The 55,273-nt window shown below is 61.4% G+C and carries 57 protein-coding genes and 1 pseudogene (1 of these 58 cut by a window edge); 31 read left to right on the top strand and 27 right to left on the bottom strand.

The window, feature by feature from the left end; all coding sequences use genetic code 11:
- On the bottom strand, positions 1-888 hold the 5' portion of the coding sequence (locus AC1DE4_RS16880; protein ID WP_113471766.1) for a DHA2 family efflux MFS transporter permease subunit. It extends 564 nt beyond the left edge of the window; the window shows 888 of its 1,452 coding nt (coding positions 1-888); it begins with the start codon at positions 886-888; its stop codon lies beyond the left edge, outside the window.
- 248 nt (positions 889-1,136) lie between these two features.
- Between AC1DE4_RS16880 and AC1DE4_RS16885 the strand changes: the two genes are divergently transcribed.
- The 4 genes from AC1DE4_RS16885 to AC1DE4_RS16900 all read left to right on the top strand — a co-directional run bounded on the left by AC1DE4_RS16885 (position 1,137) and on the right by AC1DE4_RS16900 (position 6,279).
- On the top strand, positions 1,137-2,639 hold the full coding sequence (locus AC1DE4_RS16885; RefSeq protein ID WP_025661049.1) for a protein adenylyltransferase SelO: 1,503 nt from the start codon (positions 1,137-1,139) through the stop codon (positions 2,637-2,639).
- A gap of 132 nt (positions 2,640-2,771) precedes the next feature.
- Positions 2,772-5,111: a glucose/quinate/shikimate family membrane-bound PQQ-dependent dehydrogenase gene (locus tag AC1DE4_RS16890; protein ID WP_477882087.1), complete on the top strand. Its 2,340-nt coding sequence runs from the start codon at positions 2,772-2,774 to the stop codon at positions 5,109-5,111.
- Positions 5,112-5,226: 115 nt separating this feature from the next.
- A complete protein-coding gene (locus AC1DE4_RS16895) occupies positions 5,227-5,685 on the top strand; it encodes a hypothetical protein (protein ID WP_340650670.1) in 459 nt (152 codons plus the stop codon).
- Between the two features lie 183 nt (positions 5,686-5,868).
- The gene (locus AC1DE4_RS16900) at positions 5,869-6,279 is read left to right on the top strand and encodes a type II toxin-antitoxin system VapC family toxin (protein ID WP_477882089.1); all 411 of its coding nucleotides are present in this window, start codon (positions 5,869-5,871) and stop codon (positions 6,277-6,279) included.
- Positions 6,280-6,477: 198 nt separating this feature from the next.
- On the opposite strand, the gene bla is transcribed toward AC1DE4_RS16900, so the two are convergent.
- The 3 genes from bla to dmeR form a co-directional block, all read right to left on the bottom strand.
- On the bottom strand, positions 6,478-7,368 hold the full coding sequence (gene bla / locus AC1DE4_RS16905) for a class A beta-lactamase (protein ID WP_477882091.1): 891 nt from the start codon (positions 7,366-7,368) through the stop codon (positions 6,478-6,480).
- A 67-nt stretch (positions 7,369-7,435) separates the two neighbouring features.
- Positions 7,436-8,413, bottom strand: coding sequence for a CDF family Co(II)/Ni(II) efflux transporter DmeF (dmeF, locus tag AC1DE4_RS16910; protein ID WP_477882093.1), 978 nt, complete (start codon positions 8,411-8,413; stop codon positions 7,436-7,438).
- 24 nt (positions 8,414-8,437) lie between these two features.
- Positions 8,438-8,710 carry a Ni(II)/Co(II)-sensing transcriptional repressor DmeR gene (gene dmeR, locus AC1DE4_RS16915; protein WP_477882095.1) on the bottom strand — a complete coding sequence of 91 codons (273 nt, stop codon included), beginning with the start codon at positions 8,708-8,710 and terminating at the stop codon, positions 8,438-8,440.
- Positions 8,711-8,761: 51 nt separating this feature from the next.
- On the opposite strand from dmeR, the gene AC1DE4_RS16920 reads away from it, so the two are divergent.
- The 3 genes from AC1DE4_RS16920 to AC1DE4_RS16930 are packed head-to-tail and all read left to right on the top strand — an operon-like array spanning position 8,762 to position 10,233.
- Entirely contained in the window at positions 8,762-9,088 is a 327-nt protein-coding gene (locus AC1DE4_RS16920) for a hypothetical protein (RefSeq protein ID WP_113471771.1), read from the top strand.
- 31 nt (positions 9,089-9,119) lie between these two features.
- Positions 9,120-9,614 (top strand): GNAT family N-acetyltransferase, encoded by a 495-nt coding sequence (locus tag AC1DE4_RS16925; RefSeq protein ID WP_018116573.1) that lies wholly within the window; start codon positions 9,120-9,122, stop codon positions 9,612-9,614.
- Positions 9,615-9,654: 40 nt separating this feature from the next.
- Positions 9,655-10,233: a type 1 glutamine amidotransferase family protein gene (locus AC1DE4_RS16930; protein WP_018859477.1), complete on the top strand. Its 579-nt coding sequence runs from the start codon at positions 9,655-9,657 to the stop codon at positions 10,231-10,233.
- A gap of 18 nt (positions 10,234-10,251) precedes the next feature.
- Here the strand turns inward: AC1DE4_RS16930 and AC1DE4_RS16935 are convergent, their stop codons facing one another.
- From AC1DE4_RS16935 to AC1DE4_RS16950, 4 genes are all read right to left on the bottom strand, one after another.
- The gene (locus tag AC1DE4_RS16935; protein WP_477882097.1) at positions 10,252-11,217 is read right to left on the bottom strand and encodes a phytanoyl-CoA dioxygenase family protein; all 966 of its coding nucleotides are present in this window, start codon (positions 11,215-11,217) and stop codon (positions 10,252-10,254) included.
- Positions 11,218-11,345: 128 nt separating this feature from the next.
- A complete protein-coding gene (locus AC1DE4_RS16940; protein WP_112824390.1) occupies positions 11,346-12,263 on the bottom strand; it encodes a cytochrome c in 918 nt (305 codons plus the stop codon).
- A gap of 97 nt (positions 12,264-12,360) precedes the next feature.
- Positions 12,361-12,810: a c-type cytochrome gene (locus AC1DE4_RS16945; protein ID WP_477882099.1), complete on the bottom strand. Its 450-nt coding sequence runs from the start codon at positions 12,808-12,810 to the stop codon at positions 12,361-12,363.
- Positions 12,811-12,954: 144 nt separating this feature from the next.
- Positions 12,955-13,593, bottom strand: coding sequence for a LysE family translocator (locus AC1DE4_RS16950; RefSeq protein WP_018116351.1), 639 nt, complete (start codon positions 13,591-13,593; stop codon positions 12,955-12,957).
- A 129-nt stretch (positions 13,594-13,722) separates the two neighbouring features.
- Between AC1DE4_RS16950 and AC1DE4_RS16955 the strand changes: the two genes are divergently transcribed.
- Positions 13,723-14,424, top strand: a complete 702-nt coding sequence (locus tag AC1DE4_RS16955) for a helix-turn-helix transcriptional regulator (RefSeq protein WP_477882102.1) — start codon at positions 13,723-13,725, stop codon at positions 14,422-14,424.
- A 70-nt stretch (positions 14,425-14,494) separates the two neighbouring features.
- Here AC1DE4_RS16955 and AC1DE4_RS16960 read toward each other — a convergent pair whose 3' ends face one another.
- Together AC1DE4_RS16960 and xth are read right to left on the bottom strand one after the other, a co-directional pair.
- A complete protein-coding gene (locus AC1DE4_RS16960) occupies positions 14,495-14,764 on the bottom strand; it encodes a hypothetical protein (protein WP_112824392.1) in 270 nt (89 codons plus the stop codon).
- A gap of 31 nt (positions 14,765-14,795) precedes the next feature.
- A complete protein-coding gene (gene xth / locus AC1DE4_RS16965; RefSeq protein ID WP_477882104.1) occupies positions 14,796-15,590 on the bottom strand; it encodes an exodeoxyribonuclease III in 795 nt (264 codons plus the stop codon).
- A 193-nt stretch (positions 15,591-15,783) separates the two neighbouring features.
- On the opposite strand from xth, the gene AC1DE4_RS16970 reads away from it, so the two are divergent.
- Positions 15,784-16,338 (top strand): hypothetical protein, encoded by a 555-nt coding sequence (locus AC1DE4_RS16970; protein ID WP_018859484.1) that lies wholly within the window; start codon positions 15,784-15,786, stop codon positions 16,336-16,338.
- Positions 16,339-16,483: 145 nt separating this feature from the next.
- Positions 16,484-16,720: a hypothetical protein gene (locus AC1DE4_RS16975; protein ID WP_477882106.1), complete on the top strand. Its 237-nt coding sequence runs from the start codon at positions 16,484-16,486 to the stop codon at positions 16,718-16,720.
- Positions 16,721-16,767: 47 nt separating this feature from the next.
- Here the strand turns inward: AC1DE4_RS16975 and AC1DE4_RS16980 are convergent, their stop codons facing one another.
- Positions 16,768-17,619, bottom strand: a complete 852-nt coding sequence (locus AC1DE4_RS16980) for a metallophosphoesterase (RefSeq protein WP_112824394.1) — start codon at positions 17,617-17,619, stop codon at positions 16,768-16,770.
- Positions 17,620-17,727: 108 nt separating this feature from the next.
- On the bottom strand, positions 17,728-18,330 hold the full coding sequence (locus AC1DE4_RS16985) for a superoxide dismutase (RefSeq protein WP_018116360.1): 603 nt from the start codon (positions 18,328-18,330) through the stop codon (positions 17,728-17,730).
- Between the two features lie 200 nt (positions 18,331-18,530).
- Here AC1DE4_RS16985 and AC1DE4_RS16990 point away from each other — a divergent pair, with 200 nt between their 5' ends.
- The 4 genes from AC1DE4_RS16990 (at position 18,531) to AC1DE4_RS17005 (ending at position 22,859) form a co-directional block, all read left to right on the top strand.
- A complete protein-coding gene (locus AC1DE4_RS16990; protein ID WP_025661062.1) occupies positions 18,531-18,860 on the top strand; it encodes a hypothetical protein in 330 nt (109 codons plus the stop codon).
- Positions 18,861-19,073: 213 nt separating this feature from the next.
- Positions 19,074-20,564 (top strand): hypothetical protein, encoded by a 1,491-nt coding sequence (locus AC1DE4_RS16995; RefSeq protein ID WP_477882109.1) that lies wholly within the window; start codon positions 19,074-19,076, stop codon positions 20,562-20,564.
- A gap of 193 nt (positions 20,565-20,757) precedes the next feature.
- The gene (locus AC1DE4_RS17000; protein ID WP_018116222.1) at positions 20,758-22,059 is read left to right on the top strand and encodes a hypothetical protein; all 1,302 of its coding nucleotides are present in this window, start codon (positions 20,758-20,760) and stop codon (positions 22,057-22,059) included.
- Positions 22,056-22,859 carry a COG3904 family protein gene (locus tag AC1DE4_RS17005; protein ID WP_477882111.1) on the top strand — a complete coding sequence of 268 codons (804 nt, stop codon included), beginning with the start codon at positions 22,056-22,058 and terminating at the stop codon, positions 22,857-22,859. The genes AC1DE4_RS17000 and AC1DE4_RS17005 overlap by 4 nt, the downstream gene beginning before the upstream one ends.
- 183 nt (positions 22,860-23,042) lie before the next feature.
- Here AC1DE4_RS17005 and AC1DE4_RS17010 read toward each other — a convergent pair whose 3' ends face one another.
- On the bottom strand, positions 23,043-23,870 hold the full coding sequence (locus tag AC1DE4_RS17010) for an oxidoreductase (RefSeq protein ID WP_477882113.1): 828 nt from the start codon (positions 23,868-23,870) through the stop codon (positions 23,043-23,045).
- 78 nt (positions 23,871-23,948) lie between these two features.
- Here AC1DE4_RS17010 and AC1DE4_RS17015 point away from each other — a divergent pair, with 78 nt between their 5' ends.
- A complete protein-coding gene (locus AC1DE4_RS17015; RefSeq protein ID WP_477882115.1) occupies positions 23,949-24,893 on the top strand; it encodes an AraC family transcriptional regulator in 945 nt (314 codons plus the stop codon).
- 51 nt (positions 24,894-24,944) lie between these two features.
- Here AC1DE4_RS17015 and AC1DE4_RS17020 read toward each other — a convergent pair whose 3' ends face one another.
- Positions 24,945-25,625: a peroxiredoxin-like family protein gene (locus tag AC1DE4_RS17020; RefSeq protein WP_112647462.1), complete on the bottom strand. Its 681-nt coding sequence runs from the start codon at positions 25,623-25,625 to the stop codon at positions 24,945-24,947.
- A gap of 289 nt (positions 25,626-25,914) precedes the next feature.
- Here AC1DE4_RS17020 and AC1DE4_RS17025 point away from each other — a divergent pair, with 289 nt between their 5' ends.
- On the top strand, positions 25,915-26,352 hold the full coding sequence (locus tag AC1DE4_RS17025; RefSeq protein WP_477882117.1) for a hypothetical protein: 438 nt from the start codon (positions 25,915-25,917) through the stop codon (positions 26,350-26,352).
- 120 nt (positions 26,353-26,472) lie between these two features.
- Here AC1DE4_RS17025 and AC1DE4_RS17030 read toward each other — a convergent pair whose 3' ends face one another.
- Positions 26,473-27,909 (bottom strand): metal-dependent hydrolase family protein, encoded by a 1,437-nt coding sequence (locus AC1DE4_RS17030; RefSeq protein ID WP_477882119.1) that lies wholly within the window; start codon positions 27,907-27,909, stop codon positions 26,473-26,475.
- A gap of 169 nt (positions 27,910-28,078) precedes the next feature.
- Between AC1DE4_RS17030 and eco the strand changes: the two genes are divergently transcribed.
- Positions 28,079-28,582 carry a serine protease inhibitor ecotin gene (gene eco / locus AC1DE4_RS17035; RefSeq protein ID WP_477882121.1) on the top strand — a complete coding sequence of 168 codons (504 nt, stop codon included), beginning with the start codon at positions 28,079-28,081 and terminating at the stop codon, positions 28,580-28,582.
- Between the two features lie 130 nt (positions 28,583-28,712).
- Here eco and AC1DE4_RS17040 read toward each other — a convergent pair whose 3' ends face one another.
- Positions 28,713-29,057: a nuclear transport factor 2 family protein gene (locus AC1DE4_RS17040; RefSeq protein ID WP_025661070.1), complete on the bottom strand. Its 345-nt coding sequence runs from the start codon at positions 29,055-29,057 to the stop codon at positions 28,713-28,715.
- 168 nt (positions 29,058-29,225) lie between these two features.
- On the opposite strand from AC1DE4_RS17040, the gene AC1DE4_RS17045 reads away from it, so the two are divergent.
- From AC1DE4_RS17045 to AC1DE4_RS17055, 3 genes are all read left to right on the top strand, one after another.
- The gene (locus AC1DE4_RS17045) at positions 29,226-30,056 is read left to right on the top strand and encodes a helix-turn-helix domain-containing protein (protein ID WP_477882123.1); all 831 of its coding nucleotides are present in this window, start codon (positions 29,226-29,228) and stop codon (positions 30,054-30,056) included.
- An 87-nt stretch (positions 30,057-30,143) separates the two neighbouring features.
- Positions 30,144-30,818 carry a YbhB/YbcL family Raf kinase inhibitor-like protein gene (locus tag AC1DE4_RS17050; RefSeq protein ID WP_477882125.1) on the top strand — a complete coding sequence of 225 codons (675 nt, stop codon included), beginning with the start codon at positions 30,144-30,146 and terminating at the stop codon, positions 30,816-30,818.
- Positions 30,819-32,060 carry a multidrug efflux MFS transporter gene (locus tag AC1DE4_RS17055; protein ID WP_477882127.1) on the top strand — a complete coding sequence of 414 codons (1,242 nt, stop codon included), beginning with the start codon at positions 30,819-30,821 and terminating at the stop codon, positions 32,058-32,060. It abuts the gene before it with no gap.
- Here the strand turns inward: AC1DE4_RS17055 and AC1DE4_RS17060 are convergent.
- The gene (locus tag AC1DE4_RS17060) at positions 32,041-32,652 is read right to left on the bottom strand and encodes a TetR/AcrR family transcriptional regulator (RefSeq protein WP_112824404.1); all 612 of its coding nucleotides are present in this window, start codon (positions 32,650-32,652) and stop codon (positions 32,041-32,043) included. The two genes, AC1DE4_RS17055 and AC1DE4_RS17060, sit on opposite strands and share 20 nt — an antisense overlap.
- 116 nt (positions 32,653-32,768) lie before the next feature.
- Here AC1DE4_RS17060 and AC1DE4_RS17065 point away from each other — a divergent pair, with 116 nt between their 5' ends.
- Positions 32,769-33,452, top strand: a complete 684-nt coding sequence (locus AC1DE4_RS17065; protein ID WP_477882130.1) for a glutathione binding-like protein — start codon at positions 32,769-32,771, stop codon at positions 33,450-33,452.
- A 30-nt stretch (positions 33,453-33,482) separates the two neighbouring features.
- Here the strand turns inward: AC1DE4_RS17065 and AC1DE4_RS17070 are convergent, their stop codons facing one another.
- Both AC1DE4_RS17070 and AC1DE4_RS17075 read right to left on the bottom strand, forming a co-directional pair.
- A complete protein-coding gene (locus tag AC1DE4_RS17070) occupies positions 33,483-34,409 on the bottom strand; it encodes a bestrophin family protein (protein ID WP_477882132.1) in 927 nt (308 codons plus the stop codon).
- Between the two features lie 110 nt (positions 34,410-34,519).
- A complete protein-coding gene (locus AC1DE4_RS17075) occupies positions 34,520-35,407 on the bottom strand; it encodes a branched-chain amino acid aminotransferase (RefSeq protein ID WP_477882134.1) in 888 nt (295 codons plus the stop codon).
- A 249-nt stretch (positions 35,408-35,656) separates the two neighbouring features.
- Here AC1DE4_RS17075 and AC1DE4_RS17080 point away from each other — a divergent pair, with 249 nt between their 5' ends.
- Entirely contained in the window at positions 35,657-36,697 is a 1,041-nt protein-coding gene (locus AC1DE4_RS17080; protein WP_477882136.1) for a zinc-dependent alcohol dehydrogenase family protein, read from the top strand.
- Positions 36,698-36,915: 218 nt separating this feature from the next.
- Here AC1DE4_RS17080 and AC1DE4_RS17085 read toward each other — a convergent pair.
- Positions 36,916-37,128 (bottom strand): annotated as a pseudogene (locus AC1DE4_RS17085) (cupin domain-containing protein); the annotation flags it as partial.
- 177 nt (positions 37,129-37,305) lie between these two features.
- On the opposite strand from AC1DE4_RS17085, the gene AC1DE4_RS17090 reads away from it, so the two are divergent.
- The 5 genes from AC1DE4_RS17090 to AC1DE4_RS17110 all read left to right on the top strand — a co-directional run bounded on the left by AC1DE4_RS17090 (position 37,306) and on the right by AC1DE4_RS17110 (position 41,532).
- Complete coding sequence (locus AC1DE4_RS17090; RefSeq protein WP_477882138.1) at positions 37,306-37,773, top strand: cupin domain-containing protein; 468 nt, start codon at positions 37,306-37,308, stop codon at positions 37,771-37,773.
- A 212-nt stretch (positions 37,774-37,985) separates the two neighbouring features.
- Positions 37,986-38,756 (top strand): trans-aconitate 2-methyltransferase, encoded by a 771-nt coding sequence (gene tam, locus AC1DE4_RS17095; protein ID WP_113113322.1) that lies wholly within the window; start codon positions 37,986-37,988, stop codon positions 38,754-38,756.
- A gap of 146 nt (positions 38,757-38,902) precedes the next feature.
- Positions 38,903-40,411 carry a glucose-6-phosphate dehydrogenase gene (gene zwf, locus AC1DE4_RS17100; protein ID WP_477882140.1) on the top strand — a complete coding sequence of 503 codons (1,509 nt, stop codon included), beginning with the start codon at positions 38,903-38,905 and terminating at the stop codon, positions 40,409-40,411.
- A 388-nt stretch (positions 40,412-40,799) separates the two neighbouring features.
- Positions 40,800-40,991: a hypothetical protein gene (locus AC1DE4_RS17105; protein WP_169682815.1), complete on the top strand. Its 192-nt coding sequence runs from the start codon at positions 40,800-40,802 to the stop codon at positions 40,989-40,991.
- A 109-nt stretch (positions 40,992-41,100) separates the two neighbouring features.
- Positions 41,101-41,532, top strand: a complete 432-nt coding sequence (locus AC1DE4_RS17110; protein ID WP_477882142.1) for a hypothetical protein — start codon at positions 41,101-41,103, stop codon at positions 41,530-41,532.
- 56 nt (positions 41,533-41,588) lie between these two features.
- Here the strand turns inward: AC1DE4_RS17110 and AC1DE4_RS17115 are convergent, their stop codons facing one another.
- Positions 41,589-41,984, bottom strand: a complete 396-nt coding sequence (locus AC1DE4_RS17115; RefSeq protein WP_018859602.1) for a hypothetical protein — start codon at positions 41,982-41,984, stop codon at positions 41,589-41,591.
- Between the two features lie 230 nt (positions 41,985-42,214).
- Between AC1DE4_RS17115 and AC1DE4_RS17120 the strand changes: the two genes are divergently transcribed.
- The gene (locus AC1DE4_RS17120) at positions 42,215-43,774 is read left to right on the top strand and encodes a helicase HerA-like C-terminal domain-containing protein (protein ID WP_477882145.1); all 1,560 of its coding nucleotides are present in this window, start codon (positions 42,215-42,217) and stop codon (positions 43,772-43,774) included.
- Between the two features lie 57 nt (positions 43,775-43,831).
- Here the strand turns inward: AC1DE4_RS17120 and AC1DE4_RS17125 are convergent, their stop codons facing one another.
- Positions 43,832-44,134 carry an alkylphosphonate utilization protein gene (locus tag AC1DE4_RS17125; RefSeq protein ID WP_477882147.1) on the bottom strand — a complete coding sequence of 101 codons (303 nt, stop codon included), beginning with the start codon at positions 44,132-44,134 and terminating at the stop codon, positions 43,832-43,834.
- A gap of 403 nt (positions 44,135-44,537) precedes the next feature.
- On the opposite strand from AC1DE4_RS17125, the gene AC1DE4_RS17130 reads away from it, so the two are divergent.
- Both AC1DE4_RS17130 and AC1DE4_RS17135 read left to right on the top strand, forming a co-directional pair.
- On the top strand, positions 44,538-46,058 hold the full coding sequence (locus AC1DE4_RS17130) for an ATP-binding cassette domain-containing protein (protein ID WP_112666381.1): 1,521 nt from the start codon (positions 44,538-44,540) through the stop codon (positions 46,056-46,058).
- Positions 46,059-46,178: 120 nt separating this feature from the next.
- The gene (locus tag AC1DE4_RS17135; protein WP_018859606.1) at positions 46,179-46,619 is read left to right on the top strand and encodes a Clp protease/crotonase-like domain-containing protein; all 441 of its coding nucleotides are present in this window, start codon (positions 46,179-46,181) and stop codon (positions 46,617-46,619) included.
- Positions 46,620-46,812: 193 nt separating this feature from the next.
- Here AC1DE4_RS17135 and AC1DE4_RS17140 read toward each other — a convergent pair whose 3' ends face one another.
- Positions 46,813-48,060, bottom strand: coding sequence for a type 1 periplasmic-binding domain-containing protein (locus tag AC1DE4_RS17140; RefSeq protein ID WP_477882149.1), 1,248 nt, complete (start codon positions 48,058-48,060; stop codon positions 46,813-46,815).
- Between the two features lie 322 nt (positions 48,061-48,382).
- On the opposite strand from AC1DE4_RS17140, the gene AC1DE4_RS17145 reads away from it, so the two are divergent.
- Positions 48,383-49,246 (top strand): transglutaminase-like cysteine peptidase, encoded by an 864-nt coding sequence (locus AC1DE4_RS17145; RefSeq protein ID WP_477882151.1) that lies wholly within the window; start codon positions 48,383-48,385, stop codon positions 49,244-49,246.
- Between the two features lie 83 nt (positions 49,247-49,329).
- On the opposite strand, the gene AC1DE4_RS17150 is transcribed toward AC1DE4_RS17145, so the two are convergent.
- The 4 genes from AC1DE4_RS17150 to AC1DE4_RS17165 are packed head-to-tail and all read right to left on the bottom strand — an operon-like array spanning position 49,330 to position 54,826.
- On the bottom strand, positions 49,330-49,989 hold the full coding sequence (locus tag AC1DE4_RS17150; protein WP_113113319.1) for a ribbon-helix-helix domain-containing protein: 660 nt from the start codon (positions 49,987-49,989) through the stop codon (positions 49,330-49,332).
- Between the two features lies 1 nt (position 49,990).
- A complete protein-coding gene (locus AC1DE4_RS17155; protein ID WP_477882153.1) occupies positions 49,991-51,286 on the bottom strand; it encodes an HlyD family type I secretion periplasmic adaptor subunit in 1,296 nt (431 codons plus the stop codon).
- The gene (locus tag AC1DE4_RS17160) at positions 51,283-53,445 is read right to left on the bottom strand and encodes a type I secretion system permease/ATPase (RefSeq protein ID WP_477882155.1); all 2,163 of its coding nucleotides are present in this window, start codon (positions 53,443-53,445) and stop codon (positions 51,283-51,285) included. The genes AC1DE4_RS17155 and AC1DE4_RS17160 overlap by 4 nt, the downstream gene beginning before the upstream one ends.
- A gap of 19 nt (positions 53,446-53,464) precedes the next feature.
- The gene (locus tag AC1DE4_RS17165) at positions 53,465-54,826 is read right to left on the bottom strand and encodes a TolC family outer membrane protein (protein WP_037218198.1); all 1,362 of its coding nucleotides are present in this window, start codon (positions 54,824-54,826) and stop codon (positions 53,465-53,467) included.
- Positions 54,827-55,273: the final 447 nt, after the last annotated feature.

Consider the following 55,273-nt stretch of genomic DNA (forward strand, 5'->3'; position numbering starts at 1 on the left):
GAGCGGCAGCAGGAAGGGCTGCGCGCCCTGCGTGATACGGGTCAGCGAACCGGCAATGACCGACGTGCCGAAGCTCGACACCTTCATCAGCGAAAAATCCATGATCGGCGCCGGGTGGCGGCGGGCATGCTTGAGATAGGCTACGCCGAAGAGCAGACCGACCGCGATGAGGAACAGCGAGAACGCACCCTCGCCCGGACGGCTCGAGCTTTCAAAACCGAACAACAGCGAGCCGAGCGCAATACCAGAGAGAATGAAACCAACCGTATCGAACGGGCGCTTCGCCTCGCCCTTGAAGTCCTCGATGAAGATCGAGACCAGGGTGAAGCCGATGATGCCGATCGGCACGTTGATGTAGAAGATCCAGCGCCAGTCGAGATAGGTGACGATCAGGCCGCCAACCGGAGGGCCGAGGATCGGGCCGATCAGCGCCGGCACCAGCAGCCACGACATGGCGTTGACCATGTCCTTGCGGGAGACGCTGCGGAGCAGCACGAGGCGCCCGACCGGCAGCATCATCGCGCCGCCAAGGCCCTGCAGCAGTCGCGCCAGCACGAGACAGAGGAGATTGGGCGACAGCGCGCAGAAGATGGAGCCTGTCACGAAGACGGCGATCGCCGAGCGGAAAACGGTGCGCGAGCCGAAGCGATCGGCAATCAGGCCGCTTGCCGGAATGAAAATCGCCAGGCTGAGAAGGTAGGAAGTCAGCGCGATGCTCATCGACGGGGCGCTGACGCCGAAATCGCGTGCCATGGTCGGCAGCGCCGTCGCCAGAACGGTGGCGTCGAGCTGCTCCATAAACATGGCGCTCGCCACGATCATCGCTATCACGCGGAAATTGGGCTTGGCGCGCCCGACGGCAGCCGCCTGATAGATCTGATCCGACATCGTCAGGGATCACTCGCAATGGCGTGGCCGGCGCGGAAGCGATGGCCGCGGTATGGTATGGCGTGATGCCAAAAGGGGATTAGAGATCCTTGTATACGCCCGCAAATGTGGCGTCGTTATGCTTATATGGAAAGGCAGCCGTGCCATCCGGGAATGGCTGGGTTACTGAAGCGCCGCACGACCAGCCGCAAGCTCGGAGCAAGGGCTCCCGGCTTGCGTCATGCGCGCCGGAGCCCTACCTAAAGCATATGACCCTTGCTCAGAATGCATCCCCTTCGCGGCCCTTCGCCTTCGACAACAGCTATGCGCGGTTGCCACAGCAATTCTTTACGCGCCAGGCGCCCTCGCAGGCCGCCGAGCCGTGGCTGATCAAACTGAACGAACCGCTTGCGGAAGAACTCGGCCTCGATGTCGAGGCGCTAAAGCGCGACGGCGCGGCGATCTTTTCGGGCAACCTCGTGCCTGAAGGCGCCGATCCGCTGGCGATGGCCTATGCAGGGCACCAGTTCGGCTCCTTCGTGCCATTGCTCGGCGACGGGCGGGCGATCCTGCTTGGCGAGGTGATCGACCGAAACGGCCAGCGCTGGGACATCCAGCTGAAGGGTGCGGGCCAGACCGCCTATTCCCGCCGCGGCGATGGCCGTGCCGCGCTCGGCCCGGTGCTTCGGGAATATATCGTCAGCGAAGCGATGTATGCGCTCGGCGTCCCGGCAACCCGCGCGCTGGCCGCCGTTTCGACCGGGCAGCCCGTTTATCGCGAGAACATTCTGCCAGGTGCAGTGTTTACCCGTGTTGCCGCAAGCCACATTCGCGTCGGCACGTTCCAGTTCTTCACCGCGCGGGGCGATACCGACGGCGTTCGGGCGCTGGCCGATTATGTGATCGACCGGCACTATCCGGAACTCAAGGACAGGGACAATCCCTACCTCGCGCTCTACGAGACCGTCTGCGAGCGGCAGGCGGCCTTGATCGCCAGGTGGCTGCATATCGGCTTCATCCACGGCGTCATGAATACCGACAACATGACCATTTCGGGCGAGACGATCGATTTCGGCCCCTGCGCCTTCATGGACGAATACCATCCCGGCACGGTCTTTTCCTCGATCGACCAGGGCGGCCGCTATGCCTATGCCAATCAACCCGGCATCGGCCAATGGAACCTGGCACGGCTTGGCGAAACCCTGTTGCCGCTCTTTGATGCGGATGCGGAAAAGGCCGTCGAGCTCGCCAACAGCGTGATCCAGCAATATGGCGAGCGCTTCCAGATCCACTGGCTGCGCGGCATGCGCGAGAAGATCGGCCTATCGACCGTCGAAGACGGCGATCTGGACCTTATTCAATCGCTGCTTGCCGCGATGCAGGCAAGCCAGGCCGATCTTACCCTCGCCTTCCGCCGCCTTTCCGACGCCGTCGGTCCAGGAGATGGCGAGGCACTGTTCCTCTCGGCTTTCCGGGAACCGGATGGGGCGCGCGAATGGCTTGCCCGCTGGCGCGACCGCCTGACCCGTGACGAGGGCCGGACCGAGGCCGAGCGCAGGGCGGCCATGCGCTCTGTCAATCCCGCCTTCATTCCGCGCAACCACCGCATCGAGCAGGCGATCAACGCCGCCGTCGAGGATGCCGACTTTTCGCTGTTCGAGGCGTTGCTTGCCGTTCTCGCCAAGCCGTATGACGACCAACCGGACTTTGCGGCCTACATGGAGCCGCCGAAGCCGGAAGAACGTGTGCTGCAGACCTTCTGCGGCACGTGATCGGATGCAAACCTATCCCCTCTGACACCTATGGTCGCAGTTGACGCCCATTGCGACCGCTCTATCTCGCTGATTAGAAGGCATTTTTCGCGCCTGACCGCACCCGGCTAACCTCAGCGGGAGTTCCCCATAATGGTAGTAATCGTCATTACCTCCGTTCTTTTCATGCTCCTCGGCCTTGCCCTGGTCGGCGGCGGGCTTTGGCTCATCATCCTTGGCGGCAGCTTCTTTTACCTCTTCGCCGGTGCGATGTTTCTCATCACCGCCGTCCTGCTTCTGCTGCGTCGTGCAGCCGCCCTGTGGGTCCACGCGGCTCTGATCATCGTTGCGCTTGTCTGGGCGATCTGGGAGGTCGGTTTCGATTGGTGGCAACTCGGTCCGCGCGGCGGTCTGATCATCCTGCTCGGACTGTGGCTGCTGACGCCCTGGATCCGTCGGCCCCTCGGCTTCCAGAGTCCGACCGGGACGTCCTACGGGGCCAGCCACTGGCCGCTTACCATTCCGGTGCTGATCGCCATCGCCGTTGCGAGCTTCTCGATGACGACGGACCCGCATGACCTGCACGGCAACCTGCCGACCGAGGCTTCCGGCACGACGACATTCGGCGGCACCGTTCAGGACGGCGAATGGCACCAGTATGGCCGCACCCCATTCGGCCAGCGCTACTCGCCGCTCGACCAGATCAATGTTAGCAACGTCAAGGATCTCAAGGAGGTCTGGCGTTATCAGACCGGTGACGTGAAGCGACCCGATGATGTCGGCGAAACGACCTACCAGGTGACACCTCTCAAAGTGGGCGACACGCTCTACCTCTGCACGCCGCATAACTGGGCGATCGCACTCGACGCGACGACCGGCAAGGAAAAATGGAAATACGACGCCAATTCCGGCATGAACCCTGACAGGCAGCACCAGACCTGCCGCGGCGTCACCTATTACCACGATACGGCGACGGCCGCCGGCCAGCCCTGCGTCGATCGGGTCTACCTGCCGACCTCGGATGCGCGGCTGATCGCTCTCGATGCGCTCGACGGAAAGGTCTGCACGAGCTTTGCGGATCAGGGTGTGCTGCATCTTGAGCAGGGCATGAAGTACAATCCGGCCGGCTACTACTATTCGACCTCGCCGCCGGTCGCGGTCGCCGGCAAGCTGATCATCGGCGGGGCCGTCAACGACAACTATTCGACGCACGAGCAGTCCGGCGTCATCCGCGCATTCGACATCAATTCAGGTGCTCTGATTTGGAACTGGGACTCCGGCAATCCCGATGTGACAACCCCCCTGCCCCAAGGCCGGACCTATACGACCAACTCTCCGAACAGCTGGTCGGTCTTCAGCGTCGATGACGGGCTCGGCATGGTCTACATCCCGCTCGGCAACCAGGTGCCGGACCAACTCGGTATGAACAGAAGCGAGAACGTCGAGAAATTCTCCTCCTCGATCGTCGCGCTCGACATCAACACCGGGCAGCTGAAATGGGTTCAACAGTTCGTCCATCACGATCTCTGGGACATGGACGTGCCGGCCCAGCCGGTGCTCTTCGACATGAAGAAGCCCGATGGGACCGTCGTGCCGGCGCTGGTGGGCCCGACCAAGCAGGGCGACATCTACGTGCTTGACCGTCGTACCGGTGAGCCGATCATTCCCTTCAAGGAAATCCCCGCGCCATCAGGTGCCATCCCTGAGGATCATACGTCGCCGATGCAGCCGATCTCCGACCTCACCTTCTCGCCGCCGCCGCTGCAGGAGAACGACATGTGGGGGGTGACTCTGCTCGACCAGCTCGCCTGCCGCATTGATTTCCACCGATACAAATATGAAGGGCGATATACGCCGCCTTCGCTCGTGGGCTCGATCATCTACCCCGGCAATTTCGGCACCTTCAATTGGGGCAGCGTTGCTGTCGACCCGGAGCGGCAGATCATGTTCGGCATGCCGACCTATCTTGCCTTCACCTCGCGGCTGGTTCCCGCCTCCGACATCCCGCCGAAGGGGCAGGATGAGAAAGGGAGCGAACAGGGCCTCAACCGCAACGACGGCGCACCCTACGGGGTATTCATGGGACCGTTCCTCGGACCGCTCAAGGTCCCCTGCCAGGCGCCGCCATGGGGCTACGTCGCCGGCGTCGATCTCCTCACCGGCAAGATCGCCTACAAGCTGAAGAACGGCACCGTGCACGACATGACGCCGCTGCCGCTGCCGTTCAAGGTCGGCGTACCCGGCATCGGTGGCCCGATGCTAACCAAGGGCGGGGTCGCCTTCCTCGGGGCTGCCGTCGACAACTACCTGCGAGCCTACGATGTCACCAACGGCCAACAACTATGGCAGGCCCGTCTGCCGGCCGGCGGCCAGGCGACGCCGATGACCTATACGACCAGCGACAACAAGCAGTTCGTCGTCATCGTCGCCGGCGGACATGGCTCGGTCGGCACCAAGGCCGGTGACTATGTGATCGGCTACGCCCTGCCCTGACGCCTCGAGACCCATTGGATGGCCGCCACTTGTCCCGGCCATCCGAGCCCGCCGACACAAGCTCCGGGCAGGACTGCCGCGCCATTCTCCGCGCATTGCTCAAAGGAGAATTTTCATGAAGATCGGCAGCAGCATTTCCAGCACCTATGGACTGAGCAACCTCTTCAGCCAATCCGGCCAACGCAACAAGCAACAGACGGGTGATATCGAACTCAGCGTTCGCCAGAGCGGCGCGGCACTGCAGCCAAGCAGCACGCCGACGTCGATCTCCAGCACGATGTGGGCGCTGCAGAGCAGCGGCACCGTGACCATGGACGGCACCGAAGATCCCGCGAAAGCACGCCATGACGCTGTTGTCTCCGAGTTTACCGATCTCGCCGACCAGACTCCGGCGGAGCGGATCCGCGACCAGGTCCTTCAGCGGCTCGGCCTGACCGAGGACGATCTCAAGGCGATGCCGCCAGAACAGCGCGAGGCCATCGAAAAGCAGATTGCCGACGAGCTGAAGCGGCAGCTGACCGGCGACGGCGACAGCAAGGACCAGCCGAGCACCGACACGATCATCGGTGCCTAGATGCGGAGCTGGCGTAGTCGCGCTTTGCCAGCCGGTCGATCCGGCGGACCGTTTCTGACGACCGGAAGGCGGCAGAGCGGGCTCGACGACGGATTGGGGCATTTTTTGCTGTCGGCACTGGAGGGAGGATGATCTAACCGCACAAGCTGGATCCGCATCAATGTCCAGGGAGGGAAGATCGTGATGAAGAAGCGGTTTGCGATCGCGGCAGACGCTGCGCTCCTGCTCGCGAAGAACGCCGCAGAGGTCCCTGACAGCCACGCCTTGGTTGCCCCGACGCTCTTGCGATCCCAGGTATTGGCCCGCCTCTACTCGGCGGTTCGTAATGGCGATCTGGACAAGAGGGAAGCTGACGATCAGCTGGACTATCTTCGAGGTCTGAGAATTCGACTGCTCGGCGACCGCGTGTTGCAGCGGTACGCGTGGAACATCGCCAGCAAACTCGAATGGACGAATACCTATTGTGCCGGATACATCGCCGTCGCGCAGCTCCAGGCGGACGCATTGGCTACTCTGGACCCTGATCTTGCCGCGGCGGCGCAGTCCTTCGTCCGCGTTGCCTCGGTGGAGGATCTGCTCGCAACGATCGCGTGAGTATGGCGATAGACGACAACAGGGCGGCTGCTTTCGGCGCAAAGCGGTCATGTTGAGTTGCCAAAGGACCAGTGGCGCCACATTTCACGAAACCTGCCTGGCACAACGCTTCAGTTCGGCGATGAAGCCTTCACAAACTGACTCAGATCGATGCGACGGAGATTCACGTTTCCGTAGCATCTCTTTGAGAGGAAAGCGCTATCCGACCATATCGGCCACGATCTTTCCGACCTCGGCGAAGACAGGGTTGATCTCGGAGACCGGCGCCTTGGCCTGCGTCAGGTAAGCCGCGACCAGGATCGCACCGTGACCGGGCGGCCAGACGACGGCGATATCGGCAGCGCTGCCGTTGTTTCCGGTGCCCGTCTTGTGGCCGATCTTCCACGTGTCCGGCAGGCCGGCGCGCAGCCGCGCGCCGCCTGTCGTGTTCGCCACCATCCACGCCACCAGCTTGTCACGCGACGGTTCCGACAGGGCCGAGCCCAGCGTCAGGTTACCGAGTGTGTCGACCATCGCGTCCGGCGTGGTCGTATCCTGCGGGTCGCCGTCCTTGGCTTCGTTGAGCGCCGTTTCCCAGCGGTCGAGCCGCGTCGATCGATCGCCGAGCGTGCGCAGCCATTTGGTCAACTCGGCCGGTCCGCCGAAGCTCTCCAGCAGCAGGTTGCCTGCCGTGTTATCGCTCAGTGTGATCGCCGCCTCGCAGAGTTCGCCGATGCTCATGCCCTCGCCGCCGACGTGCTTTTCCGTTTCCGGCGAATAGGTGACGAGCTTGTCCTGCTCGTAGACGACGCGCCGCTCGAGATTTTCCTGTCCCTTGTCGACACGCGCCAGCACCAACCCCGCAGCCAGGACCTTGAAGGTGCTGCAGAGGGGGAAGCGCTCGGTCTCGCGGTAACCGAAGGAGATGTTGGTCTCCGTGTCGATCGCCGACACGCCGATGCGACCGCCGATCGCCTTTTCGAGCGCGTCCATCCGCCGGTTGATTTCGTCGTCGCTGTTTTCCGACCACGCAACGCGCGGCAGGAGCAAGGCAGGTGAAAGCAATGCCGAACCGAGAAGGGTCCGGCGACGGATCGAAAAGCCACGCATGAGAATTCCTCTGCCTCAAATCAACGAACACTTGGCTAGAGACTGATTGTGGCCCCGATGAGTCGCGTCAAGCGGCTGCCGACTGCGTGACCTCGACGGTAACATGCGAGAGGCCGGCAACGGGTCCGAGCTTTGCCTTGTAGAAGGCAGGACTTTCCGCCTGTGGGGTCACCAGAGCGACGATCGCGGCGTGGTGGCCGGGACCGACCTGCCAGACATGGAGATCGGTGATCCGCTCGCCGCCCGTTTCCAGCGCCGAACGGATCTCGTCCTGTAGATCTGCCTCCTGCGGCACGACATCGAGCAGCACGCGGCCGGACGACCGCATCAGGCCCCACGACCACTGGGCGATGATAAGGCCCCCGACGATGCCCATCAGCGGATCAAGCCAGAGCCAACCGTAGAGGCTGCCGAACAGCAGTGCGGCGATGGCAAGTACCGAGGTCAGCGCATCCGCGATGACATGGACGTAGGCGGCGCGCATGTTGTTGTCCGAGGCATGTGAGGAATGTGCATGGTCGCCATGGTGGGCATGATCGCCGTGATGGTGATGCTCGTGATGGTGGGAATGGCCATGGCTGTGGCCATGATGGTCGTCCTTCAGGAGCCAGGCGCTCGCCAGATTGACCAACAGACCGACGACAGCGACGCCGATCGCCTGGGCGAAACTGATCTGCACGGGATGGGTGATGCGCAGGAAGCTCTCCCAGGCCATCAGGAGCGCAATCAGCATCAGAATGATGGCGCTGGCAAAGCCCGCGAGATCGCCGAGCTTGCCGGTGCCGAAGGTGAAGCGCGGATTGTGCGCCTGACGGCGGGCATAGAGATAGGCAACCGCCGAGATCAGCAGCGCACTCGCGTGCGTCGACATGTGCCAGCCATCGGCGACCAGCGCCATGGAGCCGTAGTAGATTCCGGCGCCGATCTCGACCACCATCATGACGGCGGTGAGCGCAATGACGAACCAAACGCGCCGGGCGTTGCGGTCGTGGTCGGCACCCAGGAAAACGTGGTCGTGCTCAAGTGTTTGGGTCTGTGCGGCCATCGCACGCTCCTCATGTCGGTTGTCTCAGCGAATGTAGGTTCGCAGAACTTCGGATATTTCCTCGACGGCCTCCATCCGGGCCTTCTCATCGGCGGCATGCAGGACATGCTCGTGAAGGTGGTCGTCCAGCACTTCACCGGTCAGGCCGTTCAGGGCGCCGCGGATCGAGGCAAGCAGCTGCAAGATCTCTCCGCAGGGTCGCTCCGCGTCCAGCGCGCGCTCGACGGCTTCCAGTTGGCCTTTCAGACGGCTGACGCGAGCCAGCAGCTTCTTCTTCTGGTGCGTGGTGTGGGACATAAGCTTATCCATTTAGCATAGGGGGGTACCCTATATACAAGTATCCCTGAGATGAAAAGCGACATCAACGGCCTCGCGATTTCGGCGCCAAGAGCGATCAGCGGCGGCGTACAGATCGGCATGACACTTGCCGATCTGGCTCTCGATGTCGGTGACCGAGCGATCGGACGGCTGCGTCAGGCGACGCTGTTCGCTTCCAAGCGCGAGCTCACAAAACCCATTGACAAACACCGCGTTCTGGATGATCTATCAACACATGATCAAGAACGCGCACATCACCAGCTCGTATTTTTGGCTGTACCTGTAAGGGGCGGCCGGACAGATCATATTGTCAACAAGCCGCCGTCAGGCGGCTTTGTTGTATCGGCAGCGTCCTGACGGCAGAACACCACACAAGGACGCGAAGACCATGCTTGAAATCGAAGACACCGAAATCTCATTGATCCGCCCGCCGGTGATCAATATCCGCGCCGCCAAGCCGCGTGACCTGCCCGAACTCAACGAAATGATCGGCCTGCTCGCCAAGCACCACGGCGATCCGGCCGCCTCGAGCCCGGAGCAGCTCGAGCGTGACCTGTTCGGTCCGGTGCCATGGATCAGCGCCCTGGTTGCCGAAAGCGATGAAGGCCTGATCGGCTACGCCATTCTTGTGCCGCTCTACAGGGCGCAGGACGGTGCTCGCGGCATGGATCTGCATCATCTCTTCGTGCGGGACGGCCATCGCGGCCATGGCGTCGGTCAGCATCTCGTCAACCGCGCCCGCGACACGGCCCGCAGTGCAGGCTGCGGCTACCTCTCAGTCAGCGCCGCCACCGGCAATGTACAGGCCCATCGCTTCTACGAGAATATGGACTTCGTGCCTCGCCCGGTCACCGGCATGCGCTATATGCAAGCTTTGGCATGAGCGGCATTGACCGCCCCGGACAGCCTGCAAGGAGAAACGGATGACCCGACTTGCAATCGTCCTCACCGATGGATTCGCCGACTGGGAGGTCGCCCAACTGACGGCCTCCGCGCGCTCCTATTTCGGCTTCGACGTGGTGATCGCAACGCCCGACGGCGCTGAGGTGCGCTCGATGGGCGGCATGCGCGTTGCGTCCGACACCGTCGCGGAAAACCTGCATGCCAATGCCTTCGACGGGCTGGTGCTGTGTGGGGGCACGATCTGGGAAACGGAAAAGGCACCCGATCTGAAGCCTGTGATCGACGACTTCACTACGCATGGCAAGCTCGTGGCGGGAATCTGCGGCGCGACTCTGGCGCTTGCGCGCGCCGGAGCATTGAATGCGACCGACCATACCAGCAACGCCGCCGACTTCATCGCCAGCGCGCCGGGCTATGCCGGCCAGGCGCACTACAAGGACAGCCCGCAGGCAGTGCGCGCCGGAAAGCTGGTGACGGCGCCGGGATCGGCACCGATGACCTTTGCTGCTGAAATCTACCGCGCCCTCGGGCACGCAGGCGACGACCTCGACCAATATGTCCTGATGTTCGGCGCCGAGCACCAGCCGAAGGCGGCCTAGGCCGACGCGCCGCTTGTCTTATCGAAGGACCGGCTCACCGTGGAAGCGGCGGCGTGAGGGCTTGGAAACACCGAAGCCCACCTCCATCATCAGACGCGGCTTCGTCTTGGCAACCGTGCCCATATGAAAACCGAAGGGATCCTCGGCGAAGCCGAAGCCGGCCGCGCCGGTCAGCGTCATCACGCTCTCCTTGCCGTAGAATTCGAGGATCTCGTGCGCGGGGTGGCCGACCAGAAGGGTCAACTGGTGCTTGAGGCGCCGCTTGTTGTGGCTGCCCCTGACATAGACATGCGGACCGGTGCCCTCGTCGACATCGACGAGATAGAAAAAGAACTTCAGCATCCGCCAGTCATCGAGATCGAAGTGATACTTGTCGAGCGATGCCAGGCTGCGGTCGGCTTCGCTTGCTCTCGTCGGAAAACTCCACCAGGTGCGGGTGGTGATCAGCCGGGYCTGCGCACCGAGATAGCAGCGCGCAATCTCCGACAGAACCGGATCGCGCTGGACAGCACGAACGGCTGGGCAATCAAGCGCTCGCTCGAAATGGTGGCCGCTCAGGATCGGCCGCTCCCATTGCTGCTCCACGGCTCGGTGATCGGACGCCAGGAACTCGATCTTGCGATCGAAATTTCCAAAGCATGGGGTCGCGCCTGCAAAGCTGGCGATTTCACGGGTGATCGCCTCGGGTAGGCTCAGGTTCGGAAATATCCCGTCGCGCCGCAGCGACGCGACGGCATCCGCATGATTCACGCCCTTGAAGAGGGTCGGCAGATTCTCGATCGCACCATTGCTGCGCCGCGCGGTCAGCCAATGCACCTTGCGCGCCGGGACGGTGCGCGCCAGCAGGAACATCGGCAGCCAGGCAGGATTTTCGCGGATGTCGGCCATGTAGGTCGGCAACCGGGCGACCATGCGCCGTAATTTGCCGCCCTTGCGGGCAACAGTTTCGAGATCATCCGCAGAGTTGACCGACGTAACATGCATGCGGCTGTCCTTTCGGAAGACGTTCTTGGGCGTCGTTCGGAAAGCGAACCGGGGTTCGCCACAGGGCATTCCAGTGCGTGGAGCCGAGTGGAGTGCTGCAATGCGGCATTTTTGAGATATCGCTAATATTAATGGCTCGGAACCGCCTTCAGGTAAGCTGCGATCGCCTCGAGCTCCGGCTTCGGCAGACGAGCGAGGTTGCGCTGCACCTCCGCCATCGAGCCGCCTGCCGTATCGAAGTCGGGCGTGAAGCCGGTTTCCAGATAGTTGGCGATATCGTCCTGGCTCCATGAGCCGACGGTCTTCGAGCCTGGCGTAATGTTAGGGATGCGGCCCCGGCCTTCCGGATTCGGTGCTCCCGACAGCCAGGTGTTTGCCACGAAGCCGCCAAGCCGATCGCGCTGCGTGTGGCATTCGCCGCAGTGGCCGGCGCCTTCGACCAGATACTGGCCGCGCTTGACCTTGTCGTCGACATTGGCCGCGAGCACGACGCGCGGCTCGTCGTTGAAATAGAGGAACTTCCAGCCGCCCAATGCCAGCCGGATGTTATAAGGGAAAGGCAAGTCGTGCGGCGGGGCGACGTTCCCGCTCTTCGGCAGCGTCTTCAGATAGCCGAAGAGATCGTTGATGTCCTTGTCGCTGATCCGGGCATAGGAATTGTAGGGAAAGGCCGGATAGAGATGCTGTCCGTTCGGCGAGACGCCACGCTTCATCGCATTGCCGAACTGCGCCAGCGTCCATGTCCCGATACCCGCCTTCTCATCGGGCGAGATGTTGGGCACGTGGAATGTGCCAAAGGGGCTCTTCAACGCCAGGCCGCCCGACAAGGTGAGCTTGGCATCGCCCTCCGATCCCGGCGCGGCGTGGCAACTGACGCAGCCACCCGTCCAGAAGACCATCTCGCCGTTCTTCAGGTCGGGGTCGCCGAGGTTGGCCCAGTGGCTTTCGGGGAGCGCGTTGGGCGCGGTGATGAAATAGAAGACCGCCCCGCCAATGACGAATACACCGACGAGACAGAGCAAATACCGGACGAACCTGCGGATCATTCACCGCTCCTGTTGCCAACCGCTTTGCGGAAAACATAAAACGATCCGCACCGGCAGCAAGGCTGGCACGGATCGTTCGAGCAAAATGCCTGGATCGCTATTCGGTCTTTATTCGGAATTTCTCATGACAGCCGCCGCAGTTGCCGCCAAGCGTCTTCAGGGCGCCGCCGACTCCGGCTGCGTCGGTCGGAAGCTGGGCGAGAACCTTGTCGGCATCCGCTGAAAGCTTCGCCGCACGAGCCTTGAAATCCTCGTGATCTTCCCAGATCTTCGGACTTGCTGCCTTATCCCCGGTTTCGGTGCCTGGCTTGAATTGATCCGGGAAAACCTTTGCCGTTTCCGAGATCGTCATCAGGGCAGCCTTCACCGCTTCCGCATTATAAGGCTTCTCGCCCTTGGCGATCGCTGTCATTGCCCCTGCCGCGCCCCCGACCTTCTTCATCAGCGCAGAACGTGCTTCGTGCGTGCCGTCCTCCGCTGCAATCGCAACGCCTATCACCCCCAGACCGGCGATCAGCACTGCCGCGGTTATAGCTTTCAGTCTCATGTCTGCACTCCTGTTTGATTACCAAAGGTCCTCAAAGCCCCGGCTTCGCTGGACGGGCGGCATCATTGCAAATTTTTCAGACCAAAAAAGTAACAAGTGGGTGAGACATCAGGAAAGATGGACCGTCAGGTGGCGGCGCCCTCCTCATAGGGACACGCGCCAGCCATGCCATGCCGTCAGTATTGAGACGGCGATCAGAAGGGCGCCTGCGACCCGTCCGACGAGGATCGTCGCCTTGGGATTGGACACCAGCAAAGTGCGGCTTCGCGCCGCTGTCAGCGCTAGAGTGCCATAGACAGCCGCTTGGGTCGCCATCGTCATAAAGCCCATGACCAGGCCCTGCGCCCAGATCGGTCCATAGATCGGCTTCAGGAATTGCGGGTAGACGGCGATCATGAAGAGATAGGCCTTGGGATTCATCAGGCAGGTCGCCGCGCCCTGGCGGAATGCCCGCCAGCCCGAGCCCAGACCGCCCGCCCCGACGGTCTCCACGGTGATCGAACTGCGAATCAGCGTGAAGCCGATCCAGGCCATGTAAGCGGCGCCGGCAAAGAGCAGCGGGTTGAACAGCGTCGGCAGGAGGACGGCGAGCACACCGACACCGATAGCGCCATAGAGCGAATGCACCGCCCCGCCCGCCACGATGCCGGCGGTCGCAGCAATGCCCGTGCGCCTGCCGCCGCTCAGGGAGTTGGCCAGCACGAACAGCATGTCCATGCCCGGGACAATGATGATGCCGAAGAGAAGGGTGAAGTAGAGCCAGAGATTTTCGCTGTAAGTCATGTCAGTTGCCCGCTATCCAATTCAAGGTCGATTTCCAAGACCGTGTTGATTTTCAATTCGATAGGGAAAGCTATACGACTGCCCAACTGACAGTGTATTGTCAGGAGCCTGGATCAACGGAGGCGAAAAATGCGCAAGGCCTCACGGCTTTTCGAGATCATCCAGATCCTGCGATTGGCGACCAGACCGATGACGGCGGCGGCCATGGCGGAGACGCTTGAGGTGACCGTGCGCTCGATCTATCGCGACATCGCCGCCTTGCAGGCGATGCGGGTTCCGATCGAGGGCGGCCGGGGCATCGGCTACATCATGCGGCCGGGCTTCGACCTGCCGCCGCTGATGTTCTCGGTCGAGGAAATGGAGGCCATCGTCTTGTCGCTGGCTTTGCTCGATCGAACCGGCGACGAGGAACTCAAGCAGGCGGCCAAGGGCGTCAACCAGAAGATAACAGGCGCCGTACCTGCGCCGCTGCGCCAGGCGATGGAACGAAAAGCGCTCTACGCCTGGGGATCCGTTGCCCAATCTCCTGTCGGGCTCGATCTTGGTCTGGTTCGTCGCGCCATCCGCGACGAACAGAAGCTGCAACTTGACTACCGCGACGAACTCGGCCGCGCGACGGAGCGCAGGATCCAGCCGATCGCCCTCATCTATTACTCGCAGACCGCCAACATTGTCGCCTGGTGTGAGCTGCGTCAGGCAATCCGCAATTTTCGCAGCGATCGTGTGGAGCATTGCGAAGCGGCAGACGCCTATTTCCGAGGCGAAGGCGACCGGTTGCGGCAGCTCTGGACGAACGAATGGATGAACCCGCCAGCCACTGCAACCGCCTGAGTGGATGAAAGGTGCGCGCCAGTGCTCTCCGCTTCCGCCCGAGTTTCACCGTCGGTGAAGTTGGCGCGAATCAGGTTTTGAACTCTTCGTCCAGGACCGGTGCGTCGGGCTTCTGCCGATCCAAACTCTCACGATAGCGGACGCAACCTCGGAGGAACTTCGGCCAGGGAGGCACCGCGATGTCGGGATTGAGCTTTTCCGGCAGCATTTCCCAGAGCTGAGGATGATGCCAACAGAGGTCTTGACCTGTGGCGTCGCGGTGTTTTCTGATCGCGTCGCGGAGGCGCTTCGCCTCCGTGATCAATTCGTTGCGCGACATCGTATCGAGGTCGGCATCCACCTTGCGTTCCTTCCAGTTTCATCGCTCGTGTTCACGCGTCGTCTTCGCGCTTGGGAACCTCAAGCTCGATCATCACTGGCGCATGGTCGCTCGTATGTTGCCAGCTCCTGGGCTTCCTGCGCACGCTCGCCGACTTGAGCCATGGGGCGATCATCGGGCTGAGCAGGAAATGGTCGATCCGGAGACCAGCGTCGCGTTCGAAGGAGCTTCGCCAGTACTTCCAGAAGGTATAGATGCGCTCGTTCGGATGCAGGTGCCTTACAGCGTCGGTCCAGCCTTGTGCGACCAGATCGGCATAGGCCTTGCGAACCTCCGGCCGGAACAAGGCGTCATCCAGCCAGCGCTCCGGCTTGTAGACGTCGATTTCCGTCGGCATGACGTTGAAGTCACCAGCCAAAACGGCCGGAATTTCGAGGTCGTGCAATTCGGCTGCATATTCGTGCAGCCGTCGGAACCAACGGAGCTTGTAATCGAACTTCGGGCCAGGGGCCGGATTTCCATTCGGAAGATAGAGGCACCCGACAAGGATGCCGTCGATGGCTGCCTCAATGTAGCGGCTGTGCGTGTCATCAGGATCGCTCCGAAGACCGCGCCGCGTCAGTATCGGCGTCGAGCCCCTGGATAGGATCGCGACGCCGTTCCAGCTCTTTTGTCCGTGCCAGATTGCGCCGTAGCCGGCCCGCTCGAGCGCACCGCGTGGAAACCGGGCGTCTTCCGTCTTCAGTTCCTGCAGGCATACGACGTCGGGCTTGTCCTCCTTCAGCCAGCGAAGAAGGATCTCGAGGCGTCCGTTCACGCCGTTGACGTTGTAGGTCGCAATCTTCAATGGCCGAGGCACGTTTCGATGGGTTTCGATCGAGGGGAAATGGAAAGCCAGACGCTAAAGTCCAGCCTCCAAAAAGTCCGCTTCGGATTGAATGGGCGACGGGATTGTTATCACGACCACGACCGCGCCTCCGTCGCCCACCGTAACAGCAAAATAGGATAGGGTGATGCGGGTCTATTGCGGAGGTTACGCCATGCCAAGTCCGTTCGAAGCCGTCAGTGCGTACTTCCATGCGAAAGACGGGAACCGGCCGTTCCTGATGCGCCACGCCTTCGCCGAGGATATTGCGCTGGAGATGGTGGTCAAGACCGACGCCATCTCCTTTCCAAGTTCAGCCAAGGGCCTGCCTGAGATCGAACAGATTCTCTGCCGGCGTTTCGCGAACGACTTCGAAAATGTCTATACTTTCTGCCTGGCTCGCCCCACAGACGCCAATCGACGCCATTTTCCATGCCATTGGCTCGTCGGCATGTCGGCGAAGAATAACGGAGACATCCGAATTGGCTGCGGCCGCTACGATTGGTACTTTTCCGACATCCAAGGTCTTGTCCAAAGGCTAGTCATTAGCATCGATCGGATGGAGATCATTTCGGCGGATCATTTGGGAGCGGTCATGGATTGGATCACATCGCTCCCATATCCGTGGTGCCAACCGGAGGACATCGTCCAAAGCATGCCTAGCGTCGTCGAACTGGCGCCAATCGCACATTATCTGCGAGAGATCAGATCAATTCCCCCGGACTTCTGAGGCCAGCGCGTTTGGTGGACGCCCGCTATGTCTTAATTAATAGCCATGCTGCGTCGCAGGCAGTATTATCCATGATCGGTCGGAATCTGTTGGCAACGGCCGCTTGGGAGTTTCGTGCTTCTGCCTGAGCGGAGCATCGAATGAAATGACAGCCCTATCAAACGTGATCTCCTTTACAGATGACATCAATGTCGTGTTCGAGGCTCTTTCGGAGTGGTGCTACCTGCACAAGAAAGACCCGAATAGCCTCGAAGGCTGCCGAGCCGCCTCAACGCTCTTCGATCTTTTCCAAGATGGCTGCGACACAAAGGACGGCCTTTTGAGCGCGATGGATCGAAGCGAGATAGCACAGCAGGTGCAGCAAGCCCTACCGATGGGTTGAAGGCGGCACCCTTTGCCGGCCCTATCCAGGCAACGATTGGCGGCAGCCTAGCGGAGCTTCAGCGTCCGGCTGTCCTCACGGCCGAAACCGTGAACTTCGATGCGATCGGCCCAGATTTCCACGATAGCCAAGGTATTCTCGGTCTCGGTATCGACCATCCCCTTGAAATTGAGGAAATGGCATCCCTCGAGCGTGCCGAAATTGCCGGCGTGGTTGTGGCCGCTGAAGTAGGCCGCGACATGTTTGTGCGCCGTCAGAAGAGTGATGATGCGCTCGCGGTCCCAGCTGTCGTGCGCGTTCGGCGGATAGACGGGGTAATGGTTCATGACGATAACCCGCTCGCCTGCAGCACGGGCTTTGTTAATCTGGTCTGAAAGCCAGGCGAACTGCTCGTCGCTCGGCATGGCGTTCCACTCCTGCGCGTTGATGGCGCCGGCTGCCCTAAGCTCGGCGAGCCGACGGGCGGCTATGTCCCGATAGGGATGCCCTTCCGGCGGCGCAAAGGTGCTGACCTCGTTGCCATCGAGAACGATGAACCGCCAGCCCTGCCTGGTGAAGCTGTAGTAAGGCGTCGCCATCCCGACGCGGGTGGCGACATCGGCCAACCGATCGGCTGCGACGGAAAAATCATGATTGCCGAGCAGGAAGAAATTTTCGTGTCTCAGGCGGTCGTAGACGGGGAGGATGTCGTCGAAGCTCTCGAAGTCCCGATCGATGATGTCGCCGAGCGTGATGACGAAGCTCAGTTCCTCGCCATTGAAAACCTCGACCGCCGCGGAGAGCTTGGCAAGGCTTCTGGCATAGTGGCGGTTCATTCCGACATGCGGCTCCCTCGCCGCATATTGCGGATCTGCGACGACGCCGAAACGGAGAATGGGAAGATCGGAAAAGGATGTCATGTCAGCGCTTTAGGCGCGCGGCATGACAAGCTTGTGACAGTCATCGAAAACAAAAACACCCGGCGTTTCGAGGCGCCGGGTGCTGACATCTTTTTTTGTGCGGGCCGATTACTTCGCTGCGGCTTCGTAGCGCTCCAGGACGTAGTCCCAGTTGATCAGGCTATCGACGAAAGCTTCCAGGTACTTCGGACGCGCGTTGCGGTAGTCGATGTAATAGGAGTGTTCCCATACGTCGACGCCGAGGATCGGGGTCGCGCCGTGAACGAGCGGGTTTTCGCCGTTCGGGGTCTTGGAGATTTCGAGCTTGCCATTCTTGACGGAAACCCATGCCCAGCCCGAGCCGAACTGGGTCGTGCCGGCAGCGATGAAATCGGCCTTGAACTTGTCGTAGCCGCCGAGGTCGGAATTGATGGCAGCTTCAAGCTTGCTCGGCAGCTTGTTGCCGCCGCCGCCCTTCTTCATCCACTTCCAGAAGTGGACGTGGTTATAGTGCTGGGCAGCATTGTTGAAGAGGCCGGCATTGGTGCCGAACGACTTCTTCACGACGTCTTCGAGGGAGAGATCGGAAAGGCCTGCCTCTGCCGCGAGCTTGTTGCCGTTGTCGACGTAAGCCTTGTGGTGCTTGTCGTGATGGAATTCCAGGGTTTCCTTCGACATGAAGGGCTGGAGCGCTTCGTAGTCATAGGGAAGTTCGGGCAATTCGAAAGCCATTGTGGGTCTCCTCTTGGCAATAGTTTGCGTAATCGGCAGGTGAGGCGGAACATAGGAGCGCAAGCATGGAGAGGCAACCTGCGAAATATCAAAAAAGACGGGCAGAGAGGAAAAATTGCCTTCGCCAAGCACTTGGCTTTGCAGCCCTAAATCGCTGATCATGGGCGAGTTTTACAACAGCTGGAAGACGGGCTTTTCAGATGCAGAGGAATAAAATCCGCTTTTGCATACTTGCCATGGCAATCGCTGCGGCGGGAACCGCCCGCGCCTCCTCAGGCGACGCCTGGCAGGAGTTCGCGTCCGAGGTTGAAGCCAAGTGCAAACAGGCGGCGCGCGCCTCGATCGAGTTTCCACATGCGGTCGTCGATCCGTTCGGCAGCGAGCACTACGGCATCGCCCTTGTAACCGGCAAACCGAAGGGCGCGAACGGCTTCGTTAGCTACTTTTGCGTCTACGACAAGCAGACGAAAAGTGTCGAACTCGGTAGCGAGCTTGAGACGGACGGCATGCGGATTCTCCCTGAGGAATAAGGTCGCCAGGCGGCTGTTGCGAGAATGTCACAGGTCAGCCGCTCAAACCTGTTGATTGTCATCTTGCGTATTTTGACAGCGACCGCGCCGCCGTTTCTAGATGCACGCACAGCATGCGTGTACGGAATCAAGGCAATTTTCGATAGGTTCGCTTAATTAGCTGAAATCCATATTTCGCCGGCGTTTTGACAGGGTACTTTTGGGGCATAATTCATGGTCATGAGTTTTTTTCGTCGCGCAGAAGACGGCGGCAAGTCGCTGTCGACAATAGGATACCGACCCGCTTCGATAACGGATCATTGCCCTTCCGCCGAAGAGCCGCTGCGCTATGCCATCCCTGACGTCAACGATTTCGCTGCTTTCGGTTCGGCGCTGGAGGAAAACCAGCGGACGTCGGAAGACCTGATGTCGAGCCTCGCATCGCTGCAGGAGCGCGTTTCCTCGCTGCTCGGCACTCACAGCCAGTCGTTGAACGAGACCGGTACGCTCCGCGCCGAATGCACGCGCATCAGCTCGCTTCTCGACTACGAAAGCCATGCGCGCCAGAAGGCGGACCAGGACAATCTTCGCCTGACAGCCGAGAACAAGGCTTTTTACGCCGACAACGCGCAGCTTCGCTCCGAGATCGACGCCTTCCGCGACGAGCTGACAAAGCTGCAGAGCGTGCATCAGGTCACGCGCGAAGAATTCACGATCATCGAAAACCGGCTGCTCGATGCCGAACGTGAACTGACGGATCGCGCCATCCAGTTCGATGAAGCCTCGACACTCCTGAAGCGCGCCCAGACGGAGCTCGACCAGAGCAGCCGCGAACTCTCTGCCACCCGCGAAAAGCTCGACAACGAGACGACGGCGCACCAGCTGCTGATCGAAACCTCGCGCCGCGAAAACGGCACCCAGGCGCGCGAAATGGCCCGCCTCAACGAGGAGCGCAGCCATCTGAAATCCAGCCTCATCGAACAGGAAGCCCAGGTGCGCAACCTCCAGATGGCCGTTGCGAGCCTGAAGCAGGACCTCGCCCTCTTCGAGGAGCGCCACAAGCGGCTCGAAGTCGAGCACGAGACCCTGCAGGCCTCCTCGGCGCTCGAGATCGCCCACCTGACGACGAAGCACGAGGCGATCGGCTCCAAGGCCGAACTCGTGGAGAAGCTACTCGTCACGGCAAACGGCCGCAACAAGATGACGGATGAGGAACTGCAGGCAGCCCGCGCCGATCTCAAGCGCGTCAAATCGGAACTCGTCACCGCCCTCTCCCGCTCGGAGCGCCTTGCCGAGGAACTGCAGCGCGCACGCACGACCGGCGCCGAGAGCGAGTCCGCCCGCCGCGAACTCGCCACGCAGACCAACGAGCTGACGCTGAAGCTGCGTGAGGCGGAGAGCCTGCGCGTGCGCCGCGACCGGGATGCCAATGCGCTGCGCCGCGACAACGATACGCGCATGGATTCCGATCGCTACGAAATCGGCCAGCTGCGCACCAGCCTGGAGATTGCCAAGTCGGAGATCCGGCAGTTGCGCGCCGAGCGCGCCATCCTGACCGGCCAGCTCGAAGTCGCACGCAGCGAACGGCCGGGCGTCGTGGTCCCCACCGCCGCCCTCGAGGAACGCGACGAAGTCCGCATGCCGGCGGCAGGCTTCACACCGATGATCGACATCTCCGAAAAGTCGTTGCGTGCGCCGTCGGCCGACAGCACGCCTGCCGAATAAGGCTTGACGGCGTCAGGCTTCGGCCTGATGCCAAACCTTGCTTTTGCCTGTATTATATTGGTTTCTTAAGGGGCTAAGGCCGATCGCGTGAACAAAGACTTGCGCGACCTGCCTTAGGTTATTGTTCTTGTGCATGTCCTTGCCTCGAACCGCTGCGCGTTTTCGGAAGGCATGCATTGGCCCGGAGGAGACCATGGCGCTCGGCACGTCGCATCGCTTGCAGGAAGGCATCGAATCCGTCGAGACCATGACCCGGTTCGCGTTCGCGATCCTGGCGCTCGCCTCCGGCGTCTACACCTATCTCGGCGTGCGGAGCATCCTCGACGGATCGGCAACCGCCGTGTTCTTCGCGGCGCTCATCTATTCCAGCGCCGTCTCGGTGGCGATCTACGCCTTCTGGACCTACATGGCCCGTTTTTATCCGCACGTGACCAGTACAGGCGGGCGGACGGCCATGCTTGGTGTCATGGCGCTCGGCTGCGCGATGATCATCGCCATGTCGAGCTGGCTCAACGCGGCCGCGCTGGCGGGTTCCGCGGCGCTCGAACAGCATCTGGCCGAAACGCTGGAAGACTACACGGCCGATCTCGACCAGGCGCATCAGAACGCGCTTGCCGCCCAGAGCCTGCTGCCCGACATCCAGCGCACGCAGGAACGGTTCCAGCGCCTCGCCGACCAGGAACGCGAGACCGGCGCGCTGACCGGTACGACCGGGGCCGGCAGCGTCGTGCAGCTCCTGTCGCAGATGGCCTCGCAGCTGACCGAGCTCGAAAACGGCATAAACGCCTCGCGCGAACGGGTGACGACGCTCTTCGACGCGGGCCGCAAGCATCTCGAGACGATGCGGACGCTGGTGTCGGCGCCGGGCGCGATCAATCCGCGCGCCGATCAGTTCGCTGCCGAAGTCGTCGGGCTTTCCGGCGTCATCACCTCGCTGGAGCAGACCTCGATCGCGCCGTCGGTCAAGCGCGCGGCGGAAGACCTGTCGCTCGGCTTCATCGCTCCGGTGGCGGATGGACGCGAGGCGGATCTTGTCACCCGGCAAGACCAGGTGATGGAAACGATCCGATCCTCCGTCGCGGCGCAATCGAAGGTGCTCTCACAGGCAGCCGACCAGATCCTCGAGCGCAAGCCGGTGTCCGAACGGCGGTTCGTTCCACTCTCCTCGGCCGAAGCGGTGCTGCGCTACGCCGGCGACTTCATCCCCAGCTGGGCCGGCGCCATCTCGATCGATATCTTGCCGGCGGTGCTGATCTTCATGCTGTCGATCGTCCACTCGACGCTGCGCCAGCAGGAGCAGCGCCTGCCCTTCGCCGAACGGATTACCGCGGCCGAACTGTTGCAGGCCCTGGAAGTGAGGCGTGAGATCCAGCAGCAGGGTGCCGACGTCGAGGCCGCCATGGATGCTGCAGAGCGCAGTGAAGCGGCGGACCAGTCGAATGTCGCGAGCTTCGACCTGTCAGGCAAAGGACCACGCAAAGGACCGCCGGCATGAGACTGGAAACGGCGGGGCAAAGGTTGAAGGACTACGTGCTCTCCGCCGATGACGGCACGCTGATGCGGCATGCCTTCCACGCTCTCCTCGCCGCAGCCGCCGTCTTCGTGGTGATAGACTGGCATGAAATCAGCTCCGACAGTCCCAACAGTCCGGCCTCCGATCCACTTACGCCGGGTGCCCTGCCCATGCTTCCGCCGGCTCTCACGCAGGGCAAACCCCAAAACGCACCTGCCGAGATCACCGCGGACCCCGAGGTCCTGATGAGGCCGATCCGCTTCGAACTGCAGGCGGACGGCGTGCTCCTTGCGCAGGGCACGATCGAACCCGGCGCGGCCGCACGCTTTGACGCCGAAATCCGGGCCCGTGGCGAGTACGTCAAAACAGTCGCGCTCGATTCGCCGGGCGGATCGATTGGCGACGCGATCGCCATCTCCACGGTTATCCGCGAACGCAAGATCGCGACCAGCGTCGCCAGCGGCGCGCTTTGTGTTTCCTCCTGCCCGATCGTCATGGCCGGCGGCGTCGTCCGTACGGCCGACAAGGATGCTGTCATCGGCGTACATCAGGTCTTCAACGCCACCAGGGAGAAGCTGTCGCCTGATCTCGCCATGTCCGAAGCCCAACGCACCACCGCCGATATCACCCGACATCTCGACGACATGGGAATCAAGCCGGACCTCTGGATCCACGCCATGGAAACGCCCCCCGACAGGCTCTACTACCTGTCTCCCGACGAGATGAAGGAATTCGCGCTGGTAGCGCCAGCTGTGGGGGTGGTGTCCAGGAAGACGAAATAGGCAGCCTGCCAATGCCCTAAAGCACGTGGCGATCTTCCGATTCTCTTGCCGCGCCTTGTTCTCGGCAACACGCAACGAGTGCCAACAACGACTGCTTACGGCTCGAAACGCTCCTCAGTATGAGGAGAGCGGCAGACCGCGTGATCGGAAATTCGAACCGCGGCCACCTTTGTCATTGCGCTATTACCCGTCGGTCGAGACCGTGACGGATTTCCAAGCCTCAATCTCCTGCTGCAGGCGCTCGATCCTGTCAGACACGAGTTTGAGCGCATCGCTTCCAAGCAGGAGTTGCGGTGGAGGATTGGCAGACTCGATGAGGCTAAGCACGGCTGCCGCGAGTTTGTTGGGATCGCCAAGCTGCTTGCCGCTCTTTGCTTGCCGCGCTTCTCGGATCGGATGGAACAGCGCGTCGTAGTCGTCGATGGACCGCTCAGTCCTTACCATCGAGCGGCCGGCCCAGTCGGTCCGGAACGAGCCGGGGCAGAGTGCGGTGACGTGGACGCCGAACGGCGCCATTTCCGCACGCATCACCTCCGATATTCCCTGAAGCGCGAACTTGCTGCCGCAGTAATAGGCGATGCCGGGCATGGTGATCATGCCGCCCATCGACGTGACATTGACGATGAACCCGCGGCGCCTCTCGCGAAACCGCGGCAGGAAAGCCTTGGCAACCGCAACAGCGCCGAAGACGTTCACGTCGAACTGACGACGCATTTCGTCGAGCGGCGACTCCTCGAGGAGCCCTTCGTGACCGTAACCGGCATTGTTGATCAGGACGTCGACCGGGCCGTGGCCTTTCTCAGCCTGCTCGACGACGTCCGGTATCCTGTCGAATTCGGTCACGTCGCAAAGGACGGAACGGACCGCCGGCAGGCGTTCCGCAAGCCTTGCTTGCGAGGCTTCGGAGCGGACGGTGCCAATGACGGTATGTCCCTGTTCGCTGGCTGCCGTCGCAACTGCCAGGCCGAACCCGGAATTCGCGCCTGTGATGAAGAAAGTCTTCTGTGACATGGTGGACAATCTCTTCTTGATTGGTGATAATCATTTGACTGATAATCTTTCCCTACAGGTTCATCGATTGCGGAAACTATGAATGTCTTGCCAAATCCTATAAATGCGAAGAGTGCGCCATCAAGGCGCCGGGAGCTTGTGGAACTGGCCGGACGCCTCGCCCCGCGTCACGGCTACAATCCGACGGGGCTTCACGGCGTCCGCATCCTCAGGACCGAAGAGGTCCTCCACGACATACCCGTCCTCTACAAGCCTGGTGCGGTTTTCGTGCTGCAGGGTCGCAAGCAGGGAATGCTTGAAGGCGAGGTCTATCTCTACGACGAGGAGCATTATCTGGCGGTCTCGGTCCCGGTTCCGTTCCGGATGGAATCCGTCGCCAGCGCAGAATGCCCCCTGCTTGCGGTCTATCTCGAATTCGACATGCAGCTCGCGGCCGAGATCGCCTCGGACGTCGAGGCACGGCGTTCCGGACCGACAGGCACCGCGGCGAGAAGTCTTATGTCCAGCAGAATGGAGCCCGACATCGAGGATGTCGTGCTACGCCTGTTGCGAGTGCTCAACGATCCCGTGGAGATGGTGGTTCTGGGCGCGGGCATCTTGCGCGAATTGCACTATCGCATCCTCGTCGGCCCGCAGGGCGCACAGATGATTGCGGCGCTACAGCAGAAAGGCACCTCCGGCAAGATCGTCCAAAGCCTCGCCCGATTGCGCGAAACCTACAGCTTGGAGATTTCAGTGACGGCGCTCGCACAGGAAGCGGGCATGAGCGTCCCCTCCTATCACGCACATTTCAAGGCGCTGACAGGCAGCAGCCCGATGCAATACGTCAAAGCGATGCGGCTTCACGAAGCAAGGCTGATCATGGCGCGCCAGGAAAAAACGATCGCAGAGGCCGCGCTGTCGGTTGGTTACCTCAGCCCAGCCCAATTCAGCCGCGACTTCAAAAGGCACTTCCGCCGCACCGCCTCAGAGGAGGTGAAATGGGTCCGCAGTCACCTCGGCGAGCTTGCCTTGCGACCATGAGGTGTCCGGTAGCGGCGCAAATGCGTGACGAATGTCGGAGATGCAACGCCTTCAGCGTCGGAGGCTGCTGGCAGCGGCAAGCATTTCCGCCGCGTTTGGAAAGATGCAGAGGCTGTCAGGCCCGTCGCGCGCTTCAATCTGCACCCAGCGAACGATGCCATCGCCGTCGATGAGGAAGTGCCCAACAAGCTGTGTGGGGTGGCTTGCGAAGATGGCATGATCGATTTCAGTAAGCTCGAAGCCGTCTTGGGCGTTGAGTAAGGCGTTGGCCGCCATCGGGTGTAACGCTTCCGGCAATTCACCCGTCGGGTTAATGCGAGCGGCCTCGAATTGCTCCATGCTTGCCCGATAGGGCCATACTGGTTTCTCGCCGCTGCCCTCGGGCAGGAACTCACCGTGCGGCACGCCGAAGGCCCGGTGCGTCGAGCAATCCTCGTCACATAGGAGCACGGCCGGCGTCGGCCGGTGCTCGAAATATATGCGGGCGCGCTCTACCGGCGTGTTGATCACGGCAACTGTTTCCACCCCCGCGGCGCGCAGGGCAGGCTGTAGACTACCGAGTTGTCCCACCTGACGCCGGCAGAACGGGCAGTGCAGCCCGCGGAAGAAGGCGATCAGAAAAGGGTGACCGTGGAGGCTCGCGAGTGAGACCGTTCCTTTTTGATTTGCCGACGGAAGTGCGAAGGCGGGAGCGTATTCCCCTGGTTGGAGCGGGCGCTTCTGGTCTCCCATGGCATTTGTCCTTTGCTAGGAGTTCAGGTGAATGCTGGGCTTGATCCAAGTCCAACACCTATCACGCCACGGCAACACTCGCTATGTTCACGGTGCAATCGGGTGGAGTGCGAGGCTTCAGAAGTCTTGCGACGGCGACACGTCCCCTTGTAGCGCGAAAGAGATGTCCGTATCGGCGTCGCCTTTCGGCCCTTTGCGGCCATCAAACGCGCCACTTGCATCAGACAAAAGCCACGCCTCAATCGCAATCGAAAGTTAAGGTTCAAGCGACAAACTCGCGCAGCGGGCGTTGACATCTGGTCTCGGCCGCGTCGGGCCGTTCCACTTTTGCGCGTCGAGAGGCGATGTGAAATTTCGGTTGCTTGCAGCATTTCTAATTATCTTGCCAGCCGTCTCGGCCGCGCAAGAACACAAGCGTCGTTTTGCCAAATATCAATTCTTCTATTGCGCGGCCGTCCATATGAAGCTGGCCGAAGCCTACAGGAAAACAGGTTTTTCGGACGCCGAAGCCTTTCATACCTCAGAGGCGAACTTCCTGTACGAGAAAGGAAAGAATGGCCTCATTGAGATTGGAAAGTCTCCGGAGGACGCCGCTGAGCGAGTGAAAAAGCATAGGGATGGCCTTGATAGCGAATTGCAGAGTACACCAAGCAAGATCCAAATTATGCTGCACCTCTGTAACTCATTTTTTCCAGAGCGAGCGAGCCGGCCCCGAAATCGGGCGTAGCAATAGCTACGCGAGTGACCTGCATACATAAATGGTACGATGTCTGCTTCTGGCGGCGCAAAGCGGCCTAGAACGGAGGCGAGTGATACGCGCAAACTCTCCGCCGCCGATGTGGCGTGACTACAGTAGGTTCTTGTGGACGCGGCCATCCTTGACGATGACGGACAAATTCTTTTCCGGCGCTTCGATCAATCGAAGATCGTCAAGCGGATTTCCGTTCCATACCAGCACATCCGCGAGTGCCCCTTCTTCGATAACCCCGAGTTTCCCCGCATAGGGTGTTCGCAAATTTGAAAGAGCGAGCAGCTCGGCATTGACCGAAGTTGCCATCTTCAGCGCGTCGGCATTGCTGAACCAGTTGGACACATGGGTCAGCATGATGTTTTGACGGGGCGTCAGCTGCGGCGAGAAGAGGACATCCGATCCCCAGGCAAGCTTGATGCCGTACTTCTTGGCGTAGTCGTACACCTTCGGCGTGCCGGCAAAGAGTTGTTTGACGCGCTCAACACCCGGACCCGTTTGCGACGCGGCGTCTTCCATGCTCAGAAACGGCTGGGTGCTCAGCCAGACGTTCTTGTCCGCGAACATTCTTGCCGTGTCCTCATCCATCAAATGGGCGTGCTCGACGCAGGCGACGCCCCCCGCGATAGCGCGCTGCACGGTATGGGGAGCGTAAGCGTGGATCGTGACATAGGTGTTCCAATCCCTGGCCACTTCGACGGCGGCCCGGATCTCATCTTCACTGAACGTCGTCATGTCGAGAGGGCTGCGAGGCGAGGAGACACCGCCGCCGCCCACCAGTTTGATATGGGACGCGCCCTGCAGGAGTTGCTCGCGGACGCGCCGCTTCAGGGAGCCGATATCATCGACGATCGCCGAGGCGCCAAGCAAGCCGACACTGAGTTGGCCATCTTTCGCGGGTATTTCCGAAGGCATCCTGAGGTCGCCGTGCCCCCCGGACGTGGTGATCATTGCCCCCGCAGGAAAGATGCGGGGACCCGGAATGATGCCGGTGTCGATTGCCTGTTTGAAGGTGAAGACGGGCCCGCCCAGGTCTCTCACGGTGGTGAACCCGCGCATGAGGGTCCGCTCTGCTTCGGCAGTCGACGCGGCGTAAATTATGCCGGGATCACCCGCAATAAGAACGTTCAATGGCACCGCGGCAAAGATCGAATGCCAATGGGCATCGATCAGGCCCGGCATCACGACCCTGCCAGCGCAGTCAATAACCGTCGCGTCGGCGGGCGGAGGATTGCCGTTCGCGTCAATGGACGACACCACATTGCCTTCGATCAGTATCTGGACCGAATCTCGCAGGGTAGTTGTCTTGCCGTCAAACAGACGAGCCTGTCGCAGCATCAGCTTTTGCGGGGGCGAAGACTGCGCGCTTGCCAGACCTGGTAGGCCTGCCGCGATCGCGGCCGAACCGACAGTCTTCAGAAAACTTCTGCGAGAGTAATCCGCGAGGTGGTTTGAGACCCTGTGGAGCTCCGGGTTTGCACATCCGCAGCTCGCCGTTGACGCTAAGCAATTGTACTTCCGGCCTAAACGAAGCATTGCTTTTTCCATCTCAAGGCGCTGAAATACAACCCGACGCTAACATGGCCGTTCTGGATAATCTACGGGCACTTGGTCCGGGGCATGCAAGGTGGACGGGCATCAAGCGAAAGCGATAGCTCTATCGGCAACCCAACCTCGACCACCATTGCGGGCAAAAGGGTGAAAAATGGCAACTTCATTTTGGGCGGGTAAAGCAGCGAAATACTCAATTCCAGTTCTGGTTTTTCTGTCGCTCGCGGCGAGTGGGGCTTCTGCGGCCGAGCCCCGCCAGGCGCGGGACGAGTTGAAGGCATTTCCCGAGGCACCCGCAGGTCAGCAACGACACGTTATCTTCCTGCCAAAGCGTTCCGACGAAGATGCGCGCCGGGTTGGCGTGATCGTCGGTCGAACCGAGTTGGTGGACTGTAATCGACATACCTTTGGCTCCCAGCTGGAGAAGCGCACGGTCGATGGCTGGGGATATGACTACTACGTCGTTACCGGAGTTGGCGCGGTCGCGAGTACGCGGATGGCGTGCCTGGATAATACCAAGAAGAAAATGTTCGTGCGGAGCTCGGACGAGCCGCTCTTGCGATACAACAGCAGGCTTCCCCTCGTGGTGTTTGCACCCGTCGACGTGGAAATCCGGTACCGGATTTGGAGAGCCGGCCGAGAGAGAATGACAGACTGACGACACGCCGTCGCGGATCGCCAATATCGTGTTCGCTGGCAAGACCAGGACGTTTGGCGCGGGCGTGCTACCGAATTCTGTTTTCCCTTTTGCCGATGCCTCGGCCCTGGTCCCCTTTGGGGGGCATGTTCTAGACGTTGCGACCGAAATAGACGTCCACCGAGGCGATCCTGTCGCCCCTGAAGCGCATGACCTCCATGTTGCGGAAGGCCCCGCCGTCATGCTTTTCGGCCCGGTAGCGTATCACGGCCTCGTCGTCCGCGATCTCAAGGTGCTCGATCTCGATATCGCGGAATGGCGGCGGCTCGGGCCAGCAACGGCTGAAATAGGCAACGCGATCAATGTGATCGTCGCGCGGGCTGGAGAAGGTGAAGTCCTCCGTCATCATCCCGGCCGCGATATCCTTGCGGCCCTGAAGATAGGCATCGTAGAGCCCGCGAACGGTCTGCTCGCGCGATGTTTGCAGGGTGTCCATGGCACAAATCCTTTCGGCGTCAGTGGCCTCGCCCCAAAAACCGATTGCATTTTGCAATCGGATTTATAGCATCTCTAGCCCATTGCGGCAACTGCGGCACCACTGGCGGCTTGGAAAGTCTCCGGCGATGGTTCAAGATCATCGCCATCATGGACGACGGACGATCGCATGTCGGAAGCGCAAACCATATTGGAGCGGCTGCAGAAGCTTGCCGCCAAGGACAACCGCCCGCGGGCCCTGCCTGAGGTGGCGGAGCAGTTCTCCACGCTCTTTACTTTCGTGACACGCGAGCGCGAACGCATCGCCGGCTGCGCGTTTCCGCGCGCGTCGATCGTGGTCATCGTCGAGGGTTCGAAGGAACTCGTGACCATGGGACGGCAGATGCGCTTTGGCGCGGGCACCGTTCTGGTCCTGCCCGGCGGTTGGCGCGGCGATGTCGTCAATGACCCTGATCCTGCCAGCGGCGTCTACCGGGCGATCTTCATCGGCTTCCCCGACGAACTTGTCGCGCGGGCGGCGCGTTCGTTCCCGCCGCAGCGGGCGGTTCGGCCGATCGATTTGCCGCTCGACACGGTCCTTGCTGCCGCGATCCACCATGCCGGCGAGGGCCTGACGAGCGGGACGCTGCCTGCCCTGCTGATCGAACATCGCGTGATGGAGGTGTTGACGGTGCTTGGCATGCGCGGCGTCCTGCCGGTCAAGTCGAAGACAACGAGCGACGCCGTACGCTCGCTCATCCGCTGGCAACCGGACAAGTCCTGGACCGCCCATGYGATCGCCGCCGAACTAGGCACCAGCAACGCGACGTTGCGGCGCCGGCTGACGGCGGAATCGACGTCCTTGCGCGACCTGCTGGCCGAGGTGCGTGTGGACCTTGCTGCAACGCTGCTCTCGGAGGAAGGCGTTTCGCTCCGCGAGGYGGCGCTTGCGGCCGGCTATCGTTCGCCGCGACGCTTCGCCGAGCGCATGCGGGCCAGACAGCATGGGGCAAATGTTTGAGCTTTTCCGACAATTCTTTGAGCGTTTCTGCGCATCAGGCGATCAGTGCGATCGTTAGAGCTGTCTCATCGAAAAGGAGACACGCTCATGCGTAAAACGATAACGGCAGCGACCCTCATTCTTGCTCTCGGCGCTATGCCGACCCTCGCCGCGGACTTGAAGGTCACCTTCGAGAGCGGCAAGGGCGGCACATTGCCGGAGGAGAACGCTTCCTGCATCGCGGCCGGCGGCAAGGCGGCGGCTGGCAAGAACAAGAGCCCGGCCTTCTCCTGGTCGAAGCGACCGGCGGGCACGCGGTCCTATGCGCTTACCATGACCGATCCGGATGTGCCGCAAGACCTCTCGCTGCTCAACAAGGACGGAACGGTGATCGCGTACGACCTGCCCCGGATGGAATTCACGCACTGGATCCTTGCGGACATCCCGGCCACGGTCACAAAGCTCGCCGAAGGAGCCGATGGCGACGGCTTGCCGCGGGGCGGATTGCCACTGGAGATGACCGAGCATGGCCGCCGCGGCCAGAATGGTTTCGCTGGGTTCTTGAAGGATGGTCCCTACGGCGGCTATATGGGCGCGTGCCCACCGTGGAACGATCTCCGCATCCATCGCTACCGCGTAACGGTCTATGCGCTCGACACCGAAAGGCTCACGCTTCCCGACGCCTTCACCCGCGCCGATTTTCTTGCCGCCGCAAAGGGACATGTCCTTGCCTCCGGCGCGGCTGAACTGACCTATACGATCAATGCAAAGGCCACGAAATAAATGACCGATACCAAATGGGACGCAGCCGTTGTCGAGAGCGGCTCGATCTACTGGAAGCGCAATCTGGTCATTTCCTTGCTCGGCTCCTTCACGACGATTGTCGCGATGACGCTGCTGCTGCCCTTCCTGCCCCTCTATGTCGAGGAGCTTGGGGTCAGTAACCACGCGGCGATCGTGCAGTGGTCGGGCATCGCCTATGGCGCGACCTTTCTGGCCGCCGCCTTCGTGGCGCCGCTCTGGGGCCGGCTTGGCGATATCTACGGGCGCAAGTTGATGCTGGTGCGCGCCAGCGCCGGGATGACGGTCGCGATCTCGCTGATGGGCATGGCTGACAACGTCTGGCAGCTAATGGCGTTGCGCCTGTTCGTCGGCCTTGCGGGCGGCTATTCGTCCGGCTCGATGGTGCTGGTTGCGACGCAGACGCCGAAGGATCGATCCGCATGGGCGCTCGGTGTACTCGCTTCCGGCATCATGGCCGGCAACCTCGTCGGGCCGCTGATCGGCGGCGCGCTGCCGCCGTTGATCGGCATCCGCAACACCTTCCTCGCCGCCGGTGGGATGATTTTCCTGGCGTTCCTTGCAACCACCTTCCTGATCAAGGAAGAGAAGTCCCCTGCCCGCAAGCAGGCCGCGAAGGCAAGCGGCGGCTGGGCCTCGATCCCCGACAAGGGTCCCGTCATTGCGATGCTCGCCACCGGCATGCTGCTGATGCTCGCCAACATGTCGATCGAGCCGATCATCACCGTCTACGTCGCGCAGCTGGCGGAAGATCCCGGCAGGGTGACGATGATAGCAGGCATCGTCATGTCGGCGGCAGCGCTCGGGAGCATCCTGTCGGCCTCGCGTCTCGGCAAGCTTGCCGACCGGATCGGCCACTGGCCGGTCATTGCGGGTGCCCTTGCCGTCGCCGGCCTGCTGCTGATCCCGCAGGCATTCGTGACCAGTTCCTGGCAGCTGATCATCCTGCGCTTCCTGATGGGGATCGCGCTCGGCGGGCTTCTGCCCTGCATCTCCGCGGTCATCCGCCATAATGTCCCGGACAGTGCGGCCGGCAGCATCCTCGGACTGTCGGTCTCCTCGCAATATGTCGGTCAGGTCGCCGGCCCCGTGCTCGGCGGTTTCGTCGGAGGCCATATCGGCATGCGGGCGGTCTTCCTCGGAACCTGCGTGCTGCTGATCGCCGGCGCCACCTACGCCTGGCTCGTGCGGCCGCACAATGCCGTTACGGCGCGCCGCAGATAAGCTCTACGCCGGAGCGCGCCAGTGCTTCCAGCGCCTCCCGGGTTTCCCCGGCGCGCGCCCGCACGGCCAGCGAGTGCATGATCGCCGAGGCCAACCGGGCCAATGCCTTCGGATCGGTCTTGTCCGGCAGCTCTCCGCGTTCAACCGCAAGAACGAGGCGTTCCTCTATAGCGCGGTCGAAATCGGCGAGGCTGCGGCCCAGCACGTCGCGCACGCGCTCGTGCTGGATGGCCTCGACGGCCGCGGTGCTGATCAAGAAGCAGCCGCGCGCCGCCGTATCGCCGTGAAGGTAGGTCGCAAGCGCGCGATCGTAGATCCGCGCCAGATTCTCGCGCACCGGCAAGGACGCATCCAGCGCCTCCTCGAGGACAACCATGCTGTCCATCCGGTAGCCCTCCAGCGCATCCAGATAGAGATCCTCCTTGTCGCCGAAGGCATTGTAAAGGCTCGGCCGGTTGAGGCTCGTGGCAGCGCTCAGATTGTCCAGCGACGCCGCGGAAAATCCCCGATCCCAGAAAACCTCACGCGCCTTGCCGATCGCCGCACTCGTATCAAAAGCGCGCGGTCGGCCCCGTTTTTTCTCATCGTTCATATTTTTGTACCGCTTCGCATTAAATTCTTGACTGATTTATTTTTATGCGAAACAGTACAAATGTCCAATGAATTGATACCGGCACGTCAATGCCGGTCTGCGGAGGAGGAAATCCGATGAAACTTTACATGCGCGCTGCCGCTTGTTCGCTCTCGCCGCATATCGTTTGCCGCGAACTTGGAATCGATGTGGAACTGATCGCCGTCGACCCCGCGAACCACCGGGCAGAGAATGGCAACGACTACCTTTCCATCAACGGCAACGGCTATGTGCCGGCCCTGATACTCGACGATGGCAAGATGTTGACCGAGGGGCCTGTCATCGCCCAGTTTCTTGCCGAGACCGCGCCTGAGGGGACATCGATGCTGCCAGCAGCGGGTACCTTCGAGCGCAGCCAGGTGCAATCCTACCTGAACTTCATAAGCTCCGAGTTGCACAAGCCGATGGTTATGTTTTTCGATGCGGCTTATGGAGGCGCGCACGAGTCCATCCACGCCCTCATCCTCAAACGGTTGGAATGGCTGAATAAACGCATGAAGGGGGCCTACCTGACCGGCGAGAATTTCACCGTAGCCGATGCCTATCTCTTCGTCTGCCTGAACTGGTCACCATGGATCGCTATCGACCTCAGACAATGGCCGGCGCTTTCCGCTTTTATGAAGCGGGTTAGCGAACGGCCAAGGGTGAGAGAAGCGCTACGAGCCGAGCAACTGCTGGCCTTCGAACAGGACGGCGTCTTTTTCGCCCCAGAGGTCTATCTGGCCGCCGCCAACCGGACCGGCACGCCTGTCCTGCCCTGACTTCTTTCAGCGCTACGGAGGCCGGAGAGCTTACATCAAAAGGTAGTCCACCGGCACCGGGAGAGGCGGCAGGTCGGTCTCTCCCAGCGCTTCGCGCAGATTGATCTCGATCGTGTCGGCAAGGGCGCCGATCGGCAGCGCATTCGGCTGGTTGCCGAAGGGCGCTTCCAGCTCGTCGCCGAGCGCATCGAGGCCGAAGAAGGTGTAGGCGACCAGCGCCGTCGCAAAGGGCATGAACCAGCCGAGGACGTCGTCGAAGCCGAACGGCAACAGCAGGCAGAAGAGGTGCGCCGTGCGGTGCAGCAGCAGCGTGTAGCCGAACGGCACCGGTGTCCAGCGGATACGCTCACAGGAGGCCTGCGCCAGCGTCAGCTCTCCGAGCGTCTTGTCGACTATCTGATAGGAGATGTCTGACAGCATGTCCTTGGCACGCAGATCGGCAAGCTCCCGGGAAATTTCCAGCGAAATCGCCTCCGGCGGCGTGCGGCTCGCGTGATAGCGGGCTTTCAGCTCAGGCGACAGCAGGCGTTCGACCTTTTCGCGGCGACTGCCAGCACGCAGATGCGGCACCAGCGACTGGATGAAGGCGATGACGAGCGTGACCAGGCGTCTGCGCGCTTCGGCCCCGGCCTCGCCATGCGCCGTTTCGAGGATCAGCGTCTGCCGCGCGAAGTGACGCGCCGAAAAGATCATCTGTCCCCACTGCTTGCGCGCCTCCCACCAGCGGTCATAGCAGGCGTTGTTGCGGAAGCCGAGGAAGATGGAGATCGCGATGCCGAGAAGCGCGAAAGGCGCACCGCTGAAAACCGGCAGGACACCCGGCCAGACGCTGTGGACGAGAACCACGAGCGAGGACAGGAAACCGGTCAGCAGGATCTGCGGAAAAACCTGCTTTATGATCGAACCGCGGAGAATGAAGAAGAGTTTAAGCAGGCTGGGACGGGGGCGCACGATCATGACGCGGGCTTCTCGGTCGTTCGAACAAAGAGATGTCGGCTCTCCTCCCTACAGCCGAGCGAATGGCCGCGGCAAGCGCGGCCATTGTATTCAGATCCGAGGCAACAGACTTAGCTGTCGCTTTCGTTGCGGCCGAAGGCCCAATCCATATAAAGTTCGAGCGCCTTGCGCGTGACCGGCCCTTGCTGGAAGTCGCGGCCATCGAGGCGATTGACGCCAACGACCTTGGAGTAATTGCCCGTCGTGAAGATCTCGTCGGCGTTCATGAAATCCTCGACCGAGAGCGTCACTTCGCGAACCTCGAAGCCCGCCTTGCGCAGCAGGCCGATGACGCGGGCGCGGGTGATGCCGGCAAGGAAGGTGCGGTTGGCGATCGGCGTCGAGACGATGCCGTCCTTGACCATGAAGATGTTGGAGGACGCCGTTTCCGCAACGTTGCCGTTCATGTCGCGCATCAGCGCATTGTCGAAACCACGGCTTTTGGCCTCGGCAATGGCGCGGCCGCTGTTCGGATAGAGCGAGCCGGCCTTGGCATCCGTCATCGCCGTTTCCGGCGACGGGCGGCGGTATGGCGAGACGGTCAGCGAATTCGGCGCATTGTTGCCGAGCGGGGCTTCGAACAGGCAAAGCGCGAAGCGGGTGGATTCACCGTCGACCGTGACGACGCTGCCGGCCGAACCATGCTCGCCCCAATACATCGGCTTGATGTAAACAGGCGTCTTGCCGTCGAACCTCTTGATGCCTTCCCAGGCAAGCGCCTCGATCTCCTCAGCGGTCTTGACGGGCTTCAGGCCCATGTTGATCGCCGAGCGATTGACGCGCTGGCAATGCCGGTCGAGATCCGGCGCGATGCCGTCGAACCAACGCGCCCCATCGAAGACCGTCGAGGCCAGCCACATGGCATGCGAGGTCGGCCCGATCAGCGGCGGATTGCCGGTGAGCCACTCTCCCTCGACGTAGGTCCAGGTGGTTGAACGGGGCGATGTGTCGACGGCCATGGGCATTCTCCTTGAAAAGTCCGAAGAGCAAAATCCCCGCGCGAAGAGCCGGTCAAGCGGAAATCCGCGGCTTGGAACCCTACGCAAGAAAATGGCGACGAGGCTTTCCAGGGCGTAATATTCGTGCGCGATCCCTTGCGCGCCATCGATGGGTATATCACGGAAAATCATGGATGGCGCGATTGGATGCGACACCGACGGCGTGGCATCATCCGTCGGAATCGCTGCGGCTGATAGGGAGTAAAATCGATGAAAGCGATGTTCTACGACGCCTTTGAGAAGGCTCCCGAAATTCGCGCCCTACCCGATCCGACGCCCAGCGAGGATGGTGTGGTCATTGCCGTCGGCGCGTCCGGGCTCTGCCGCAGCGACTGGCACGGCTGGATGGGCCATGATCCTGATATCAAGCTGCCGCATGTGCCGGGCCATGAACTGGCCGGCAAGGTCGTCGCAACGGGCAAGGGCGTGGTGCGCTTCAAGGTCGGCGACCGCGTGACCGTACCCTTCGTGTCCGGCTGCGGCCATTGCAGCGAATGCCATTCCGGCAACCAGCAGGTCTGCCCGAACCAGTTCCAGCCGGGCTTCACGCACTGGGGCTCGTTTGCGGAATACGTGGCGATCGATTATGCCGACACCAACCTCGTGCACCTTCCCGACAGCATCGACGATGCGACGGCGGCAAGCCTCGGCTGCCGCTTTGCGACGTCGTTTCGCGCCGTCGCCGACCAGGCGCGCACCGGTCCCGGCGAATGGATCGCCGTTCACGGCTGCGGGGGCGTCGGCCTATCGGCGATCATGATCGCAACGGCGCTTGGCGCCAACGCCATCGGCATCGATCTCTCCGACGAGAAGCTCGCCTTCGCGCGCGAGTGCGGCGCGGTGGCCACGATCAATGCGACGAGCGTCGCCGATGTGGCGGAAGCGGTTCGCGAGATCACCAAGGGTGGCGCGCATGTCTCCATCGACGCGCTCGGCCATCCCGTCACCTGCTTCAACTCGATCAAGAACCTGCGCCGGCGCGGGCGGCATGTGCAGGTCGGCCTCATGCTCGGCGAGTATGCGACACCGCAGATCCCGATGGCGCAGGTGATCGGCCACGAGCTGGAGATCTACGGCAGCCACGGCATGCAGGCCTGGCGCTACGATGCGATGCTGTCGATGCTGTCGTCAGGCAAGATCGCGCCACAGAAGCTAATCGGCCGGCGCATCACGCTTGAAGAGGCGATCCCGGGCTTGATGACGCTGGATCAGGCCGAAGGAGTCGGGATCAGTGTCATCACGCAGTTCTGACGGCTCGACCGCAACCGACTTCAATCAAGACGAGTGCTGCAGTTTATAGCGTTACTGTGGTTGTGCATATTGCAGCGCTGCAGGCCATCGCGGCGTCCATCGCCAAGGACAATGCAAAGGTTTTGGGGGAAGTCGCCAAACGCATTCTGGCGGCGCAGAGCGAGGGCCAGGAGAGTGCTGCAGCCTGAAACGGTAGGCGCCAATGCGGTGCCGGTAACCTATCCTTGATTCACGCTCGCCAGATTGAGGGCCAGCGTGACATCGTTGATGATTCCCAGGCGCGCCTCGATCACTGCAATTTTCTCGGGCGTATCGGCATTGAGTGCTTCGATGTCTATGAACAGCTGCTCGCAGCCTCCAGGTGTGACGGTCCCGAACATCTGGCCCGGCTCGTCGCTGATATTCCGCCAGCTGTGCTGGACATGCGGCGGCTCTCGGACGAAGAGAGCCGCAAAGGGGCGATACGCCGCACCGTCTTGATGCCGACAGGATCATTGCCCATATGCCGGCCGACGCTGAAAACGCCAACCACGACGGACTTGGAGCCAGTTGCCATTGACCTTGGAAAGGTCTAACGGGCTCGCCGCCAAGAAAAAGAAAAGCGAGACATGATGTCCAACTCATTTGTAAAGGCGCCTGCCCAGGCGAGCGCGAGGGTGTTTTTCGTGCTGGGCGATCGGATCGAGCGACGGGCTCGTCTGCAAGGAGCCTGGCTCAACATCTTCGACATTACCGTGCCGGCGGGCAGCCGGACGCCGCTGCACCGCCACGCCAGTCCCGAGGTCTTCAGGATCATCGAGGGTCAGCTGACGATCCGCCGCGCGACGGAGAACGGCATCGACGAGTTCGAGGCGACTGCCGGCGACATCGTCCGCATCGAGGCGAACCAGCCCCACGCCTACTCCAATCCCGGCCCTCAGCCCGCCGTCTTCTCGGCTATCGTCGACAGCGACATGGTGGAATTCCTGGAGGCAGCTGGCTCGAAGGAACCGCCGGAGGCGGCGCCGTCAGCGGAAACGCTGGACCGCATGAATGCCGCAGCCAACGCCCATGGGATCACCATATTGGCGGCCTGAGTCCTTTTGGTCTCCGCCCGAGACTATAGCTCGGGCGAGCCTCACCCGCTCCCTTAATAAATACTGTCATACAAAGACGATGGGCGATTTCATACGTGGCCTCTTGCGTTCGCCGCCGTTCGTCGACTGTATTTGAGCTCGACGCCGACCGGTCGCGACGTAGGCGCGATGCGAGCGCGCACCCTGGAAGCTAATTTGTAAGGGAGATGGTCATGGCATGGTCTGCCAGCCAGTATGTCAAATTCGAGGATGAACGCACACGCCCGGCGCGGGATCTGTTGGCGCAGGTGCCGCTTGAACACGTCCGCCACGCCGTGGACCTCGGCTGCGGGCCGGGCAATTCGACGGAGCTGATTGTCGAGCGTTTCGGTGCCAAAGGCGTTTCCGGCCTGGACAGCGATCTGAACATGCTGGAAGCGGCTCGCAAGCGCATGCCCGGCACGCCCTTTGTCGAGGCCGACCTTGCCACCTGGCAGCCGAGCGAACCGGCGGACCTCCTCTTTGCGAATGCCGTCTTCCAGTGGCTGCCTGAGCACCTCGACATTTTCGATCGCTTGATGGACGGACTTGCGCCGGGCGGCGTGCTGGCGGTGCAAATGCCCGATAATCTGGCCGAGCCGACGCATCTGCTGATGGAGGAGACAGCGCATGCCGGCCCGTGGAAAGCAGCGTTCGAGGCGCGGAGCGTTCGCCGCAAAACCCTGCCGCCGCCCTCCACCTATTACAGCCGGCTCATCGGCAAGGCCGCCCGCGTCGACATCTGGCATACAGCCTACAACCATCCAATGGCTGACGCCGCGGCAATCGTCGAATGGGTCAAAGGAACGGGCCTGCGGCCCTATCTCGATCACGCAGGCGAAAAGCATCGCGAGGCGTTCCTGGCGGACTATCTCGGCCGCGTTGAAAAGGCCTACCCGAAGATGTCGGACGGGCGCGTGTTGTTGCGCTTCCCTCGGATCTTCATGGTGGCGGTAAAGGGCTGACACGCCTGGCAGATCGACCGGATCCCATTGGCCGGTCGACGGGTAGGACCGATTCTGGTGACATTGCCGTGCAATGCTCAGGCGGCATCCTGCTTGCCGCCGCACAAGCGCGCAGTATAGTCGATGGAAACAGCGAGGAAACCTTCATGGACGCCGCCCCCATTCCGTCAGCCACACTCGTCATCTTCGGCGCGACCGGCGACCTGACGCGGCGCCTGCTGATACCGGCGATCATCAATCTGACGCGAAGTGGATTGGTCGGCGACGATCTGAAGATCCTCGGCGTCGGCATAGAAGCTGGCGACGACGCCTCACTGGTTGCGAGGCTGGACAGCTTCCTAGCCGGATTGAGCGACCCGATCCGCCCGGAGACCGACGACGCCTGGCGGGGTCTGCGGCAGCGTATCTCCTATATTTCAGGCGATTTCACGCAAGATGGCATATTCGTCGAGATCAAGAAGCACCTGACCAACTGTAACGCGGCCTTCTACTTCGCAGTACCGCCGCAGTTCTTCGGCCCGCTGGTCGAAAAGCTGGCCCAGCACGGACTCACCAGCGAGACTGACGGATGCTTCCGGCGGATTGCCATCGAGAAGCCTTTCGGCACCGACCTCGCCTCGGCCCGCGCCCTGAACGCCCGCATCCTCGCCAATGTCTCCGAGAGCCAGGTCTACCGCCTCGACCACTTCCTGGGGAAGGAGACGGTACAGAATATTCTGACCGCCCGCTTTGCCAACATGATGATCGAGGCGCTCTGGAACAACAACTATATCGACCACGTGCAGATCAGCGCCGCCGAAACAGTCGACGTCGGCACGCGCGGCAAATTCTACGACGCGACCGGCGCAATGCGCGATATGATCCCCAATCATCTGTTCCAACTGCTGGCGATGATCGCGATGGAGGCCCCGAACGGATTTGGCGCCGAAGCGATCCGTACGGAAAAGAGCAAGGCGCTGAGCGCGTTGCGCATCTATACGCCGGAGGAAGCCGAAGCACATGCCGTCCGCGGCGCCTACACATCAGGCAAGCTCGACGGAAACGACATTACCGCGTTCCGGGAAACCAAGGACGTCTCGCCCGACAGCAATACCGAAACCTTCGTCGCGATGAAGCTCTACGTCGATTCCTGGCGTTGGGCCGGCGTGCCCTTCTATCTCAGGACCGGCAAGGCGCTGAAGGCGCGCGATACGGAAGTCGTCATCACCTTCCAGCAGGTGCCCTTCGCGCAGTTTCGGAAAACGGATGTCAACCGTCACCTGCCGCCGAACAAGATGGTCATCCAGGTCCAGCCCGACGAAGGGCTGAGCGTCGAGATCTCCATCAAGTCGCCCGGCCTATCTGTCGACACCGTCCCGGTCTCGCTCGACTTCCGCTATGCCGACGAGTTCGACATCGGCAAGATGACCGGGTACGAGTCGCTGCTCTACGATCTTTTCACCGGTGACCAGACGCTGTTCCAGCGCGCCGACGGCATCGAGGCCGGTTGGGCGACGGTGCAGCCCTTCCTGGATATATGGGCGAAAAGCAACGAAACGCCGGAGTCGTACGCGCCTGGAAGCAGTGGTCCATCCTGCGCCGACGAACTGATCCGCCGCGATGGCCGGGAGTGGCATGAACTGGGCGCAGCCACCCGCAACCACGATCCAAAGTAAAGTCCGGAAATACACGCTTAACTAAAGTAAAACCGAATAGAATTTCCCGGCAGCTCGCGCATGGCGAGCATAGATATTGTACCATCTCGTATGGACGAGACCCATCGCAACACATTTATGGTGTGCTATACAAAATATGGATGTGTTGACCCTTTCGCCTAGTATAGCGAAGATTCTCCGGCTGACCGCGTTGCTTTTTCTGTGCGACAAAGAAGGCGGGGCTCGTCCAACCCCGACGGGCCCTTCTTGTATTTTTCTAGCATTTGGCGAATAAAGTATATATTAGTCGAAATTGTTAAAGCTCGATTAATATATTTACTTGCGCTCTCTCGCCGCCTTGCTAAATCTATCTCGAGGGTTTTGGGGTATTGACATGGTAGATAGTCAATTGGCTAAGAATCGTTCGATTTCCGATCAGCGTATGGAAACCTGCAGGTCGGAGTTCGAACCCCTCCTTTTCGAGCTCATTCGCAATGGCGAGAAAAGGGGATGGAAGGCAGCCGAAATCGCGATGGCTCTGGCCGACGCTGCCGACGACGTCATCCTTAAGCTGGCAAGAGAAACGAAGAGCAAGCATTAAACCGGCTGCCTTGCGGCTTTGATGCCATGACGCTTCAGAAGTGCCTCCCTAACACGCAAGAGAAGCTGTAGCTTGTCTCCAGTGATTCTCTTGCCGGTTAAGAGGCCCTATGTCGCAGTTGATTGCAGCCGTTCTTCTTGCCTGTGGATGCGTCAGCCTCGCTGAGGTTGCCGACTGGCCACCCGCGGACAGCTATGTTCCGAAGATCGGTTGCCAGCAAAGCGACGCTGCCGAGCGCTGCGAACAGATCCGTGCTGATTGGACCGGCCTTTACGCGGATGCCATCGCCGGTCGCATCGAAAGTCAGAGGAAAATTTCTTTCTGCCTGAGCACCGGCTGCAACGAGGGCATCGTTGTCGAGCCCGTCCTTGGCTGTGCCTGGAGTCAGGTTATTGCGGCATCGCACAACCCAGAGATCAACGACACCGACCGAACCAACATCGACCGTTATTGCGGCCCCCGTGTGCTTGACGATGCCGGACGCAAGGCTGCCGGCGACCAGTCGCAAGCTTGGCTGGCCTTGCTTGGCGTCACGCCGTAACCACAAAAGCGAACGGGCGGGAACAAGCCCGCCCCCCAAAAGTCTCGTTTTGCCGCTTAGACGAACTGGCTGAGGCCCGGAACCGAGCCGACAACCTCGTCCACGACTTCCTTGCCGGCGTGCTGCTCGGCAATCGCGATGGTTTCCTTGGCGAGCGTGGTGATCTCGCCCATGCCGAGGCCTTCCGACATCAGCTGCTGGCCGAGCGCCATAATGCCGCCGCCGCCGAGCGCGCCCATGATGCTGCCGAGGATCCCGCCGCCGCCGCTCGCGCCTTCGCCGTTGTACTTGGCAACGAGGTCGGAAGCGCCCGGAATGGCTTCGATCATCTTGGCGACCGGACCGTCTGCCGCCTCGCGCTGCAGGAAGCCGAGCATCATGCCCACCGCCTTTTCGGCCAGTTCCGGAGTGATGCCCACACGCGCGGCGATCTGGTCTACGATTTCATTCATTGTCAGCCTCCTATTTTTGACGTTAACGTCAACGTTAGTCGAACTTTCCGGGCAACTCAAGCCGCCGGCCGCAAAAGCACGCTTTATCCTACTTTTCCTTTTAATGCAGACAGTTGTCCGCACCGGGCTCCCTGCTTATAACAGGGAAGCGATATTACAATGACCGTGCGGAAACGACGCTCCGCATTTTGACGCAATCGGCGCCGACAGCCGCAGGGAGAATTTTCGAAATGCTCGAGGATGGCAAGATTTTCGTCGGCGTCAGCCGCAATCCGGATGACAGCATCAACAAGCCGGAATATCTCGACCTGAAATTCGGAAACCGCCACGGCCTGGTAACGGGCGCAACCGGCACCGGCAAGACGGTAACGCTGCAGGTGCTGGCCGAGGGCTTCTCGAGGGCCGGCGTGCCCGTCTTCTGCTCCGACATCAAGGGTGATCTTTCCGGTATCGCCGCCAAGGGCGAACCGAAGGATTTTCTCACCAAGCGCGCCGAGCAGATCGGCTTCGACGATTACGAATTCGACCAGTTCCCGGTCATCTTCTGGGATCTCTTCGGTGAGAAGGGCCACCGCGTCCGCACCACCATTGCCGAAATGGGGCCGCTGCTCCTCGCGCGGCTGATGGATGCCTCCGAGCCGCAGGAAGGCGTCATCAACATCGCCTTCAAGCTCGCCGACCAGGGCGGCCTCCCTCTGCTCGACCTCAAGGACTTTTCCTCGCTGCTGAATTACATGGCGGAGAACGCAACCGAGCTTTCCAGCCAGTTCGGTCTGATCTCGAAGGCGTCGGTCGCCTCGATCCAGCGTGGTCTCCTTGTGCTGGAACAGCAGGGCGCCGAGCACTTCTTCGGCGAACCCGCGCTCAAGATCACCGACATCATGCGGACCAACAACCGCGGCTATGGCCAGATTTCCGTGCTCGCCGCCGACAAGTTGATGATGAACCCGCGGCTCTATGCGACTTTCCTGCTGTGGCTGCTGTCCGAGCTCTTCGAGGAACTGCCGGAAGTCGGCGATCCCGAGAAGCCGAACCTCGTCTTCTTTTTCGACGAGGCGCATCTGCTCTTCAACGACGCGCCGAAGGTACTGATCGAGCGCGTCGAACAGGTCGTGCGTCTTATCCGCTCGAAGGGGGTCGGCGTCTATTTCGTGACGCAGAACCCGCTCGATGTGCCGGAAACCGTGCTCGCTCAGCTCGGCAACCGGGTGCAACATGCGCTGCGCGCCTATTCGCCGCGCGAGCAGAAGGCTGTGAGGACAGCGGCGGACACCTTCCGTCCCAACCCTGCCTTCGACTGCGCCACCGTCATCACCACGCTCGGCACTGGCGAAGCGCTGGTGTCGACACTGGAGGCGAAGGGCTCACCCTCGATCGTCGAGCGGACGCTGATCCGCCCGCCGTCCGGACGCGTCGGCCCGTTGACCGATCCGGAGCGCCAGCAGGTCATGGATAAGAGCCCGGTGCTCGGGGTCTACGACGAAGATCTCGATCGTGAATCCGCCTTCGAGATTCTGGCGGCGCGCGCCAAGAAGGCATCCGACTCCGATGCAGCCAAGCAGGTGCAGCCGACCGAGCCGACCGAGGGCAGCGCCTCGGGCCGCTGGACACTGCCGGGCTTCGGCGATGATGAGACCGAACCGCAGGCCAAGAGCCAGGGCCGCGCCCGCTCCTCCGGCTACCAGCGCGAAACGGTCGTGGAAGCGGCGATGAAGAGCGTGGCCCGTACGGTGGCGACACAGGTCGGCCGGGCCCTGGTGCGCGGCATCCTCGGAAGTTTGAAGCGCTGAGCGGAAGGGGGTTATCGCCCTCGTTCCGCCCCGCGAAATCCTCTGCGCGTCACGCGCTCAACGCTTGCGGACGAACTCCGTGCGCAAGACAAGGCCCTTGATGGTGTCGTGGCGGCAGTCGATCTCTTCCGGGTTATCTGTCAGCCGGATCGAGCGGATGACCGTGCCCTGCTTTAGGGTCTGATTGGCGCCCTTCACCTTCAGATCCTTGATGAGGGTGACGGAATCGCCGTCCTTGAGGAAGTTTCCGGCAGCATCCCGGACCTCAGCGGCCTGCGCGGCCGCGGCAGCCATTTCCGAAGCCGGACGCCATTCGCCCGTCACTTCATCATAAACGTAATCGTCGTCACCGCCTGCCATGGCGTCTCTCCTGGAAATTTAAGAATACCTGTCGAGCCGCTTACAGCAACCACGCTGCCCAATGCAAGTTCGGGAGCCTACCGCGCAGCACAAGCGCTTTGGTTGCATTCCTGGGTTAGCAATGCTATTTCTCCTATGCGCTCAAAGAGAAAGGAGGGTCGCGTGCAAAATTTCTATTTCCGGTTCAACCGGCAACGTGGCCCCGTCAACGCCCTGCAAATGCGTTTGCAGGGCTGACCAGAGACCGTTTCTCACAAACTCTCTTCCCTGGTCTGCCCCTCGTGGCAGCAGTTTGGGTATTCGCCCGTCTGCAATACTCATCCACCGAGCTCGAAGCACACGCACGCGATGAAGGCTGCATGCCCTCGCCCGTGTGATCGCTCGGCAAGACCAGAGCAAGATCATGACCCTTATCAATATCCGCAATCTCGGCGTCACCCTCAGCGCACCGCTTTTTGCCAAGCTTGACCTCGTCATCAATGCCGGCGACCGTCTGGGGCTCGTCGCCGCCAACGGCCGCGGCAAGTCCACACTGCTCCGCTGCATTTCGGGAGCGCTCGAGGCAACCCACGGCGACATCACGCGCTCGCGCGGGCTGACGATCGGCTATGTCGAACAGGACGTGCCAGCCAAGCTGCTTGACGTGCCGTTCCACGATGCTGTCCTTCAGGCGCTGCCTGCCGATCAGCAGGCGAACGAAAGCTGGCGCGTGGACATCGTGCTGGATTCGCTGGACGTGCCCGAAGCCTTGCGCAGCCGCCCGGTCAGGCAGCTCAGCGGCGGCTGGCAGCGGCTGGCGATGCTGGCGCGCACCTGGGTGATGGAGCCCGACGCGCTGCTGCTCGACGAGCCGACCAACCACCTCGATCTCGGCAAGATCGCGGCGCTTGAGGATTGGTTGAACGCCCTGCCCCGCGATGTGCCTGTCATCATCTCCAGCCACGACCGTGCCTTTCTCGATGCAGTCACCAATCGTACGCTGTTCCTGCGGCCGGAGCAGTCGCAGGTCTTCTCCCTGCCCTACAGCCGGGCGCGGGCAGCGCTTGATGAGGCGGACGCGGCCGACAGGAGACGCTACGAACGCGACATGAAGACGGCCGAGCAATTGCGCAAGCAAGCGGCGAAACTCAACAATATCGGCATCAACTCCGGCAGCGACCTGCTGGTTGTCAAGACAAAGCAGCTGAAGCAACGCGCCGACAAGCTTGAGGATGCGGCCAAGCCCGCCCATCTCGAGCGATCGGCCGGTGCGATCAAGCTCGCCAACCGCGGCACGCATGCCAAGGTGCTTGTGACACTCGACGAAGCGGAGGTCCGTACCCCTGAAGGCACGACACTCTTCCGGACCGGCAAGCAGTTCATCTGCCAGGGTGACCGGATCGTATTGCTCGGGGAGAACGGCGCCGGCAAATCACGGCTGATCGCGATGCTGCGAAAGGCAATCGGCCATCCGGAGACGGCGCAGGACGGCATCAAGGCCACCCCTTCGCTGGTGCTCGGCTATAGTGACCAGGCGCTGGCCGACTTGAAGGACAGCGATACGCCGATGGAGACGATCATCCGCCGCTTCGACGTTGGCGACCAGCGGGCGCGGGCGCTGCTCGCGGGGGCCGGCATGACCATCGACATGCAGTCGCGTCCGGTCGGGCGGCTGTCGGGCGGGCAGAAGGCGCGGCTCGGCATGCTGGTTTTGCGGCTGGCGGAGCCGAACTTCTATCTGCTCGACGAGCCGACCAACCACCTCGATATCGACGGGCAGGAAGCGCTGGAGGGCGAACTCATGGCCCACCAGGCGAGCTGCCTTGTTGTTTCCCACGACCGCAGCTTCGTGCGCGCCATCGGCAACCGGTTCTGGCAGATCGAGCGCCGGCGGCTGATCGAAGTGGAGAGTCCGGAGCCCTTCTTCGCGGCTGCACGGCCTTAGGGTCCGGACTCATGCAAGTCGGCGGCGTCGCGGAAGGCGCTCCCTGGACCAAGCAGCGAATTGCGAGGAGAGGCGATAGAGAGTAGAGTTCTCGACACCATTCGACTGGGGGACTAGGCAATGAGCAGATTGTTGATCCTGTCGGCTGGTGCCATCCTGGTACTAGCGTCCGTGGCGCATGCGGCGCCCTCTATGCAACCACTCAAGATCTCTAAGGAATGTAGCCAGTACACCGGCGAGACTCCGAGCTTCTGCACGATTACGGAATCGAACCTGGCGGCGATCCCGGCGGGTACCAAGATCTTGTACTATGGGCCGGTGACCGGCAGTCCCCTTTTCGGCAGTAGCACGGCTGTTATTGCCGTCGGAAACGGAGACACGGCGGTCGGGTACTGCGTCACCTACGACACCGCCAGCCCAATGCAAGGAACCTGTGCGTTTCATGCCGGCAGCGGGACGCTCGCCGGTTTCCAGGCGGTCGTCAAGGTCACGGTCGACGACAAGCAGATCTATCACTGGGACGGAGGCTACCTACTTGGCACCGACAAGGCCGCCAAGTGAGAGCAAAGGAAATGCTGCCTGGCCGTTTGACGTGAATTCGTGCTCTGACTCCTGATTGGTAGGAGGCAGTGGCGGCGCGGCAACTGCGCTTCCGTTTGTCGGGCGGAGCACCTGCCGGCCGGGTCTCTAAGCGCTCAGCACGGCGCTTGGTGAAGGCGGACGCATACGGTCCGATGTCCAAGTGTGTGGGGTATCAGAACGAGGCCGGCGTGGCACCGACCAGGCTGAGCTTGCCGCCGTTAAGGGAATAAAGGCTCATCTTGCGCTCCACGGTACCCGCCGGCGTCATCCGGAAGAGACCGGTCACGCCGCGGAAGCCGACCTTGCTGGTCAGGTTCTGTGCGTTCATTCCCTCCGGTCCCTTTGTCCGGACAATGCCCGAGGCAACGGCAACAGCATCGTAGCTGTAAGCCGCGTCGGTGGAGAGTGCGCGCTTGTAGTGCCGCTGGTAGCGCTCGGCGATCATCGTCGCGCCTTCGGGCTCGACCATGGCAATCACCGTGCCTGCCACCGAGGGATCCGTATACGTTTGCGGCGGCCAGGCGCTGGTGCCGACGAAGGTGACGTTCGTCTTACCGCTGGCTTTTACGGCGCCGGCGATCGTCGTGGTAATCACCGTTTTCCCGAGCACGAGCACGGTGTCGGCATTCTGCAGATTGGCGCCCGCCCTCTTGACCGCATCAGCGGCGGCGGCGTCCGTCAGATCGTAGCGGGCAAGGCCGAGATACGTACCGCCGCCGGCCTGGATGGCGCCTGCCAACCGGGCCTCGTCAGCAGCCGGAAAATCGCTTTGGGCGAAAACCAGCACCTTCTTGTGGCCGCTGGCAGAGGCTGCCTGCACGCCTTCAATGGCGCTGTCGATCTCATCGGAAACGAAGTTGTAGACATTGCCCGGTGTGGGCGGAACCGGCACGCCCAGATTGAGCAAAGCCGGCCGCTGGTCAGCCGGGACCGCAGCGATAGCTGATGTGACGGCAGGCGATGCGTAGCTGACGAGCATAACGGAACCGCGCGCCCTCGCCTCGCTGACGGCAGTCGCGGCGGCTGGAGCGCCGGAGGCCACGTCGACAACCTTCACGAAGACCTGGTTGCCGCCGAGTTCGCCGACGCCGAGGCCGGCACCGTCGCGCACGTCACGCGCAGCACCCTCATAGATGCCGGTCGTGCCTTTGGGGAGCAGCAGCGTGATCTCCGCTCCCGTTTCTCCGAAGTTTTCCTCGACTTCGCTCGAAGGTGCCTTGATGTCGTTGGTCTTCACGTTCTTGGCGATGCCATCGACGTCAGACTGGCAGCCCGAGACCACGCCGCAGGCGACGACGATCGACATTGCGAGAACGGATTTGATGAGTTTGAGGGGACCGGCGCCTTCCGAAGGCGACACTTGCCGTGTCGAGTGTAAACCATGCGAGCCTTGCACCGGCTCGATTGACTGCACTGTCACCTGTTCCCCCACTACTCGCAATCGCGGCCTTTTCCGGCCGTTTGACAGGATTTCATATCTGCACAGTCAACACCGGAAAGCAAACCCTTCGCCCAAACTTGGTTGACGGGCACACTAAACTTTTATGTTCTTTTGAACAGATAATTTATCCCAACCTTATCTATGCTTAAATACCTGATTTTTATAGATTTTTTATACGGTTCTCGCAGCCAACGAGAGACCGCGATCCATGAAGCGCAGTATAAAAACAAGCAACATCGCTGCTTTTACTTTGTCTGCATTTTCAGCCGCATTTGCACCGAATATTTCGGCGGCATCCGTATTGCCGTCTTCGCAAATGTCAGGCGCGATCTACTCCGTTGACCTCGCGGCTGATACAGCCCGCGCATTGACGTTCGCCAGCGTCGCCAATCTCCTCGCGCTGGCGACGAAAAGCATCGGAACCATCGACGTTGCCGCGCTGACGCGCTCACTGCAGCCCGAGCCGGCAGGCTGGGTGAACGAGAGCGTCGCCCCGACGCAGCCAGTCGCACGGCCGGCGATCGCCGCGCCGGGGGGCAGCGCCGCTTTCGGGACTGTCGCCATTCCGTTCAAACGACTGGCTGCCCTGAAGAAGCTCGAACCGTCCCTGTCGGAAATAACCGATGGGACAGCCATTGACTGCAGCGCAGGCAAGTGCTCGGAGGCCGCGACCGCGATCAAGGTTGCCTTCAGCAAGACGTTGCAGTCCTCGATCCGCGACAAGCTGAACGCGGTCAACATCACGATCAATCACACGATCCGCTACAGCCGCGACATGGACACCTACAAGGTGGCCGACTACTGGGCGACGCCCGCCGAAACGCTCTCACGCCAGCAGGGCGATTGCGAGGACTTCGCGATCCTGAAGATGGCCGCGCTGCACGCCGAAGGCGTCGAGCTCAAGGACATGTCCGTCATTGTCCTGTTCGATCAGAAGCGCCACTTCTACCACGCGGTGCTTTCTGTCGCGGTGAACGGCAACCGCTTCATTCTCGACAACATGCGTGACGAGGTTCTACTGGATACCAGGCTGCCCGACTATGTGCCGCTCTACTCGATCGCGGATGGCAAGGGCTACCTGCACGGAACACGCACCGGCGCCAAGCAGGTTGCCTCGGCATTGCCACTCGAAAAGGTCGCTCCAGGCGAAGGCACGACGTTCTGAAAATCGCCGGCAAGATGCAAAAAAAGCGGCTGAATCTCAGCTGCTGAATCTCAGCCGCTTTTTTCATGTCTGAGATTTGCTGGTCAGTGACGAGAGACATAGCCGATCAGCATCGGCTTCTCGTGCGTTGGCGCCAGAGCCAGATTGATCTGGCCCTTCATCGAGGCCGAGCCGACGGCAATGGTGAAGCCGGTGTTCAGCGTCTTGCCCCTGTTGCGATAGAGCGTGGCGATCGCCTCATCGATCTGCGTGTCGATCGAGAAGCGCAAGCTCTTCGTCAGCTGCGCCGTATCGCCAAGCGGAAGCCGCTGGCGCAGCATGGTCAGGAAGGGATCGTTGAAGAGCTGGATTTTCTTTTCCTGTGTCAGCAGGATCGTCGGCGACGGCGACGCCTGGATGATCGCATTGACGTTTGCCATGGACGAGGCGTCTTCGACGAGATCCAGCCTGCGCAGCGCCCACTTGAAGCTGAGCACACGCAGCAGCGAGGCAAGGTTGCCGGACTCCGACATCTGCGAGGCCGTATAGTGCACGAGGTCGGCCGTGCTCATCTTGCCGGCAGACGACATGCGGCCGAGGCCATCCCAGTAGATCCGCTCGAGGCGGATACCGCGGCGCTCGCCGCCTCGACCGACGACCGCCCGGAAGCGCGGCTCGATCTCCTCGGCGCCGATGGCCGGCAAAGGCTCCTCGATCGGCTCGAGTTCGGTGAGTGCGTTGCTGCCTGGCTTGACGATCAACATCCTATCGCTCCGTCAGCGCTTCGCTGCGCGCCTTGTTGATCGGCTTCATCAGGTAGCTCAGCACGGTCTTGTTGCCGGTCATGATCTCGACCGAGGCAACCATGCCGGGGATGATCGGATAGGACTTGCCGTTGCGCTCCAGCGCGGACTTGTCGGTCTTGACCTGTACGAGATAGTAGGTCTCGCCCTTTTCCTTCTCCACGAGACTGTCTGCGGAGATATTCTCGACGACGCCCTCAAGGCCGCCGAAGATCGAGAAGTCGTAGGCGGTGACCTTGACGACGGCAGGCTGGCCGCGGCGCACGAAGGCGACATCGCGCGGCGAAATCTTGGCTTCTACCAGCAGCGTATCAGCGGTCGGAACGATGCCGGCGATGACACGGCCCGGGTCGACATAGGCGCCGATGGTGTTGACCTCCAGCGTATTGACGATGCCGTCGACCGGCGAGCGGATGTCGGTGCGCTTGACGCGGTCGGACGCGCCGCGGATGGTCTCGTCGACGACCGAAAGTTCGGCCAGCGCCTGCGCCTTGTCCGTCAGCGCCTGCTGGCGCAGTTCGAGGGCAAGATCGCCGAGCTGCAGCTTGGCTTCCTGCACGGCAGCCTGCAGGCGGTCGATACTTTCCTGGTAAACCTTGAGCTGGCCCTTCTGGTCGGTGAGATCACGCTCGGTCTTCAACACTTCCGTCTGCGCCACCAGCTTCTTCTGTGCCAGCGGGAAAATGAGGTCGTACTGGCGCTGGGCACCTTCGATATTCTGCTGCAGCCGATCGATGTTGACGTGGGCTTCGCTGAGCTCGTTCTCGCGCTGGCGCACGCGCTCCTGCAAGACGCCAAGCTTGTTCTGGTAGCTGGCGCGATCAGCAGCGAAAAGCTGCGCCTCGTTTGCGCACACATCCTTCGCGACGGCCAGGATCTCTTCCGGGCAAATGAACGGCGTATCGTATTGACCAGCTTCCTCGAGCTTCAGGCGCGCAACCTTGGCACCGAGCGCACGCGCCTTGGCAACGGATTCGCCAAGGGTGGAGGTCGTCGTTGTATTGTCGAGCTGGACGAGTAGCTGACCTTTGCGGACGACCTGACCGAGGACGACGGCGATCTGCTGGACGACCCCGGGCTCCGACGACTGGATGATCTGCGTCTTCGAGACCGGAATGACCTTGCCCTCGCCGCGGGCGATCTCGTTGATGTCGGCAATCGCCGCCCAGGCGACGAAGCTCGAAATGACCAGGGCCACCAGTGCCAGAATGCCGCGGGCGAGAAGCGGAGGATTGTCGTGGCGATTGCTGAGGCTCATGACTGCGCCCCTGCCGGTTTGCGCTGCATGGCCTCGATGACCGCACCCTTCGGACCGTCGGCAATGATGCGGCCCTTGTCGATGACGATCAGGCGATCGACGAGCTCAAGCATGCTGTAGCGGTGGGTGGCGATCAACAGCGTCGTATCACGGCTGATCGCCTTCGACAGGCGCGCAATCAGGTTACGCTCGGTCGCCAGATCCATGGCGCCCGACGGCTCGTCGAGAAACACGATCTTCGGCTTCGTCAGCAGCAGACGCGCAATCGTCAGCGCCTGCTTCTGGCCGCTCGACAGGTTGGTGCCGCGTTCGCCGACGGGCATGTCGAAGCCGCGAGGATGATTGCCGACGAACTCGTCGACACCGGTCATGCGGGCGACCTCGAGCAGCTCCTCATCGGTCGCATCGGCGCGTCCGATCAGCAGGTTTTCCTTCACCGTTCCCGAGAAGAGATCGGACGACTGGCCGGCCACGGCGACCGCCGAGCGAACCTCGGCCATGTGGTACTGGCGGATATCGACGCCATCGATCAGCACGCGGCCGCCCGAGGGAGAAAAGAGCCCGTCAAGCAAGCGGCCGAGCGTCGTCTTGCCCGAGCCGATGCGGCCGATGATGCCGACGCGCTCGCCGGGCTTCACGGTAAAGGACAGCTTGTTTATGACGGGATAGTCCGATCCCGGATACTGGAAAGACACATCCTGGAAGCTGAAAGCGCCGCGGGTGATCTCGCGATTGACGAAGCCGACCGTGGACGGACGGTCGTCGGGCTGCTCCATGATCTTGTCGAGAATGCGAAGCGACATGGTCGCTTGACGGAACCGCGCCAGCGTCATGGCGATCTGGCCGAGCGGCGCGCCGGCGCGGCTTGCCAGCATGACCGTCGCGACGATCGCGCCCATGGCAATGCGGCCTTCGGAGAACTCGTAGGTGCCGGCAATCACGATCAGGACGCTCACCATCTGCTGGATGAACATCGTCATGTTGATGGCGTTCGTCGAGATGTGCTTGATATCCTCGCTGGTGCGGCTCGAATACTTTGTCAGTTCCTGCCAGCGGCGCAGCATGGTGGCTTCGGCGCGCAGGCTCTTCAGCGTTTCGATCGTCGAGATCGTTTCCACCAGCAGAGACTGGCGACGCGACGCCTCGTTGGCGGCCGTCGCCATGCGCTTGCCGATCGCGGCCTGCGCCCACAAGCCGATCGCAACCGACAGGACGAAGGCGACCGCCGGGATGACGACGAGCCAGCCGGAGATCAGATAAATGACGCCGAGGAAAATGAAGACGAACAGGCTGTCGATCAGGACGCCGATGGTGTTCGACGTGAAGAACTCGCGAACGAATTCATACTGCGTCACGCGGTTGGCATATTCGCCCGTCGACATCGGCCGCGAGGCGAGCGTCGAATTCAGCACCTTGTCGAACAGTAGCTGCGACAGGCGCAGATCCGCCTTGCGCCCGGCATAGTCGATCAGCGACGAGCGAGCGGTCTTCAGCAGGAAATCGAAGACATAGGCAAGCGAGATACCCGCGGCCAGAACCCAGAGCGTCGGAATCGCCTTGTTCGGCAGCACCCGGTCATAGACGTTCATCGTGAACAGCGGCGAGCCGAGCGCGATCAGATTGATGAAGAGTGCCGCGACCATGACGCGGACATAGGTGCGCCAGTAAGGCGCAAGCGTCGTTGCCAGCCAGTGCCGCTTCTCGATCTCGACGGCATTGCCGACCAGCGCCTCTTCCGAGGCGTTCTGATAGTAAAGCGTAAAGGCAAAGGCCAGTTGCGGCTTCAGCGCCAGGAATTCTTCCCGCGTCAGACGGATCGCGTTGCCGGCAATCGGAACGATATCAGTGACATAGGAGCCGTCCTCGGCGACCTCGAGCAGCGGCAACACGCTGCCGTCGGCAAACGCGACGATCGCCGGGCAATCGAAATTGCTCTGGCGGCACTCGCGCTCCTGGTGCTTGATCACCTGCAGGCCGATGCGCTCGGCCATGCGCTCGATATCGTCGATCTCAAGCGACTCGGTCACCTCATCCGGAAGACCGGAGAAGAGGACCGTGTCGGAGCTTGGTCGGCCATAGAACGCAGCCACGGATTTGAATGCGGCTTTGAATGTCTGCAGCTGTGTGCTGCTGGAGGTCCCGAGCGCTACGTTCAGCATTGTTCCATGGCCACGTCGACTACTGCTGTCGAATTGGCGCTAGGAGGTCCAGGGGCATACCGGCCTTCTGATGTGAATCAAGCTCGACATATCCAGGATTCGCGACGCCCGCGGGGACAACAAACTCTTCCCGCGCATAAGGTTTGGACTGTTCGACCGGCTTCAGCTTCATCGTCTGAAGCAGATTGCCCGACGCCGCCAGGATCTTGTACTCGGCAAACTGCGATGCAACGCGCGCGGTATCAGCGAGAACCTGAGTGTTGAACTTCGTGTTCTGCGCATCGAGCACATCGAGCAGCGAGCGCTGGCCAACCTTGAACTGCTCGCGGTAGGAACCGACGAGCTGGTTGTTGATCGAGGCCTGCTTGTTGAGGATTCCGGACAGCTCGCCGCGGCTGACGCGCTCGTTCCAGGCGGAACGCACCGACTCCGAGACCTCGCGCTGAACCTGGGCGAGATTGTAGCGCTGCTCGCCGGCACGACGGATCTGCTCCTGTTCGCGCGCAACGTCGATGCCGCCGCGATAGAGGTTCCAGCGGGCAACGACGCGGACCTGATAGTCGTTGGTGTTGCCTTCGTCGCCATCGATGTCGTTGCCGACGCGGGCAGAGCCTTCGAGATTGACCTTCGGCAGGTAGTTGGCGCGCGCACCACGAACGCCGGCATCGGCAGCATCGACGTCGGCATTGGCCGAATAGATGCGCGGGCTGTTCTTGGCGGCGACGAAGACCGCGTCGTTTAGCGTCTTCGGGACGTACTTGCCAACGGACGGCGGCGTCTGCGCATTGGTGATCGGCTCGCCGACGACCTGAAGGAAGCGGATTTTCGTCTGCTCAAGCTCTTCGAGCGCTTCGCGCAGCCGGGCCTTGGCGGCCTGCAGACGTTCGCTGCCCTGAAGGCGGTCAGCATCCGTCAGGGCGCCGCCCTTGATGCTCTCGTCGATGTCGCCGACCATCTGCGTATGGAACGCAACGTTCTGCTTGGCGGCAGCAACGATCTGGTTCTGGAGCATGTATTCCAGATAGTCCTGCGTCACTTCGAGGGCGAGCGACTCAGACCGTTCGAGAACTCGAAAGGACGCACCATCGACGCGCGAAGCCTGCTGTTCGACCTGGGCGCGGCGGCTGCCGCCATCGTAAAGTGTCTGCGAGATCGTCAGACCAACATCGCCCGGCGACAGATAGTCATGATCATCTCTTAGCGAGCCGGAGCTTTCATTCGACAAGCGACGGCGCCCGATCCCGCTCTCCAAATCTACGGATGGCAAGTATAAACCGCGCGCTTGGCGTAGTTCAAACTCAATAGCTTCTCTATCCTTCGCAGCCTGCAAGATCTGCGGATTCGTTTTCATCGTCTTTTCGATGGCCTGCTGCAGAGACATTGCATTGGCATCAGCATAAAACGAAAAACTCAAAGCAACCGTCGCAGACAATGCTGCAAAAATTCTTTTGCTCTTAAACAAGTTCGATGCCCCTCAACATCAAAGATTCACTCGGCGTACCCGTATACCAAAGATTTTCTTTGGCAAAGAAGTAACACCAATCTTTCCACATTCCAATCGCAGCTTCCGACATTCCTGCCAAGACAGTTAATCCCAGTGGACAACTGCCTAAAGCGAGAATTTTACAGGATTTTTTAACGGGGGCTTTGCCCGAACCTGTTTATCTGGCATTACTTTCAAACGGACATGACCCGCGATGAATTTTAGCCAGCGTTACTCTTCCGCCACAATCGTTTCAGCTCTTCGGATCGCAACCCTTGGTGCTGTCTGCTACGTGGCTGGATCCGTCGGCGTTTTACTTATCTTAAACCTTCTCGTACCGGATCG

This window comes from Rhizobium sp. 10N414 (assembly GCF_056394785.1).

Coding starts and splice junctions, on each gene's coding strand:
- AC1DE4_RS17130 (WP_112666381.1), top strand. CDS start 44,538: ATGACCCTTATCAATATCCGCAATCTCGGCGTCACCCTCAGCGCACCG.
- AC1DE4_RS16970 (WP_018859484.1), top strand. CDS start 15,784: ATGCCAAGTCCGTTCGAAGCCGTCAGTGCGTACTTCCATGCGAAAGAC.
- AC1DE4_RS17040 (WP_025661070.1), bottom strand. CDS start 29,057: ATGGACACCCTGCAAACATCGCGCGAGCAGACCGTTCGCGGGCTCTAC.
- AC1DE4_RS16885 (WP_025661049.1), top strand. CDS start 1,137: ATGACCCTTGCTCAGAATGCATCCCCTTCGCGGCCCTTCGCCTTCGAC.
- AC1DE4_RS17015 (WP_477882115.1), top strand. CDS start 23,949: ATGAATGTCTTGCCAAATCCTATAAATGCGAAGAGTGCGCCATCAAGG.
- AC1DE4_RS17120 (WP_477882145.1), top strand. CDS start 42,215: ATGCTCGAGGATGGCAAGATTTTCGTCGGCGTCAGCCGCAATCCGGAT.
- AC1DE4_RS16920 (WP_113471771.1), top strand. CDS start 8,762: ATGAAAAGCGACATCAACGGCCTCGCGATTTCGGCGCCAAGAGCGATC.
- zwf (WP_477882140.1), top strand. CDS start 38,903: ATGGACGCCGCCCCCATTCCGTCAGCCACACTCGTCATCTTCGGCGCG.
- AC1DE4_RS17135 (WP_018859606.1), top strand. CDS start 46,179: ATGAGCAGATTGTTGATCCTGTCGGCTGGTGCCATCCTGGTACTAGCG.
- AC1DE4_RS17030 (WP_477882119.1), bottom strand. CDS start 27,909: ATGCTTCGTTTAGGCCGGAAGTACAATTGCTTAGCGTCAACGGCGAGC.
- AC1DE4_RS17060 (WP_112824404.1), bottom strand. CDS start 32,652: ATGAACGATGAGAAAAAACGGGGCCGACCGCGCGCTTTTGATACGAGT.
- AC1DE4_RS17160 (WP_477882155.1), bottom strand. CDS start 53,445: ATGCTGAACGTAGCGCTCGGGACCTCCAGCAGCACACAGCTGCAGACA.
- AC1DE4_RS16995 (WP_477882109.1), top strand. CDS start 19,074: ATGGTCATGAGTTTTTTTCGTCGCGCAGAAGACGGCGGCAAGTCGCTG.
- eco (WP_477882121.1), top strand. CDS start 28,079: ATGGCAACTTCATTTTGGGCGGGTAAAGCAGCGAAATACTCAATTCCA.
- AC1DE4_RS17005 (WP_477882111.1), top strand. CDS start 22,056: ATGAGACTGGAAACGGCGGGGCAAAGGTTGAAGGACTACGTGCTCTCC.
- AC1DE4_RS16985 (WP_018116360.1), bottom strand. CDS start 18,330: ATGGCTTTCGAATTGCCCGAACTTCCCTATGACTACGAAGCGCTCCAG.
- AC1DE4_RS16955 (WP_477882102.1), top strand. CDS start 13,723: ATGCGCAAGGCCTCACGGCTTTTCGAGATCATCCAGATCCTGCGATTG.
- AC1DE4_RS17150 (WP_113113319.1), bottom strand. CDS start 49,989: ATGTTGATCGTCAAGCCAGGCAGCAACGCACTCACCGAACTCGAGCCG.
- dmeR (WP_477882095.1), bottom strand. CDS start 8,710: ATGTCCCACACCACGCACCAGAAGAAGAAGCTGCTGGCTCGCGTCAGC.
- AC1DE4_RS17075 (WP_477882134.1), bottom strand. CDS start 35,407: ATGGCCGTCGACACATCGCCCCGTTCAACCACCTGGACCTACGTCGAG.
- dmeF (WP_477882093.1), bottom strand. CDS start 8,413: ATGGCCGCACAGACCCAAACACTTGAGCACGACCACGTTTTCCTGGGT.
- AC1DE4_RS17090 (WP_477882138.1), top strand. CDS start 37,306: ATGATGTCCAACTCATTTGTAAAGGCGCCTGCCCAGGCGAGCGCGAGG.
- AC1DE4_RS16945 (WP_477882099.1), bottom strand. CDS start 12,810: ATGAGACTGAAAGCTATAACCGCGGCAGTGCTGATCGCCGGTCTGGGG.
- AC1DE4_RS17010 (WP_477882113.1), bottom strand. CDS start 23,870: ATGTCACAGAAGACTTTCTTCATCACAGGCGCGAATTCCGGGTTCGGC.
- AC1DE4_RS16975 (WP_477882106.1), top strand. CDS start 16,484: ATGACAGCCCTATCAAACGTGATCTCCTTTACAGATGACATCAATGTC.
- AC1DE4_RS16900 (WP_477882089.1), top strand. CDS start 5,869: ATGAAGAAGCGGTTTGCGATCGCGGCAGACGCTGCGCTCCTGCTCGCG.
- AC1DE4_RS17050 (WP_477882125.1), top strand. CDS start 30,144: ATGCGTAAAACGATAACGGCAGCGACCCTCATTCTTGCTCTCGGCGCT.
- AC1DE4_RS17055 (WP_477882127.1), top strand. CDS start 30,819: ATGACCGATACCAAATGGGACGCAGCCGTTGTCGAGAGCGGCTCGATC.
- AC1DE4_RS16890 (WP_477882087.1), top strand. CDS start 2,772: ATGGTAGTAATCGTCATTACCTCCGTTCTTTTCATGCTCCTCGGCCTT.
- AC1DE4_RS16895 (WP_340650670.1), top strand. CDS start 5,227: ATGAAGATCGGCAGCAGCATTTCCAGCACCTATGGACTGAGCAACCTC.
- AC1DE4_RS17070 (WP_477882132.1), bottom strand. CDS start 34,409: ATGATCGTGCGCCCCCGTCCCAGCCTGCTTAAACTCTTCTTCATTCTC.
- AC1DE4_RS16940 (WP_112824390.1), bottom strand. CDS start 12,263: ATGATCCGCAGGTTCGTCCGGTATTTGCTCTGTCTCGTCGGTGTATTC.
- AC1DE4_RS17020 (WP_112647462.1), bottom strand. CDS start 25,625: ATGGGAGACCAGAAGCGCCCGCTCCAACCAGGGGAATACGCTCCCGCC.
- AC1DE4_RS16980 (WP_112824394.1), bottom strand. CDS start 17,619: ATGACATCCTTTTCCGATCTTCCCATTCTCCGTTTCGGCGTCGTCGCA.
- AC1DE4_RS17125 (WP_477882147.1), bottom strand. CDS start 44,134: ATGGCAGGCGGTGACGACGATTACGTTTATGATGAAGTGACGGGCGAA.
- AC1DE4_RS17080 (WP_477882136.1), top strand. CDS start 35,657: ATGAAAGCGATGTTCTACGACGCCTTTGAGAAGGCTCCCGAAATTCGC.
- tam (WP_113113322.1), top strand. CDS start 37,986: ATGGCATGGTCTGCCAGCCAGTATGTCAAATTCGAGGATGAACGCACA.
- AC1DE4_RS16990 (WP_025661062.1), top strand. CDS start 18,531: ATGCAGAGGAATAAAATCCGCTTTTGCATACTTGCCATGGCAATCGCT.
- AC1DE4_RS17065 (WP_477882130.1), top strand. CDS start 32,769: ATGAAACTTTACATGCGCGCTGCCGCTTGTTCGCTCTCGCCGCATATC.
- AC1DE4_RS17110 (WP_477882142.1), top strand. CDS start 41,101: ATGTCGCAGTTGATTGCAGCCGTTCTTCTTGCCTGTGGATGCGTCAGC.
- AC1DE4_RS17155 (WP_477882153.1), bottom strand. CDS start 51,286: ATGAGCCTCAGCAATCGCCACGACAATCCTCCGCTTCTCGCCCGCGGC.
- bla (WP_477882091.1), bottom strand. CDS start 7,368: ATGCGTGGCTTTTCGATCCGTCGCCGGACCCTTCTCGGTTCGGCATTG.
- AC1DE4_RS17000 (WP_018116222.1), top strand. CDS start 20,758: ATGGCGCTCGGCACGTCGCATCGCTTGCAGGAAGGCATCGAATCCGTC.
- AC1DE4_RS16925 (WP_018116573.1), top strand. CDS start 9,120: ATGCTTGAAATCGAAGACACCGAAATCTCATTGATCCGCCCGCCGGTG.
- AC1DE4_RS17165 (WP_037218198.1), bottom strand. CDS start 54,826: ATGTCTCTGCAGCAGGCCATCGAAAAGACGATGAAAACGAATCCGCAG.
- AC1DE4_RS16950 (WP_018116351.1), bottom strand. CDS start 13,593: ATGACTTACAGCGAAAATCTCTGGCTCTACTTCACCCTTCTCTTCGGC.
- AC1DE4_RS16930 (WP_018859477.1), top strand. CDS start 9,655: ATGACCCGACTTGCAATCGTCCTCACCGATGGATTCGCCGACTGGGAG.
- AC1DE4_RS17115 (WP_018859602.1), bottom strand. CDS start 41,984: ATGAATGAAATCGTAGACCAGATCGCCGCGCGTGTGGGCATCACTCCG.